This is a genomic window from Aurantimonas coralicida DSM 14790 (assembly GCF_000421645.1).
GTDB lineage: Bacteria > Pseudomonadota > Alphaproteobacteria > Rhizobiales > Rhizobiaceae > Aurantimonas > Aurantimonas coralicida.
Genome location: NZ_ATXK01000009.1, coordinates 1 through 55,771, shown reverse-complemented (window position 1 = coordinate 55,771; position 55,771 = coordinate 1). Strand labels below are relative to the sequence as shown.

The 55,771-nt window shown below is 67.3% G+C and carries 54 protein-coding genes, 1 tRNA gene and 1 pseudogene (1 of these 56 cut by a window edge); 18 read left to right on the top strand and 38 right to left on the bottom strand.

Annotated elements, in window-relative coordinates; genetic code table 11:
• Both upp and H536_RS0116920 read left to right on the top strand, forming a co-directional pair.
• Positions 1–600 carry the 3' portion of a uracil phosphoribosyltransferase gene (gene upp / locus H536_RS0116925; RefSeq protein WP_009208086.1) on the top strand. The gene continues 30 nt to the left of window position 1, outside the view, so the window shows 600 of its 630 coding nt (coding positions 31–630); its start codon lies beyond the left edge, outside the window; it ends in the stop codon at positions 598–600.
• Between the two features lie 137 nt (positions 601–737).
• Positions 738–1,274, top strand: a complete 537-nt coding sequence (locus tag H536_RS0116920; RefSeq protein ID WP_024351592.1) for a retropepsin-like aspartic protease family protein — start codon at positions 738–740, stop codon at positions 1,272–1,274.
• Between the two features lie 16 nt (positions 1,275–1,290).
• Here the strand turns inward: H536_RS0116920 and deoA are convergent, their stop codons facing one another.
• Genes deoA through H536_RS0116880 form a run of 8 tightly spaced genes read right to left on the bottom strand, consistent with a single transcriptional unit; the run spans position 1,291 to position 8,649 of the window.
• The gene (gene deoA / locus H536_RS0116915; RefSeq protein WP_024351591.1) at positions 1,291–2,610 is read right to left on the bottom strand and encodes a thymidine phosphorylase; all 1,320 of its coding nucleotides are present in this window, start codon (positions 2,608–2,610) and stop codon (positions 1,291–1,293) included.
• Positions 2,610–3,371: a deoxyribose-phosphate aldolase gene (gene deoC, locus H536_RS0116910; RefSeq protein WP_024351590.1), complete on the bottom strand. Its 762-nt coding sequence runs from the start codon at positions 3,369–3,371 to the stop codon at positions 2,610–2,612. Before deoC ends, deoA begins: the two co-directional genes overlap by 1 nt.
• Complete coding sequence (locus H536_RS0116905) at positions 3,364–4,170, bottom strand: purine-nucleoside phosphorylase (RefSeq protein WP_024351589.1); 807 nt, start codon at positions 4,168–4,170, stop codon at positions 3,364–3,366. The genes deoC and H536_RS0116905 overlap by 8 nt, the downstream gene beginning before the upstream one ends.
• Positions 4,167–4,562: a cytidine deaminase gene (locus tag H536_RS0116900; RefSeq protein ID WP_024351588.1), complete on the bottom strand. Its 396-nt coding sequence runs from the start codon at positions 4,560–4,562 to the stop codon at positions 4,167–4,169. The genes H536_RS0116905 and H536_RS0116900 overlap by 4 nt, the downstream gene beginning before the upstream one ends.
• 2 nt (positions 4,563–4,564) lie before the next feature.
• Positions 4,565–5,533, bottom strand: a complete 969-nt coding sequence (locus H536_RS0116895; RefSeq protein ID WP_024351587.1) for an ABC transporter permease — start codon at positions 5,531–5,533, stop codon at positions 4,565–4,567.
• Positions 5,533–6,675, bottom strand: coding sequence for an ABC transporter permease (locus tag H536_RS0116890; protein ID WP_009208079.1), 1,143 nt, complete (start codon positions 6,673–6,675; stop codon positions 5,533–5,535). Before H536_RS0116890 ends, H536_RS0116895 begins: the two co-directional genes overlap by 1 nt.
• A gap of 7 nt (positions 6,676–6,682) precedes the next feature.
• Positions 6,683–7,120: a VOC family protein gene (locus H536_RS0116885; protein ID WP_024351586.1), complete on the bottom strand. Its 438-nt coding sequence runs from the start codon at positions 7,118–7,120 to the stop codon at positions 6,683–6,685.
• Entirely contained in the window at positions 7,117–8,649 is a 1,533-nt protein-coding gene (locus tag H536_RS0116880; RefSeq protein ID WP_024351585.1) for an ABC transporter ATP-binding protein, read from the bottom strand. The genes H536_RS0116885 and H536_RS0116880 overlap by 4 nt, the downstream gene beginning before the upstream one ends.
• 156 nt (positions 8,650–8,805) lie before the next feature.
• Here H536_RS0116880 and H536_RS0116875 point away from each other — a divergent pair, with 156 nt between their 5' ends.
• Positions 8,806–9,258 (top strand): acyl-CoA thioesterase, encoded by a 453-nt coding sequence (locus H536_RS0116875; protein ID WP_024351584.1) that lies wholly within the window; start codon positions 8,806–8,808, stop codon positions 9,256–9,258.
• Positions 9,255–9,476 carry a SlyX family protein gene (locus H536_RS0116870; RefSeq protein WP_024351583.1) on the top strand — a complete coding sequence of 74 codons (222 nt, stop codon included), beginning with the start codon at positions 9,255–9,257 and terminating at the stop codon, positions 9,474–9,476. The genes H536_RS0116875 and H536_RS0116870 overlap by 4 nt, the downstream gene beginning before the upstream one ends.
• Before the next feature lie 19 nt (positions 9,477–9,495).
• On the opposite strand, the gene H536_RS0116865 is transcribed toward H536_RS0116870, so the two are convergent.
• The 4 genes from H536_RS0116865 to H536_RS0116850 form a co-directional block, all read right to left on the bottom strand.
• Entirely contained in the window at positions 9,496–10,437 is a 942-nt protein-coding gene (locus H536_RS0116865) for a nucleoside hydrolase (protein WP_024351582.1), read from the bottom strand.
• A 143-nt stretch (positions 10,438–10,580) separates the two neighbouring features.
• Positions 10,581–11,576, bottom strand: a complete 996-nt coding sequence (locus tag H536_RS0116860) for a BMP family lipoprotein (RefSeq protein ID WP_024351581.1) — start codon at positions 11,574–11,576, stop codon at positions 10,581–10,583.
• A gap of 340 nt (positions 11,577–11,916) precedes the next feature.
• Entirely contained in the window at positions 11,917–12,588 is a 672-nt protein-coding gene (gene msrA / locus H536_RS0116855; RefSeq protein ID WP_029703481.1) for a peptide-methionine (S)-S-oxide reductase MsrA, read from the bottom strand.
• A gap of 34 nt (positions 12,589–12,622) precedes the next feature.
• Positions 12,623–12,916 (bottom strand): hypothetical protein, encoded by a 294-nt coding sequence (locus H536_RS0116850; protein WP_155898529.1) that lies wholly within the window; start codon positions 12,914–12,916, stop codon positions 12,623–12,625.
• A gap of 348 nt (positions 12,917–13,264) precedes the next feature.
• Here H536_RS0116850 and H536_RS0116845 point away from each other — a divergent pair.
• Positions 13,265–13,354, top strand: a tRNA-Ser gene (locus tag H536_RS0116845).
• Positions 13,355–13,467: 113 nt separating this feature from the next.
• On the opposite strand, the gene H536_RS0116840 is transcribed toward H536_RS0116845, so the two are convergent.
• The 6 genes from H536_RS0116840 to H536_RS0116815 form a co-directional block, all read right to left on the bottom strand.
• Positions 13,468–13,740, bottom strand: coding sequence for a hypothetical protein (locus tag H536_RS0116840; protein ID WP_024351578.1), 273 nt, complete (start codon positions 13,738–13,740; stop codon positions 13,468–13,470).
• A 158-nt stretch (positions 13,741–13,898) separates the two neighbouring features.
• A complete protein-coding gene (locus H536_RS0116835) occupies positions 13,899–14,321 on the bottom strand; it encodes a hypothetical protein (RefSeq protein WP_024351577.1) in 423 nt (140 codons plus the stop codon).
• Positions 14,322–14,468: 147 nt separating this feature from the next.
• Positions 14,469–15,479 carry a sensor histidine kinase gene (locus tag H536_RS0116830; RefSeq protein WP_024351576.1) on the bottom strand — a complete coding sequence of 337 codons (1,011 nt, stop codon included), beginning with the start codon at positions 15,477–15,479 and terminating at the stop codon, positions 14,469–14,471.
• A gap of 315 nt (positions 15,480–15,794) precedes the next feature.
• Entirely contained in the window at positions 15,795–16,535 is a 741-nt protein-coding gene (locus H536_RS0116825) for a Crp/Fnr family transcriptional regulator (protein WP_024351575.1), read from the bottom strand.
• Between the two features lie 212 nt (positions 16,536–16,747).
• Complete coding sequence (locus tag H536_RS0116820) at positions 16,748–17,143, bottom strand: response regulator (RefSeq protein WP_024351574.1); 396 nt, start codon at positions 17,141–17,143, stop codon at positions 16,748–16,750.
• A complete protein-coding gene (locus H536_RS0116815) occupies positions 17,140–20,652 on the bottom strand; it encodes a chemotaxis protein CheB (protein ID WP_029703478.1) in 3,513 nt (1,170 codons plus the stop codon). The genes H536_RS0116820 and H536_RS0116815 overlap by 4 nt, the downstream gene beginning before the upstream one ends.
• A gap of 455 nt (positions 20,653–21,107) precedes the next feature.
• On the opposite strand from H536_RS0116815, the gene H536_RS0116805 reads away from it, so the two are divergent.
• Positions 21,108–21,968 carry a DUF305 domain-containing protein gene (locus H536_RS0116805; protein ID WP_024351572.1) on the top strand — a complete coding sequence of 287 codons (861 nt, stop codon included), beginning with the start codon at positions 21,108–21,110 and terminating at the stop codon, positions 21,966–21,968.
• 65 nt (positions 21,969–22,033) lie between these two features.
• On the opposite strand, the gene H536_RS0116800 is transcribed toward H536_RS0116805, so the two are convergent.
• From H536_RS0116800 to H536_RS0116770, 7 genes are all read right to left on the bottom strand, one after another.
• The gene (locus tag H536_RS0116800; protein WP_244877517.1) at positions 22,034–22,378 is read right to left on the bottom strand and encodes a c-type cytochrome; all 345 of its coding nucleotides are present in this window, start codon (positions 22,376–22,378) and stop codon (positions 22,034–22,036) included.
• A gap of 23 nt (positions 22,379–22,401) precedes the next feature.
• Positions 22,402–22,851, bottom strand: coding sequence for a hypothetical protein (locus H536_RS0116795; RefSeq protein WP_024351570.1), 450 nt, complete (start codon positions 22,849–22,851; stop codon positions 22,402–22,404).
• A gap of 4 nt (positions 22,852–22,855) precedes the next feature.
• On the bottom strand, positions 22,856–23,473 hold the full coding sequence (locus H536_RS24935) for a cytochrome c oxidase subunit 3 (protein ID WP_024351569.1): 618 nt from the start codon (positions 23,471–23,473) through the stop codon (positions 22,856–22,858).
• Entirely contained in the window at positions 23,466–25,409 is a 1,944-nt protein-coding gene (gene ctaD, locus H536_RS0116785) for a cytochrome c oxidase subunit I (RefSeq protein ID WP_024351568.1), read from the bottom strand. The genes H536_RS24935 and ctaD overlap by 8 nt, the downstream gene beginning before the upstream one ends.
• 9 nt (positions 25,410–25,418) lie before the next feature.
• Positions 25,419–26,510 (bottom strand): cytochrome c oxidase subunit II, encoded by a 1,092-nt coding sequence (gene coxB, locus H536_RS0116780; RefSeq protein WP_024351567.1) that lies wholly within the window; start codon positions 26,508–26,510, stop codon positions 25,419–25,421.
• Positions 26,511–26,743: 233 nt separating this feature from the next.
• Positions 26,744–26,962: a hypothetical protein gene (locus tag H536_RS0116775; RefSeq protein ID WP_024351566.1), complete on the bottom strand. Its 219-nt coding sequence runs from the start codon at positions 26,960–26,962 to the stop codon at positions 26,744–26,746.
• A 7-nt stretch (positions 26,963–26,969) separates the two neighbouring features.
• Entirely contained in the window at positions 26,970–27,221 is a 252-nt protein-coding gene (locus tag H536_RS0116770; RefSeq protein ID WP_024351565.1) for a hypothetical protein, read from the bottom strand.
• Positions 27,222–27,511: 290 nt separating this feature from the next.
• Between H536_RS0116770 and H536_RS0116765 the strand changes: the two genes are divergently transcribed.
• A complete protein-coding gene (locus H536_RS0116765; RefSeq protein ID WP_060576978.1) occupies positions 27,512–29,011 on the top strand; it encodes a phospholipase D-like domain-containing protein in 1,500 nt (499 codons plus the stop codon).
• Here the strand turns inward: H536_RS0116765 and H536_RS0116760 are convergent.
• From H536_RS0116760 to H536_RS25510, 3 genes and pseudogenes are all read right to left on the bottom strand, one after another.
• On the bottom strand, positions 28,998–29,957 hold the full coding sequence (locus H536_RS0116760; protein ID WP_024351563.1) for a lysylphosphatidylglycerol synthase domain-containing protein: 960 nt from the start codon (positions 29,955–29,957) through the stop codon (positions 28,998–29,000). The two genes, H536_RS0116765 and H536_RS0116760, sit on opposite strands and share 14 nt — an antisense overlap.
• Positions 29,958–30,138: 181 nt before the next feature.
• The gene (locus H536_RS0116755; RefSeq protein WP_024351562.1) at positions 30,139–30,534 is read right to left on the bottom strand and encodes a DUF427 domain-containing protein; all 396 of its coding nucleotides are present in this window, start codon (positions 30,532–30,534) and stop codon (positions 30,139–30,141) included.
• Between the two features lie 549 nt (positions 30,535–31,083).
• Positions 31,084–31,680 (bottom strand): annotated as a pseudogene (locus H536_RS25510) (alcohol dehydrogenase catalytic domain-containing protein); the annotation flags it as partial.
• 620 nt (positions 31,681–32,300) lie between these two features.
• Here H536_RS25510 and H536_RS0116745 point away from each other — a divergent pair.
• The 4 genes from H536_RS0116745 (at position 32,301) to H536_RS0116730 (ending at position 38,398) form a co-directional block, all read left to right on the top strand.
• A complete protein-coding gene (locus H536_RS0116745) occupies positions 32,301–32,669 on the top strand; it encodes a Dyp-type peroxidase (protein ID WP_024351560.1) in 369 nt (122 codons plus the stop codon).
• Between the two features lie 171 nt (positions 32,670–32,840).
• The gene (locus H536_RS0116740; RefSeq protein WP_024351559.1) at positions 32,841–34,037 is read left to right on the top strand and encodes an EAL domain-containing response regulator; all 1,197 of its coding nucleotides are present in this window, start codon (positions 32,841–32,843) and stop codon (positions 34,035–34,037) included.
• Between the two features lie 104 nt (positions 34,038–34,141).
• Positions 34,142–36,901, top strand: a complete 2,760-nt coding sequence (locus H536_RS0116735; protein WP_024351558.1) for an ATP-binding protein — start codon at positions 34,142–34,144, stop codon at positions 36,899–36,901.
• Positions 36,902–37,051: 150 nt separating this feature from the next.
• On the top strand, positions 37,052–38,398 hold the full coding sequence (locus H536_RS0116730) for a TadE/TadG family type IV pilus assembly protein (protein ID WP_024351557.1): 1,347 nt from the start codon (positions 37,052–37,054) through the stop codon (positions 38,396–38,398).
• A 25-nt stretch (positions 38,399–38,423) separates the two neighbouring features.
• Here the strand turns inward: H536_RS0116730 and H536_RS0116725 are convergent, their stop codons facing one another.
• The 5 genes from H536_RS0116725 to H536_RS0116705 all read right to left on the bottom strand — a co-directional run bounded on the left by H536_RS0116725 (position 38,424) and on the right by H536_RS0116705 (position 42,552).
• Positions 38,424–38,903: a TspO/MBR family protein gene (locus tag H536_RS0116725; RefSeq protein WP_024351556.1), complete on the bottom strand. Its 480-nt coding sequence runs from the start codon at positions 38,901–38,903 to the stop codon at positions 38,424–38,426.
• A 99-nt stretch (positions 38,904–39,002) separates the two neighbouring features.
• The gene (locus H536_RS0116720) at positions 39,003–39,491 is read right to left on the bottom strand and encodes a DUF3429 domain-containing protein (RefSeq protein WP_035695140.1); all 489 of its coding nucleotides are present in this window, start codon (positions 39,489–39,491) and stop codon (positions 39,003–39,005) included.
• A 105-nt stretch (positions 39,492–39,596) separates the two neighbouring features.
• Positions 39,597–40,877 (bottom strand): TRAP transporter large permease, encoded by a 1,281-nt coding sequence (locus tag H536_RS0116715; protein WP_024351553.1) that lies wholly within the window; start codon positions 40,875–40,877, stop codon positions 39,597–39,599.
• A gap of 28 nt (positions 40,878–40,905) precedes the next feature.
• Positions 40,906–41,487 (bottom strand): TRAP transporter small permease, encoded by a 582-nt coding sequence (locus H536_RS23380; protein WP_024351552.1) that lies wholly within the window; start codon positions 41,485–41,487, stop codon positions 40,906–40,908.
• Positions 41,488–41,553: 66 nt separating this feature from the next.
• The gene (locus H536_RS0116705) at positions 41,554–42,552 is read right to left on the bottom strand and encodes a TRAP transporter substrate-binding protein (protein ID WP_024351551.1); all 999 of its coding nucleotides are present in this window, start codon (positions 42,550–42,552) and stop codon (positions 41,554–41,556) included.
• Positions 42,553–42,727: 175 nt separating this feature from the next.
• Between H536_RS0116705 and H536_RS0116700 the strand changes: the two genes are divergently transcribed.
• From H536_RS0116700 to H536_RS0116690, 3 genes are all read left to right on the top strand, one after another.
• Positions 42,728–43,606, top strand: coding sequence for an NAD(P)-dependent oxidoreductase (locus tag H536_RS0116700; protein ID WP_024351550.1), 879 nt, complete (start codon positions 42,728–42,730; stop codon positions 43,604–43,606).
• A gap of 90 nt (positions 43,607–43,696) precedes the next feature.
• A complete protein-coding gene (locus H536_RS0116695) occupies positions 43,697–44,614 on the top strand; it encodes an amidohydrolase family protein (protein ID WP_024351549.1) in 918 nt (305 codons plus the stop codon).
• Positions 44,615–44,754: 140 nt separating this feature from the next.
• A complete protein-coding gene (locus tag H536_RS0116690) occupies positions 44,755–45,924 on the top strand; it encodes a fumarylacetoacetate hydrolase family protein (RefSeq protein WP_024351548.1) in 1,170 nt (389 codons plus the stop codon).
• Positions 45,925–46,017: 93 nt separating this feature from the next.
• Here H536_RS0116690 and H536_RS0116685 read toward each other — a convergent pair whose 3' ends face one another.
• Positions 46,018–46,728: a GntR family transcriptional regulator gene (locus H536_RS0116685; RefSeq protein ID WP_009208061.1), complete on the bottom strand. Its 711-nt coding sequence runs from the start codon at positions 46,726–46,728 to the stop codon at positions 46,018–46,020.
• A gap of 422 nt (positions 46,729–47,150) precedes the next feature.
• Between H536_RS0116685 and H536_RS0116680 the strand changes: the two genes are divergently transcribed.
• Genes H536_RS0116680 through H536_RS0116670 form a run of 3 tightly spaced genes read left to right on the top strand, consistent with a single transcriptional unit; the run spans position 47,151 to position 50,688 of the window.
• Complete coding sequence (locus H536_RS0116680; RefSeq protein ID WP_029703463.1) at positions 47,151–48,392, top strand: CaiB/BaiF CoA transferase family protein; 1,242 nt, start codon at positions 47,151–47,153, stop codon at positions 48,390–48,392.
• The gene (locus H536_RS0116675; RefSeq protein WP_024351546.1) at positions 48,389–49,177 is read left to right on the top strand and encodes an enoyl-CoA hydratase/isomerase family protein; all 789 of its coding nucleotides are present in this window, start codon (positions 48,389–48,391) and stop codon (positions 49,175–49,177) included. The genes H536_RS0116680 and H536_RS0116675 overlap by 4 nt, the downstream gene beginning before the upstream one ends.
• A 29-nt stretch (positions 49,178–49,206) precedes the next feature.
• Complete coding sequence (locus H536_RS0116670) at positions 49,207–50,688, top strand: FAD-binding oxidoreductase (RefSeq protein ID WP_029703461.1); 1,482 nt, start codon at positions 49,207–49,209, stop codon at positions 50,686–50,688.
• A gap of 30 nt (positions 50,689–50,718) precedes the next feature.
• Here H536_RS0116670 and H536_RS0116665 read toward each other — a convergent pair whose 3' ends face one another.
• Genes H536_RS0116665 through araD form a run of 3 tightly spaced genes read right to left on the bottom strand, consistent with a single transcriptional unit; the run spans position 50,719 to position 54,136 of the window.
• Positions 50,719–51,429, bottom strand: coding sequence for a ribonuclease activity regulator RraA (locus tag H536_RS0116665; protein WP_024351544.1), 711 nt, complete (start codon positions 51,427–51,429; stop codon positions 50,719–50,721).
• Between the two features lie 55 nt (positions 51,430–51,484).
• On the bottom strand, positions 51,485–52,384 hold the full coding sequence (locus tag H536_RS0116660; protein ID WP_024351543.1) for a dihydrodipicolinate synthase family protein: 900 nt from the start codon (positions 52,382–52,384) through the stop codon (positions 51,485–51,487).
• A gap of 9 nt (positions 52,385–52,393) precedes the next feature.
• The gene (araD, locus tag H536_RS0116655) at positions 52,394–54,136 is read right to left on the bottom strand and encodes an L-arabinonate dehydratase (protein ID WP_024351542.1); all 1,743 of its coding nucleotides are present in this window, start codon (positions 54,134–54,136) and stop codon (positions 52,394–52,396) included.
• Positions 54,137–54,441: 305 nt separating this feature from the next.
• Here araD and H536_RS0116650 point away from each other — a divergent pair, with 305 nt between their 5' ends.
• Positions 54,442–55,419: a LacI family DNA-binding transcriptional regulator gene (locus H536_RS0116650; RefSeq protein WP_024351541.1), complete on the top strand. Its 978-nt coding sequence runs from the start codon at positions 54,442–54,444 to the stop codon at positions 55,417–55,419.
• A gap of 12 nt (positions 55,420–55,431) precedes the next feature.
• Here the strand turns inward: H536_RS0116650 and H536_RS0116645 are convergent.
• Positions 55,432–55,771, bottom strand: a 340-nt coding sequence (locus H536_RS0116645) for a transposase (protein WP_024350695.1), incomplete at its 5' end; no start/stop codon positions are given.

Sequence of the window (55,771 nt, the reverse complement as noted above, 5' to 3'; positions counted from 1 at the left end):
CTGGTCCAGCACAAGCTCACCATCATGCGCAACAAGGAGACCTCGACGGCGAGTTTCCGCCGGCTGCTGCGCGAGATCTCCACGCTCCTCTGCTACGAGGTCACGCGCAATCTCGACCTGACGACGATCCGGATCGAGACGCCGATGGAGGCGATGGATTCGCCCGTGCTGGAAGGCAAGAAGCTGGTCTTCGCCTCGATCCTGCGGGCCGGCAACGGCCTTCTGGAGGGCATGCTCGACCTCGTGCCGGCCGCCCGCGTCGCCCATATCGGGCTCTACCGCGACCACGAGACGCTGCAGCCGGTCGAATATTACTTCAAGGCGCCCGAGGATCTGGAAAACCGCCTTGTCATCGTCGTCGACCCGATGCTGGCAACGGCCAATTCGGCCATCGCGGCGATCGAGAAGCTGAAGGAGCGCGGCGCGAAGAACATCCGCTTCCTCTGCCTGCTGGCGGCCCCGGAAGGCATCGAGCGGTTCCGCACCGCCCATCCGGACGTCCCGGTCTTCACCGCCTCGATCGATCGGCACCTCAACGACAAGGGCTACATCGTGCCCGGCCTCGGCGACGCTGGCGACCGGATGTACGGCACCAAATAGCCGCCACGGCGGGCCGGTCTTAACCGATCGGCAACCGCGCCGGGCGATGGCCGCCCGGCATCGCCGGCTTTTCGCCTCCGGTTAACCCCGCTGCGCCCACACTGTCCGACCTAAGTCGCAACGGGTCGGACCGCCGGATGCAGAACTTCGTCATCATCCTTGCCGTGACCTCGCTGGTCGCGCTGGCCGTGCCATCGGCCTTCGAGCACTACCGCGCCGGCATGCTGTCCGGCCAGGTGGAGACCGTCGAACGCGCCCCCGAGGTCATCGATGCGGCGATGGAACGTCCCGCCAGCCTTTCCGGCCGCGTCGCGCGCCTCGCCGCCGATGCCAGTGGCCATTTCCGGACCGATACGCGGATGAACGGCCGCTCCGTGCCGGTCCTCGTGGATACCGGCGCAACCTACGTTTCCATCAACGACACCACCGCCCGCCGCCTCGGCGTCGCCCCGCAGCTCGATGAATATCGCTACACGGTGCAGACGGCGAATGGCGAGACCACGGCCGCCCTCGTCACGGTCGCGCGGATGCAGCTCGGCCCGATCGAACTGCGCGACGTCGACACGCTCGTCACCCGCGACGGCACCCTGCCCGTCGCCCTCCTCGGCATGAGCTTCCTCGGTCGCCTGTCGAAATTCGAGATCGCGGACGAGCAGCTGACGCTGAAGCAATAGGACCAGTCCGAGGCGCTCAGCCGATGCGGTCGATGACCGCGGGCCGTGAGCCACCTGGCCCTGCATCGCCGAAGCTGTAAGCTGCCCGGACCACCGCCGCTGCCGCCTCGGCCGCCGCCTCGTCCCGCGCATGGACCAGCGCGATCGGATCGCCCTCGCCCAGCATCGTGCCGATCGGTGCGAGCTCCGTCAGGCCGACCGAATGGTCGACCGCATCCTGCGGCCGCGTCCGTCCACCGCCGAGGCCGACGACGCAAAGCCCGAGCTGCCGCGCATCGACGGCCGTGACGGTACCCGGCCCCGTCGCCACGATTGGTCGGACAACCGGCGCCCTGGGCAGATACGCATCCATCCGCGCGACGAAATCGACGGGTCCGCCGAGCGCAGCCACCATCCGGCCGAAGATCTCCGCCGCGCGCCCGTCGTCGAGGACGGTGCGGGCCTTGGCCTCGCCGGCGACGAGATCCGGCCCAAGCCCGGCCAGCACCAGCATCTCCGCCGCCAGCGCTAGCGTCACCTCTTCCAGAGCCGCGTCGCGGTGGTCGCCGGTCAGGAAGCGAACGGCGTTGCGCACTTCCACCGCGTTGCCGGCCGCCGAGGCCAGTGCCTGGTCCATGCGGGTGATCAGCGCCGTGGTCTTCAGCCCAGCCCCGTTGGCCACCTCGACGAGGCTCGTCGCCAGCGCGCGGGCGTCCGCCTCGCTGGCCATGAAGGCGCCGGAGCCGCATTTGACGTCGAGCACCAGGCCTTCGAGCCCGCCCGCCAGCTTCTTCGACAGGATCGAGGCGGTGATCAGCGGGATCGATTCCACCGTCGCCGTCACGTCCCGCACGCCGTAGAAGCGCTTGTCGGCCGGGGCGAGTTGGCCGGTCTGGCCGATGATCGCGCAGCCGACGTCGCGCACGGTCCGCCGGAACGTCGCATTGTCGGGCGTCACCGAATAGCCGGGGATCGATTCCATCTTGTCCAGCGTACCGCCGGTATGGCCGAGCCCGCGCCCCGAGATCATCGGCACGGCCGCGCCGCAGGCGGCGACGATCGGCGCCAGCATTAGCGAGACATTGTCGCCGATGCCGCCGGTCGAATGCTTGTCGACGACTGGGCGGTCGAGGTCGGACCAGTCGAGGACATCGCCGCTGTCGCGCATCGCCTCGGTCAGCGCGACGGTCTCGTCCCGCGCCATGCCCTGGAAGAAGACGGCCATGGCAAAGGCGGCGACCTGCCCCTCGGTGACGCTGCCGTCGTCGAAGCCGGCGATGAAGGCCTTGATCGCGGCCGGATCGAGGGTCTCCCCGTCCCGCTTGGCGCGGATGAACTCCTGCGGCAGGACCGCCATCAGTAGCCGGCCGCCCCGCCGGCCCGCGCCTTGCCGCCTGCCACGGCGAGAAGATCGCCGAGGACGCTGGACGCGCCCAGACGGAAGCGCTCCGGCGTCGCCCAGCCGGGGCCGCAAATCGCCTCGGCGAGTTCGAGATAGCCGTTCGCGTCCTCGAAGGTCTTGATGCCGCCGGCCGGCTTGAAACCGACGTCGCGGCCGGAATCGGCGATCGCGCCGAGCAGCAGCCGGGCGGAGACGGGTGTCGCGTTCTCGGCGACCTTGCCGGTCGAGGTCTTCAGGAAGTCGGCCCCGCCGTCGAGTGCCGCCTGGCAGGCCACGCGGATCGCGTCCGGGTCGCCGATCTCGCCGGTCTCCAGGATCGTCTTCAGCCGCGCCGTGCGGCAAGCTGCCTTCACCTGGCGCACCTGGTTCTCGACGAAATCCGGATCGGCCGGAATCTTCCGATAGGCGATCACAAGGTCGATCTCCTCGGCACCGTCGGCGACCGCCACGCGAGTCTCGGCGAGGGTCGCGTCCAGATCCTCGCCGCCGGCCGGGAAGTTCACCACCGTCGCGATGCGGATGGCCGGCGCCAGCTTTTCGCGCGCGAAGGCGACGAATTGCGGCCAGATGCAGATCGCTGCGACCGGCCCTTCCGGCGTCGCCGCCCGGTCGCACAGCGCCGCGACATCGGCCTCGGTGCAGTCGTCGTTGAGATTGGTCAGGTCGAGGCAGGCGATCAGTTGCCGGGCGCGGGCCTGCATGTCGGCATCAGTCATCGAAGCCTCCGTTTTCCAGCATGGCACCCAGAATCCGCGCCAGCCGCGCGCCACCCTTTGGCGCCATGTCCTTGGTCTCCGCATGGGAGAGTTCGGCGCCGGTCATGCCGGCCCCGTAATTGGTGATCACCGAGGCGGCGACGACCCTCAGGCCGAAGAACCGCGCCAGGATGGTTTCGGGCACCGTCGACATGCCGACCGCGTCGGCGCCCAGCGTGCGCGCCATGCGGATCTCTGCGGGCGTCTCGAAGGACGGGCCGGAAAACCACATGTAGACGCCGCCGAACAGCGTCTCGCCGGCCGTCTCGGCGGCGGCGGCCAGACGCTCGCGCAGCTCGGCATCATAGGCCGCCGTCATGCCGACGAAGCGGGCGTCGGAGGCTTCGCCGATCAGCGGGTTGAGCCCGGAATAATTGATGTGATCCTCGATCATCATCACCGAGCCAGGCGGCATGTCCTCGCGCACCGAGCCGGCCGAATTGGTCAGGAGCAGCCGTTCGATACCCAGCGCCGCGATCGCCGCGATCACCGGCCGCATCACCGCCGCATCGCCGGCCTCGTAATAATGGACGCGGCCGGACAGGACGAGAATGTCGCGCCCACCGAGCCGGCCGACGACGATCTCGCCGGCATGGCCCGTCACCGCGCTCACCGGAAAGCCGGGGATCTCGGCGAAGGGGATCCGGATCGTATCCGCCATCGCATCGACCAGCAGCCCCAGTCCCGATCCCAGCACCATCGCGGCCACCGGGCGGCGGTCGCCCAGCCGGTAGCGCAGATAATCGGCGGCCGCGCTCATGCGAGGCTCTCGGTGTCGAAGGCGCGCGGCAGGAGTTCGCCCATGGTGACGGTCTCGCGAACGCCGCCGTCAGCGTCGCACAGATGCACCTTCGTTGCCGCGTCGGCGAATTCGGCGATGCGCTGGCGGCAGCCGCCGCAGGGCGTGCACAGCGGCAGCTTCTCGGCGACCACGGCCACCTCGGCGATCCGCCCGCCGCCGTCCATCACCAGATGGCCGATCGCCGTCGTCTCGGCGCACCAGCCTTCGGGAAAGCTAACGATCTCGACATTGCAGCCGGAGAAGATGCGACCGTCCGTGGTGCGCAGGGCTGCGCCGACAGGGAATTTCGAATAGGGCGCGTGGGCGCGCCGCATCGCGGACTTCGCCAGCGCGAAGAGATCGTCCGCCATTTCTATCTTTCTTTCACATAGGGAACGCCGCCGGCCTTGGGCGGGGTGGCCTTGCCGACGAAGCCGGCCAGCAGGATCACGGTCAGGATGTAGGGCAGCGCCTGCACGAACTGCACCGAAATCTCGCCGATCAGCGGAATCTCGACGCCCTGGACGCGGATCGAGATCGCGTCGAGGAAGCCGAAGAGCAGGCAGGCCAGCATCACCGGTAGCGGCTTCCAGTTGGCAAAGATCAGCGCCGCCAGCGCGATGTAGCCCTTGCCGGCAGTCATGTCGCGGGTGAAGCCCGCGGCCTGCGCGACCGCGAGATAGGTCCCCGCAAAGCCGGTGAGGATGCCGCAGATGATCACCGCCCGGTAGCGCAGCCAGGTCACCGAGATGCCGGCTGTGTCGACTGCCGCCGGGTTCTCGCCGACGGCCCGCAGACGCAGGCCGAAGCGGGTGCGGAACATCACCCACCAGGTCAGCGGCACCATCAGGAAGGCGACATAGACGAGGATCGCGTGGCCGGAGAGGATGTCGGCATAGATCGGGCCGATCACCGGCACGTCGGCGATGGCGGCTGCCCCCGGCAGCTCGATGGCGCCGAAGCGGCTGTCGCCGGACAGGCTCGGCGTGCGCCCGCCCTGGGCGAACCAGGCCTGGCCGAGGATGATGGTCAGGCCGGCGGCGATGAAGTTGATGGCGACGCCCGAGACGATCTGGTTGCCGCGATAGGTGATCGAGGCAAGGCCGTGGATCAGCGAGAAGCCGGTCGCGGCGAGAACGCCGACCAGCAGCCCGAGCAGCGCCGAGCCCCAGACGGCGGCCGCCGAGGCCGAGGCGAAGGCGGCGATCAGCATCTTGCCTTCCAGCGAGATGTCGAAAATGCCGGAGCGTTCGGAATACAGGCCCGCCAGCGCCGCGAAGAGCAGCGGCGTCGACAGCCGGATGGTCGAATCGATGACGTTGATCCAGGCGCCGGCATCCATCAGCGGGACTCCTCGACATCGGCGCCCGCCGGCTCCGCGGTGCGGAACCGCACCCATTGATAGGCCGCACCCACGCCGGGCCGGAACATGTTCTCCATGGCGCCGGCAAACAGGATGACGAGGCCCTGGATGATGACGATCATGTCGCGCGAGATCGCCGGCATATCGAAGGCGAGTTCCGCCCCGCCCTGGTAGAGAACGCCGAACAGGATGGCGGCGGGGATGATGCCGGCCGGGTGGCCGCGCCCCATCAGTGCGACGGCGATGCCGACGAAGCCGGCGCCACCGGGGAAGTCGATCAGCAGCCGGTACTGGTCGCCCATCACCGGGTTCAGCGCCATCATGCCGGCGAGCCCGCCGGACACCATCATGGTCACGACGATCAGCCGCGTATGCGACATGCCGGCATAGCGCGCGGCGCGCGGCGAAAAGCCCAGCGTGCGGATCTCGTAGCCGAGCCGCGTGCGCCAGATCAGCACCCAGACGAAGAAGGCCGCGGCGAGCGCCACGAACAGCGAGACGTTGAGCGGAGCGCCGCCGAGATTGAAGCCGAACAGCGCGAACAGCTCCTTCAGCTTCGGCAGCTGGCCGCCCGCCTCGAAGGTGCCGGTGCCCGGCGACATGGTGCCGGCGGGCTTCAGCGCGCCGACGAGGAGATAGACCATCACCGCCGCGGCGATGAAATTGAACATGATCGTGGTGATGACGATGTGGCTGCCGCGCTTGGCCTGCAGGATCGCCGGGATGAAGGCCCAGGCCGCGCCGAAGGCGCAGGACAGGGCGACGGCCAAAGGCAGGTTCAGCCACCAGGGCAGGATGCCGCCCAGCGTCAGCGCCACCGCGGCGACGCCGAGGCCGCCGATATAGGCCTGCCCCTCCCCGCCGATATTGAACAACCCGCCATGAAAGGCGACCGCCACGGCAAGGCCGGTGAAGATGAAGCTGGTGGCGTAATAGAGGGTGAAGCCGATGCCCTCGCCATAGCCGAAAGCGCCGCGGATCATCAGCGCCGCGGCCTCGACCGGGCTTTCGCCGACGACGAGGACGACGAGACCGGCGACGGCGAAGGCCACGACGAGATTGATCAGCGGAATCAGACCGTAGTCGATCAGCGGCGGAAGCTTGGCGTAGGGGCGGCTCATGCGGCGGTCACTCGTCGCTCGCGAGAAGGTCGAGATGACCGTCGTCGGACAGCTTGAAGAACGGATTGTGGGCATATTCCCACAGATGCCCGTCGAGATCGCGGAAATTGCCGGAGAACCCGCCCCAGAAGACTTCTGCCGGCGGCTTCACCGGCAGGGCACCGGCCGCGAGTGCCCGATCATAGGCCTCGGACACCGCGTCGACGGAGGCGAAATTCACTGCCAGCGCCACCGAACCGGAGCCCACCGGCAATTCGCCCTCGCCGCCATCGGCGATCATCTCGGCGCGGTTCCACAGGCCGAGGACGATCGACGCGCCGACCATGAACGCCGTCGATTCGACGCTCTGCGGCGCCTTCGTCCAGCCCAGCGCCTCGTAGAAGGCCACGGCCCGGGCGACATCGGCAACGCCGAGCGTGACGAGGGAAATGCGCGCCGCGCTCATTCCGCCGCCTCCTGCCCCTCGATTCCGGCCATCAGCAGGCCGAGCTCGCCTTCGTTGGCATCGGGACTGCGCTCGCCGACGATGCGGCCGGCGAACATGACGAGGATGCGATCCGACAGGGCGCGGATCTCGTCGAGCTCGACCGAGACGAGCAGAATCGCCTTGCCGGCGTCGCGCATCTCGATGATGCGCCGATGGATGAACTCGATCGCGCCGACATCGACGCCGCGGGTCGGCTGGCCGATCAACAGCACGTCCGGATCGCGCTCCATCTCGCGGGCCAGCACGATCTTCTGCTGGTTGCCGCCGGAAAAGTTCGAGGTCTTCAGCCGGCAGTCCGGCGGACGGATGTCATAGGCCTTGATCTTGGCCTCGGCGTCGCGGCGCATGGCGTCGCGGTCGAGCAGCGGCCCCTTGGCGAAGCGCGGATCGCCCTGGTAGCCGAGAATGGCGTTCTCATTTTCCTCGAAGGGCAGGACGAGGCCCATATGATGACGGTCCTCCGGCACATGGGCGCAGCCCATGCGGCGGATCTCGGCCGGATCGACCTCCTGCGACGGGTCGATGTCGCGTCCCAGCATGGCGATGCGGCCGCTTTCGGCCCGGCGGATGCCGGCCAGCGCCTCCAGAAGTTCCGACTGGCCGTTGCCCGCGACGCCGGCGATGCCGACGATCTCGCCGGCCTTCACGTCGAAGGAGACGTCCTCGACCATGACGACGCCGCGCCGGTCGCGCACCGTCAGGCCGGTCACGCTCAGCTTCACGTCGCGCGGCGCGGCCGGCGCCTTGTCCACCGTCAGGAGCACGCGGCGCCCGACCATCAGCTCGGCAAGTTCGGCGGCATCGGTGTCGGCGGTGCGGCGCGTCGCCACCATCTCGCCCTGCCGCATCACCGAGACATTGTCGGTGATCGCCATGATCTCGCGCAGCTTGTGGGTGATCAGGATGATCGTCTTGCCCTCGTCGCGCAGCTGCCGCAGCACCGCGAAGAGGTGGTCCGCCTCGGCCGGGGTCAGGACGCCGGTGGGCTCGTCGAGGATCAGGATGTCGGCGCCACGATACAGCGCCTTCAGGATCTCGACCCGCTGCTGGCGGCCGACGGGAAGCTCCTCGACGATGGCGTCGGGGTCGACGTCGAGCGAATGGTCGCGCTCCAGCCGCTTCAGCTCGGCCCGCACCCTGGCGATGCCGGAAAACAGCAGCGGCGACTGCTCGGCGCCGAGCATGACGTTCTCGACCACGGTGAAGTTCTCGACCAGCATGAAATGCTGGTGGACCATGCCGATGCCGGCCGCGATGGCGGCGTTCGGATCGGAGATGTCCACGGTCTTGCCACCGACTTTGATCGTGCCGGAATCGGCCTGGTAGAAGCCGTAAATGATCGACATCAGCGTCGACTTGCCGGCGCCGTTCTCGCCGATGATGCCGTGGATCGTGCCACGTTCCACCGCCAGATTGATGCGCTTGTTGGCCCGCACCACGCCGAAGCTCTTGTCGATGTCGATCAGTTCGATCGCCGGATCGGGCATGCAGATTCTCTGGCCTGTCGTCGTTCGCCGGAGCTTAGAGAGCGGGGGCCGTGAATGCCAGTCCATAAGCGGCCCGCACCGCATCGCCGGATCGGGCGTTGCGTTGGCGGCACGCATACGGGATGAGTCGGCAAACGCGGACGACGGACGAGAGCGATGCCGGACGACAGACAACAGGACCGGCCGGGGCCGGCACGGCGCGAGGCCTACCGGGCCTTCGTGCCGTTGACGACGCGCTGGTCGGACAACGACATCTATGGCCACATGAACAATGTCGTGCACTACGCCCTGTTCGACAGCGCGGTGAATGGCTGGCTGATCGCCAACGGTCTCCTGGACATCCATCGCGGCGACCGGATCGGGCTCGTGGTGGAGACCGGCTGCCGCTACTTTGCCGAACTCGCCTTCCCCGACCCGGTCACGGCCGGCATAAGGGTGGGCCGGCTGGGCACCTCATCGGTGCGCTACGAGGTCGGGCTGTTTCGCGGCGAGGCCGACACCGCGGCGGCGGAAGGGTTCTTCGTTCATGTCTATGTCGACCGCCACACCCGCCGCCCGGCCCCGCTGGACGACCGGCTGCGCAACAGGCTTCTGGAGCTGACCCTATGAGCGAGACCGACGACGGCAACGAGAAGCGGATCGAGGATCTGGAGATCATGGCGGCCCACCAGGCCCAGATGATCGAGGATCTGTCGGAGGAATTGCAGCGGGCTTCCGCGGCGATCGAACGGATGCAGCGCAGCCTGCGCTCGCTGGGCGACCGCTTCGAGGCGCTGGAGGACGTGGCGATGCCGCGGCCGGAAAACACCAAGCCGCCGCATTATTGAGCGGCGGCCCGGCCGGGCGTCACGGCAGCCGGGCGATCCGCTCGGTCAGAAGCGCGAAATAGGCATCGGCATCGCCCGAACGCACCCAATGGGCGTTCTGCGGCCGGTCGGTGACGCCCCAATAGTCGCAGACGGTCATGCCGCGGGTCAGAAGACTGCCGGTCTCAACCTCCACATTGACCGGCCGCGCCGTGAAGATGTCGGGGCGTAAGACGAAGGCGGTCACGCAGGGATCGTGCAGCGGCGCGCCCTCCCAGCCGTATTTCTCCACGTCGAAGCGCTCGGAAAAGTTCAGCATCGCCGCGACCGCAGCGCCCGAGCGATTGCCCAGATCGCCGAAGCCGGCGATTCGCGCGCGCGTCGAGCGCATGAAATGGGTCACGTCGAGGGGCAGGACGGTGATCGCCGCGCCGCTGGCAAAGACGATCGCGGCGGCCTCGGGATCGACATAGATGTTGAACTCGGCCGCCGGCGTGATGTTGCCCCCCTCGAAGCAACCGCCGCCCATCAGGACGATGTCCTTCAACCGCGCTGCAATGTCCGGCGCCTTGGTGAAGGCGACGCCGAGATTGGTCAGCGGCCCGAGCGCCATCAGCCGGATCGTCCCGGCCGGATGGGCGCGGATCGTCTCGATCAGGAAATCGACGCCATGGCCCTCGCGCGCCGCAAGCTTCGGCTCCGGCAGGTCCGGCCCGTCGAGACCGGTCTGGCCATGCACATGCTCGGCCGTGACCAGCGGGCGCAGCATCGGCCGCTCGCAGCCGGCATGGACCGGGATCTCCGGCCGGCCGGCCAGTTCCAGCAGCTTCAGCGCGTTCTTCGTGGTCAAAGACAGGGGAATGTTGCCGGCCACGGTGACGATGCCGAGAATGTCGAGCTCCTCCGGCGAAGCGAGCGCCGTCAGGATCGCAACGGCATCGTCCTGGCCGGGATCGGTGTCGAAGATCACTTTCTGGGTCATCGTGCCTGTCCTTCGCCGTTGGCTGCGGCCCGCCGATAGCACTGCGCGCCGGACGGCGAAAGCGTGCAGGTACCGGGCCCAGTGGCAAAAAAGGCGCCCCGCGAACGGGACGCCTTTCGATCACGCCGCGACGAAGCGCGGGATCAGTAGGGGCAGCTGGAATCGGTGCTGTAGTCGTGCACCTCGATCTTGCCGTCGATGATGTCCTGCCGCGCCTGGTCGACGGCGGCCTTCATCTCCTCGGTGATCAGATCGGCATTGTGCTCGTCGAGGGCATAGGCGACGCCGTCATTCTCGAGGCCGAGCGTGACGATACCGGGCTTCCACTCGCCCTTCGCCGCGTCGTCGAAGGTCGTGTAGACCGCCGTGTCGACGCGCTTGACCATCGAGGTCAGGACATGGCCGGGAAACAGCATGTTCTGGTTGGAATCGACGCCGATGCCGTATTTGCCCGCGTCGGCCGCCGCCTGCAGCACGCCGATGCCGGTGCCGCCGGCGGCGTGGAAGACGACGTCCGCGCCCTGGTCCATCTGCGACTTGGTCAACTCGCCGCCGCGCACCGGATCGTTCCAGGCCGCGCCGGTCGTGCCGGTCATGTTCTCCAAGACCTTGGCGTCCGCCTTCACCGACTTGACGCCGCCGGCATAGCCGCAGGCGAATTTCGAGATCAGCGGAATATCCATGCCACCGACGAAGCCGACCGTGCCGGTCTCCGACTTCATCGCCGCCAGGATCCCGACGAGGTAGGAGCCTTCCTCTTCCTTGAAGAGGATCGACTGGACGTTCGGCGCGTCGACGACCGCGTCGATGATGGCGAACTGGGTGTCGGGATATTCCTTGGCGACCGCTTCCAGCGCCGCGGCTTGGCTGAAGCCGACCGAGATGATCGGGTTTGCGCCGTCACGGGCGAAGCGGCGCAGCGCCTGCTCGCGCTGGGCGTCGTTGGTGATCTCGAACTCGCGATATTCGGTGCCGCTGTCGGCCTTGTACTTCTCGGCGCCGTTATAGGCGGCCTCGTTGAAGGATTTGTCGAATTTGCCGCCGAGGTCGTAGAGCAGCGCCGGGGCGAAATCGGCGGCCGAGGCCGAGGAAGCCGAAAGGAGCGTGGCGGCCAGAAGTCCGGCCAGGAACTGTTTCATGTGATCCGATCCCTGTTGCAATGGGCTGGTGGCGACAGGCCCTGGGACCCGTCTGGCTCGCGGCGCCGGCACAGCCCCGCGTCTGTCCCGAAGACTGGCATGGCCGCCGCCGGAAATCACGCGGAATCAGATCACTTGGTGTACGCGCCGCCGCCCAAACGGATCGCCTACAAAGCGGCAGACGACTTCCCCGGCTGAAACATCCGCAGCGTCATCCTCGGGCTCGACCCGAGGACCCATGCCAAAACGCCGGAACCACCGCTCCGGCGACGAACTGGCTTCGGGGCAGCGCTTCGATGGCCGGAACGCGCCCGCACCCCGCCCTATCCTGCCGCCGGCGCTATTGCGCCGCTTCCGCCCCGAGCCCCACCGGACACGACACGCCGGTGCCGCCGACGCCGCAATAGCCGCTCGGATTCTTCGCCAGATATTGCTGGTGATAGCCCTCGGCATAATAGAACTCGCCGGCCGGGCGAATCTCGGTGGTAATCGTCCCCTTGTGGCCGGCGGCCGTCAGCGCCTCCTGATAGGCGGCCTTCGACGCCTCGGCGGCAGCCCGCTGATCCTCCGAGGTCAGGTAGATCCCCGAGCGGTACTGGGTGCCCATGTCGTTGCCCTGGCGCATCCCCTGGGTCGGGTCGTGGCCTTCCCAGAAGGTCTTGAGCAGCGTCTCGTAGCTGATCCTGGCCGGATCGAAGACCACCAGCACCACCTCGTTGTGACCGGTCTGGCCGGTGCAGACTTCCTGGTAGGTCGGGTTCGGCGTCGTGCCGGCGGCATAGCCGGCGGCCGTCACCACCACGCCCGGCAACTGCCAGAACTTGCGCTCGACGCCCCAGAAGCAGCCCATCCCGAAGATCGCCGTCTCCAGCCCGTCGGCGAACGGGCCCTTCAGCGCCTCGCCATTGACGAAATGGGTCTCGGCCGTCTCGATCGGCGCATCGCGGCCCGGCAGCGCATCCTCGGCGCCCGGCAGCTTCATCTTCTTGGAAAACATGTCGAGAATATACATGGTCTGCTCCTAACTGTCGTTTCTGGCGGTCCGGTCAGCGCAGCGACGGCCGGCGCCGGGACCATGGCTTGCGGCCGAGGACGAGGAAGACGAGGCCGGCAACGCCCGCGGTGATCGCCACGGACCAGCGGCCGATCTCGCGGGTCGCGGTGGCCAGCGTCGCGCTGTCGGTCGCCGGCGGCAGGCTGCTGCCGATAAGGGCCAGCGCCTCGGCGACGGTCAGAAGCCGCGCCGTTTCGGCCGCCAGGCTGCGGGCGATGTCGCCGACGGCGAACACCACGCACACACAGAGGAACAGCGTTCCGATCAGGCGCAGCAGCAATCGCATCGTTTCTCCCTCGCGTCGTTCCGTGGCCCGCTTCGCGCTTCCGGCGGCCCGGCCCCATCATCTCGCCCGTCATGCCGACGGCCTGCGGCGAAGCAGCCGTGACGGCGAGACTAGCACAATCGAATGGCCCACTGAGGATAGGTGGGGGCACTGCCGCGCCGGCACAATCGCCGCTGGCAGAAGGCCGCATCACGGTTTGGCGAAATCGGCTCTTGAACCGCGAAGCGTTCTGGCTATAGTCCGCGCCGTTCGAGAGGGCCGCGAACGCACTGATTTGGTGCGCTCCGGCCCGGTCGCCTTTCAGGCGTCACAGACGGCCAGACCGCCCGTTTGTAGCCTCGAACATCTGGTGAGGTGGCCGAGTGGTTGAAGGCGCACGCCTGGAACGCGTGTATACGGGAAACCGTATCGAGGGTTCGAATCCCTCTCTCACCGCCATTAAACGCCCGCCCGCCCGCGGCGTCGGCGACAAACCTCTGACAAATTTCGATATTCAGGAAACTGCGGCGTCGCAAAGCGTTCCGCACCATCATCCTGCGTCCTGTTCGCGCCTAGCACGCCGGAACCTGGTGGCCGAACGCCTGCGCGGAGCCTCCATCGAATCCGTCGGATCGCAGCGGGTTTCGGGCCTTCTCGAACCGGAGCGGAAGGCTGCGGCGGGAGGCTTCCTGAATGATGCCGAGCTCGATGGCGGTTTCGTCGAGCGGGTCCTGCAGGGCGTATCCGGCCAGGATGCTGGCCTTGATCTCGCCGAAGACGAGCGATCCTGCATCGTGTGCGCGTTCCACCGCTTCGCCGATGGCCTCCCTCAACGACATCTGCATCGCCCGCTCCGATTCGATCTCCTCGATCGTCCCAGTCTGGCCGGTCCCGGCGAGCCGCTCGCTTAACTGGTATAAGCAGACCTTATTGTTTCGGCCCGGTCGCCCGGTTTGAAAGCCTCTCGCTGACAGCGTGCTTCACGCCATGCAGGCGGAGGCGCTCATTCGTCCGCTTCCCTTGCTTCGGCGACCGCAAGTTCCAGCCCTTCGATGAGGATGAACACCAGGCTGGACAGCAGCCCCGCGACGAACCAGCTGGTCGTTCCCGACAGCCAGTGGCCGATCAGAGTGGTGACGCCCAGCGCCAGGCCGACGGAGACGAAGTTCATCATGCGGCCGAACAGCCGGGTGCTGGTGGATTCATCGTCCGGCTGGTGGCGCAGGAACAGGAGAGCCAGCCATTCGGCCACCATGAAGGCCAGAACGGTGCCGGCAGCCCCGGCGAAGATTCGCACCGCCGAAGCGGGGGCGACGAGGTTCAGCAGCGCGAAAGAGCCCGTGATGGTCGTCGAGAAGGCGAAGGCCGATGAATTGTCCATCACGCTCAACCGGAGGTTCTTCAGGATCAGGCTCGATCGGCGCATCGCCTCCCCCCCCAGTGGCTTGCAGTCAGCGATCTGCGAAACCGGTGCCCCACCCGAGCCACGGCGCCGCTCCGCCACGGCCGCTCAACATGGAAGCTCGCCGATTGGCCGGAAGGTCCCCCGCCGCGTCGTGGATCGGCCGTTCGCCTATGCCTTGCCGAGCGGTATCGAAATCTCACATTCCATCTTGTGCCGATCAAGCCGGATCGTCGTGTGGGCGTCGATCTGGTAGCCGAGTGTGCGTTTCAGGAGCTCGAAGCCGAAACCGTCGCGGATCGTTTCGGGCAGCGGATCGCGCAGCCCCGTCTCGGCCCATTCGAAGTCGAGCCACCGCGTTCCGTCCCGATCGTCCAGCCGCCATGTGACGCGCACCGATCCGTCGGGCGTCATCAGCGGCCCGTATTTGATGGCGTTCTGGGTCAGTTCGTGAATGGCGAGGGCAAGCGGTTCGGCAATGCGCGCCGGCAAACGGATCGACGGACCGTCGATGTGAACATTCTCGCCTTCGCGCAGGGCGCCAGCCAGGATTTCCTCGGCAACGATCTCGACCAGCGCGACGTCGCCGGCCGGACTGCGGGCGACATAGGTCTGGATGCGGCCCAGCGCGTCGAGCCGCCCCTCCAGATGGCCCGCGAAATCGGTGACGCTGGCGCTCGTTTCGCCGGTGCGCCGTACGATCGAGCGGATGTTCGCCAGATTGTTGCGCACGCGGTGCTGCAGTTCCGCCAGAAGCCGGCGCTGCTCGTTCCTCAGATTCTGCAGATCGTCGACATCGGTCGCGGTGACCAGCCAGGCCGGCGCGTCGGTATTGTCCGGATCGGGAACGGGAAGCGCAGACCCCATGATCTTGAACCACCGGTAGCTGCCGGTTCGCGCCTCGAGCATGCGGATATGGGCGGCGCGGCCCGGCTCGTCCGCAGGCACGCTTGCCGCCAGGGCGGTCTCGCGGTCCTCGGGGTGAACCGCCTCGAGCCAGCCGCGCCGGCGGTCTTCCGCCGGATCGAGGCCCGTGTAGCTCACCCATTGCGGGCTCGCCCAGGACCATCGTCCATCCGCGGCAAAGGCCCACAAGAGCGCCGGAACCGCCTCAATGATCGTCGACAGCCAGGCCTCCCTCGCCTGTCGGGAGCGCGATTGCGAACGGTCCGGCCCGGCCATCAGGCCGCCCTTTCGCGTGCGGATCCGGCCCCGCTTGCCGCCGTCATGAGGACGAGGAGAGAGCCCGCCCGGGCGACACCAATCATTCGATCCCCGACGGATCGCGTCCCGGGCCAAGGCCTATCCGGGTCTTCAACATTGTCTCCCGGCTCCACGAAACTCTCCCCGCAAACAGAAGCAAAGCGTTGTCGCGTAAGATGCCCTTCGGGCCTTTGCATCCTCGCGGCAGCCTTGCCCGATCATTGCGTTTTCCAGACACCCAACCGCCTCCGCTCTGGTTCGGTTCAGACGATTGTCGGCATTTTCTGCGCACGGCTAGGTATTTGCCGCCAGATGGCTGCCTTCTTGACCGAGGTGCAGATAGTTCGGATTGAACATGGCGGCCTGCTGCAGACCCGGCAGATCGAGAATGCGCAGGCGGGAATCGTGCAGATGAATGAGGTTGGACCTGCGCAGATCCTGCAGCACGCGGTTGACGCTGACGGGTGTCAGGCCGGTCGCCTCGCCGAGCTCGCTCTGGGTCAGCGGAAACAGGCAGGCGCCATCGGTGACGAGCCCGACGCAATCGAGCCGCGTGTAGAGTTCGCAGATCAGATGGGCGATGCGCTCGCGCGCGTCGCGCTGGCCGACATTCATCGTCCATTCCCGCTGGACCGCCGCCGTAACCAGCGTGTCCCACCACAGCGCCTGCATCACGCGGGGGCTTCGGGCGATGGCGCGTTCGAAGGCATCGCGCGAGATCTCCACGACCGTGACCGATGTCAGCGCCGCGATCGAATGATCCATGTATTTAAGGATGAAGATGTTCAGGTCGCAGATGTCGCCGGGAACGAAGATCGACATGATCTGCCGCTTGCCGTTCTCCAAATCCTTGTAGCGGCAGGCCCATCCGTCGAGGAACAGATTGACGACCTCCGGCTTGTCGCCCTCGTTGATGATCGTTTCGCGGGCCCGGTAGACGCGCTGCCGATGCTGCGCGAGCGCCTCGAGAGCGTCCCGATCGTCCGATGCCAGCCGCGTGAAATGCTCGAGCTTGCGGATCAGCTTGTGGGGCATTGCACTCCAGTCCGGACGATCGCCTGTCGAAGGGAATCCTCCTCGAAAGATCATGCCCGCGAGGGGGGCTGCAGCGATCGACTCCGCTCAGCCCGATAACCTATCACTCCGCTGGATGGTGGCCTCACCTTTTTCTGTAAAGCACTGTTTCCATAGGCATGACCCAAGCGGACCGATCCGCCTGCGGGAGCCCGCCGCTGCGCGCCGAAAGGCTACCGCCCTTGGCCGAACAGCTCGCGCATCAGCCTGGCGGCGTCGGTCGGCTTCTCGTAGAGCGGGACCTTGCTGTAGGATTGCGGAATGGCCCAGCGTTCATAGCCGCTCGAGAAGACATAGGGGACGTTGCGCGCGCCGAGGGCGTCGGCAAGCAGGAAGATCATCTCGCCGCGCAGATTGATGTCGAGGATCGCCGCGCTGACCACCGTCTCGGTTTCCAGGCAACGCATGGCGCCGTTCACATCGGCAAAGGGCCCCAGCACCTCGGCGCCGGACGATCGCAGGCTGCGGCTCATGTCTTCGGCGAGGAAGTACTCGTCCTCGACGAGAAGCACGCGTTTGCCGGAAAGGTCGAGCCGGCGATCACTCTGCCTGTTCGCCACCATATTCATGGTTCGCTCCTCTCGTTACCGCCTTGCGATATCCGCCTGACCGGGAGATCGATCGTGCATTCGACGCCATCGTCGGTCAGGCGATAGGTCGTACGCGCATCAAGCTGGAAAGGCAGAGCCTTCTCGATGAGTTCCCGGCCGAAGCCGCCGGCCGACATCGGGCTCTTGCGTTCCAGGCTCATCTCCACGCCGGTTTCGATCCATTCGAGATGCAGGAATTCCACGCCGTTCGCGTCCGTCTGCCGGCGCCACGATACGGCCAGCCGGCCGTTCCCCACCAGCGCACCGTATTTGGTCGCATTCGTGGTCAGTTCATGGATCGCCAGTGCGAAGGTCTGGAGCGTCGCGGAGCGCAGCTCGACATCCGCCGGCCCGTCCAGCACCACCCGGTCGCCCAGCGTGTCCGGATCGCCGCCCTGGGCGGCCAGCTCGGCGTGGACGAGTTCCAGAAAGGTCACGCGCTGGCCGCTTTCCAGTCGCGACAACATGCCGTTGACCCGCGACAGGGCGTCGAGACGGGTGTGATATTTCGCCAGGAAGGACTGGGTGGACTCTGCCCCTTCGGCGGTCTTATCGGCCAGCGAGCGAACCACGCCGAGAAGGTTGCGGGTGCGGTGCTGCAATTCGGCGACGAGAACCCGCTGGCGCTCCTGGAAGTCCTTGCTCTCTGTAATGTCGCTGGCGATGCCGAACCATTCGGTCAGCGCGCCGGACCCGTCGAAGATCGGGACGGCCCGCGCCAGCGCCCAGGCGCCGGTGCCATCGGCGCGCCGGGTCCGGTATTCGATCTCGAAAGGGGCCTGACGGGCGATAGCCGCGGTGACCGTCTCCTCGACCTGCTGACGGTCTTCGGGCTGGATGAAGCGGGCGAACCAGTTGTCGCCGCCGCTGTCGTCATCGCCAAGGCCCGCCTCGCCGGACAGCTCGCGCATGCGCGACCAGTCCGAGTTCATCCGGTACATGACCTGCGCACTGGCCTGGACGAGCGCCCGCAGCCGGCGTTCCGACTCGGCCAACCGGCGCTCCATCTCGAGGCGCTCGGTGATGTCGACGAAGGTCATCACCGTGCCGTCGATCCGGTCCTCGATGGTGCGATAGGGGCGCACCCGCATCATGTACCAGCGTCCGTTCCGGCTGCAGACCTCGCTTTCCAGCGGCGCCAGATCGCGCAAGACCTTCTTCACCTCCCGCTCGATGCCGTCATGCTCGAGCTGATGGGTGAAGTCGGTAATCTGCCGGCCGACATCGCTCTCGGCGACGTTGAACAATGCCGCGACGGGCGGCGTGAACATCTTGATGCGCAGCTGGGCGTCGAGGAAGAGCGTGCCGATCTCGGTCGCCGTGGTCAGGTTCTGCAGGTCGCTGTGCGCCGAGGAAATGCTCTGCAGCTTGACCTTCAGCTCGGCATTGACCGTCTGCAGTTCCTCGTTGATCGACTGCAGCTCCTCCTTGGAGGTTTCCAGTTCCTCGGAGGTGGACCGGTACTCTTCGTTGATGGATTGCAGTTCCTCGTTCGCCGCCCTCAGATCCTGGATCGAGGCCTCGTGCTCGTGGCGGCTGGCGACCAGCGCCTCCTGCGCGGCCTTCAGCTCGGCATGGAGGCGGCGCATCTCGCCGGGCTCGGCAAGGGCTTCGGGATCCGGGCCCTCGTCGATCTCGGCGGCCCCCCCGTCATTGAACAGGACCAGCGTCTGCACGGGAGCGGCCGTCCCGTGGGTCACGGGGATCACCGACAGGGTAATCCTGCGGATCGCCCCTTCCATGTCCACCGCTACCGGATGGGTCACCGTCGGCAGCTTCTGATCGAACGCCTTGCCGAGCGCCATCTTCAGATCGAGCCGCAGCTCCGGCCGCACGACCGCCGAGAGCCGGCTGGTGAACGGACCGGACGAGTGCAGGATGAACCGGCCTGCCGTCGGCGACATGTGCAGGATGTTGTAGCCGGCATCGACCAGCACGCTGGGCGGCGCGAAGCGTTCGAGTGCCGAAGCGTGGGTATCGGTCGGCGTCGCCGCCCGTCCGTCGCGCGCCACATGCGGCTCGGCGGCCTGCGCGTAGCCCGTGGCGCGATGGTCGGCGACGAGTTGCGGCAGTTCGGGCTGCATGCCGGGTGCCTTGGGCAGGCTGCGATAGATCCGCGCGTCCCGCTCGACGGTGGCGAACAGGTCCGGGCTGGAATCTGCGGTCTCGGCCGAGCCGAGGAACAGATAGCGGTTGCCCCGCAGCCCGTAGTGGAAGATCGAGCAGATCTGCTTCTGCAGCGAGCGCTCCAGATAGATCAGCAGGTTGCGGCAGGCGACGAGATCCAGCCGCAGGAAGGGCGGATCGCGCAGCACGCTGTGCGACGCGAACAGGACGCAGTCGCGGACCTCCTGGTTGACCCGGTAATGGGTGCCGTCGTCGTGGAAGTAGCGGGCGAGGCGCTCGTCGCTGACATCGGCACGGATCGAATGGGGGTAGCGGCCCTGCCGGCCCGTCGCCAAAGCGCCCTCGTCGAGATCGCTGGCGAAGATCTGGATCGGCACCTGCACCTTGCGCCGCTCCGCTTCCTCCAGCATCAGGATGGCCAGGCTGTAGGCCTCCTCGCCGGTGGCGCAGCCGGCGACCCAGGCGCGGATGCCCTCTTCCTCCAGATTGTCGAAGATCGGCGCGATGGCGCAGCGCGCGAGCGACGCGAAGGCGTCATTGTCCCGGAAGAACATGGTCACCGAGATCAGGAGGTCGCCGAACAGGTCCTGCGCCTCTTCCGGCGTGCTCTTCAGATAGTCGGCATATTCGGCGATGCTGGTGATGCGGTTGACCTGCATGCGGCGCAGCACGCGGCGCATCACCGTCGCGCGCTTGTAGCTGGAGAAGTCGTGTCCGGTCCGGGCCCGCAGGAAGGTGGTGATGCGGCGCAAATCGTTGGCCGCGCCGCCCTCGTCGAGCGAGCGAACCGCCTCCTTGCTGCGCGCGACCTCGCCGATCCGCTCCACCAGCCGGGCGATGGGGCCGACGAAATCCGCCGCGCCGGTGGCGATGGCGCTGTGCGGCATCGACGGAAAGCCCGCCTCGGCCGGCTCCTGCACGAAGACGACGCCGCCCGCCTCCTTGATCGAGCGAATGCCGATCGCACCGTCCGAGCCGGCCCCGGTCATGACCACCGCCAGACCATCGCCGCGCCCGGCCGCGATGGAGCGGAAGAACATGTCGATCGGCGCGCGATGCCCTCGAGGTTCGGTAAAGGGACGGGCGGCGATCGAATCGCCTTCGATGACCAGTTCGCGATCGGGCGAGATCACATAGACGCAGTTGGGCTTCAGGGCGGGCCCGTCATGGACCTCGTGAACCGGCATGGAGGTGCAGGCCGCCAGGATCTCGCTCAGGGCGCTCGGATGGTCGGGCGCCAGATGGACGATGACCACATAGGCCAGTCCGAGATCGTCGGGAATCTGCCGGAAGAAGCTGCGGAGCGCCGAGACGCCACCTGCGGACGCGCCGATGGCGCAGACCGGCGTGAAGCGTTGCATATTGGCGCCTGGACCAGCGCTCCCGTCGGACATGAAGCCTCATCGAATCTGCGTCATTCCCCCTTGGATATACGCCACGGTTGCACATTTGACAGCGCGCACCCGTCGGGACCGGCGTCGATCATGTGGCTGGCTTACGTTAGCGCGGGGATAGGGTCGCGAGCGCAGCGCTTCGCCCGCATGGCGCTGCGGCATGACGGCCTGTTCCTGACCTTGGGTGAGTAGGCGCCTCTCGAAGTCGTGAGGAACCCGTCGCGCCGCGACCCGTTCGGCCAAAAAGCTGCGCGGTCGGCGAGCGTTCCGCATGCCGTCCGGCCGATGCCCTGCAGGCAACAGGTGGGAGGGGCGACGAGCCAACCCCGGCGGGAAGTGCCTCCCGTTTGCTGGTGAGGCTCGCAACGGTGGCTGCATCACCCGCCCCTACCCCGCAGGCCGATCAAGGAGAAGCCAGACCGATGTCCTACGTGCGATTTGGACTGATGATCCTCACCTCGACCGTGGTGATGTTCATCCTGATGTATCTCAACACCTACGCCCTGGAGCACGTCTTCTTTTCGGAGACGCGCACCTACATGGCGATCCTGATGGGCGCCACCATGGCCGTCATCATGCTGGCCTACATGCTGGGAATGTATGCCAACAAGGCGCTGAACATCGCGATCTTCGCAGGCGCCATCGTCGTCTTCGCGCTCTCCCTGTGGCTCGTGCGCAGCCAGGTCACGGTCTCCGGGCCGAGCTACATGCAGGCGATGATCCCGCACCATTCCATCGCCATCATGACCTCCGAGCGGGCACAGATTCGCGATCCGCGCGTGCGGAAGATGGCGGACGAGATCATCGAGGCGCAGCGGCGCGAAATCGCCGAGATGCGCTACCTCATCGCCGAGGTGTCGGCCGGCAACACGGTCGATTCCATCTATCAGGACCCGCCGGCCGAGGTCGGCACCATCGAGGACGCCCTCGGCCAGGCCCTGGTCTCGACGCTCGACCCCTCCCCGATGCCAAAGGCCGAGGCAGACGAGATCCTTGCAGCCGGACCGCGCTGCGTCTTCCACCGCAGCCGCGAGACTGATCCCATCTTCTGGGCCGCGCAGGACGGCGCCGACGGAGCCATGAAGCTGAACGGCGTCCTCGTGCCGCTGGAAGCGCAGGACCGGACGGAGACCGGCGTCGTCTACGGCGCGCCGGGCGTGTCCGTCGCCGTCCGTCCCCTGGGGGAAGAGGCCGACTGGCGCTCCGATGCCGAACTGGTCTTCACGCTCGATCAGGGCCTGACCATCGGCTATCGCGGTTTCTACGAATGTAGGGCCGCCTGAACAGGCCGCATCGCCGCGCCCGCTGACCGACCGGTTGCCGCCCGCTCCCTGCGAGGCGGCGCCGGTCACTCCAGCGTATAGAGATAGGCCGTGATGTCGCGGGCCTGCTGCTCCGTCAGCCCCATGTCGGGCATGACGCTGCCCGGTGCGACCGCCTGGGGCTCGCGCAGCCAGTGGATCATGTTGGCCGGCGTGTTGCGCAGCAGCCCCGCGAGATAAAGCCGGTTGGCCATATGGTCGAGCGGCGGGCCGACGAGACCCTCGGCCCCGTCGATGCCGGGGATGATGTGGCAGGCGCCACAGCCGGCCTGACGGATGCGAACCGCGCCGATCGCGACATCGCCGATGGCCTCGGCTCGCGAGTGCGCCGCATCGTCCACGCAGCCGGCGAGGACGAGCGGAACGAGCATCGCCAGGCCCGCGGCGGCACGCATCACAGACCGCATAGGCTCGTCCAGAACAGCGAGACGGTGTTGAAGACGATGGCGACGGTGAACAGCGTGCCGATCCCCACGCCCCAGAGGGCGAGAAAGCAGCTTCGCCCCTCCGCCGTGTCCAGAATGTCCCGGTGGCGACCTGAGGATTGCTTCCGGGTCTGGCGGTAGGCGAGAAGCGCCAGCGCGAGCGAAGCCAGGGCAAGGACCAGCGCCGCGAGATTCGCCGCAACGATCATCGCGCCGATTCCATCGAGATCGACAACCGGACGTTTCGCGCCGTCGCCGCCGATGCAGGCATTGCCGGCCAGGGCGGTGGCGGCGGACAATTGCAGGGTCCAGGCGGCCGGAGCCCCGGCAATGCCGACGATGAGGCGCCAGTTCGCGACCGTGCCCGAGGCCGGCGCCGGATGTCCGATATGGAAGATCGGGCGTGTCGGTTCCGTCATCCGCTCACCTCAGATGGGGCGTGATGTAAAGACTGAAGAAGACTGCCAGCCAGACGACATCGACGAAGTGCCAGTACAGGGCGCCGATCGCGACCGGCGCCATGCGCTGGCGGTCGAAATAGCCGAGAGCGCTCCACACGGTCAGCACGGCCAGGATGACGAGCCCGACCACGACATGGGCCAGGTGGAACCCCGTCACCGTGAAATACATCGAACCGTAGGAATGGGCGGACAGGGTGAAGGGCTTGTCGAGCCATTCCTTGACCTGCAGGCCGACGAATATCGTGCCCAGCGCAAGGCCGACCAGCAATCCCGCCACCAGCCGGCCGCGCGACCCGGTTTCGGCGCCCTTTTCCGCAAACCAGACGGCGATACTGCTGGCGATCAGGATGACCGTGCTCGGCGCCGACAGCGTGAAGGACGGCAGCTCGGCCGGATACCAGTTCGGGCCGGACTGGGTGGCCAGGTAGAAATAGCTGAACAGGAGATAGGAAAAGAGGACGGCCTCGGTCGCAACGAGGGTCACCATGCCCCACCAGCCCGAAGCCCGTCGGGCGATGCTGCCGACCGCCAGCGATCCGATCTGCAGGGGCGCTTCGGCCATGGGAACTGCATCACGCATGGCCCGGCTCCCGCTTCTGGCCGAGATCGGCCCGTGGCCAGAGCCAGGCAAGCAGGCCGAAGAGGATCGCCAGGCCTGCGCCGGCCGCAACCCACCACCAGTGCAGGAGAAGCGCGGCGAAGCCCAGGGTCATGGCGAGGGTCACCAGGAACGGCCAGGGATCGTCGGCGGGCATCTTCACGATCAGGTCCGGCTGGGCGTCGATCGGCGTCGTCACCAGCATCTCCTTGCCATCGTCGAGCAGCAGCCCGCGTTCGAGGGAGGAATCGCCGCGGCCTTCGTCGAGCCGGCTCTCCCACAGGGGATGGCGGCTGGCGATGACCGGCAGCACTGCGAAATTGTAGGGCGGCGGCGGCGACGAGACCGCCCATTCCAGCGTCGGCGCGTCCCAGGGATTGGCGCCGGCCGGCGCCCCGCGCCGCAGGCTGACCAGCACGTTGATGAGGAGCATGGCGAAACCGACGGCGAAGATGAAGCTGCCCACCGTGGTGACCATGTTCATCGCGCTCCAGCCGACGTCCTGCGGATAGGTATAGATCCGGCGCGGCATGCCCAGAAGCCCGGTCCAGTGCATCGGCAGGAAGCCGAGATTGAACCCGATGAAGATGGTCCAGAAGGTCCAGCGCCCGAGGCGCTCGCCCAGCATCCGCCCGCTCATCTTGGGAAACCAGAAATGCAGCCCGCCGAGCACGCCGAACAGATTGATGCCGATCAGCACGTAATGGATGTGCGCCACGACGAAATAGGTGTCGTGCAATTGCAGATCGGCGGGCACCGACGCGGTCATCACGCCGGAGACGCCACCGATGACGAACATGGCGATGAAGGCGGCGAAATAGAGAAAGGCCGTCGAGACGACGATCCGGCCGGTCCAGATGGTGGCGACCCAGGCGAAGACCGCGATCGCACTGGGAATGGTGATGATGAAGGAGGCACCGCTGAAGAACGACATCGACAGGAAGGGGATGCCGGTGGTGAACATGTGGTGCACCCAGACGCCGAACCCCAGCGCCATGGTGCTGATCGTTCCAAGCACGACGAGCGTATAGGCGACCAGGGGACGCCGACAGAACACCGGCAGGACGTCCGACGCCATGCCCATGGCCGGCAGGACGATGATGTAGACCCAGGGATGGGCGAAGATCCAGAACAAATGCTGCCACAGGAGCGGCTCGCCGCCCCCGCCGGTCTCGTAGAAATGCGTCCCGAACTGGCGGTCCATCCAGAGCAGGAAGAAGGCGAGGCTGACGGCCGGCACGGACAGGAGAATGCCCATCGAGATCGTCGTCGTTCCCCAGACCATGATCGGGATGCGGTTGATCGACATGCCGGGCGCCCGGCAGCGCAGGAAGGTGACGACGAAGTTCGCCGCGCCGACCGTCGTGGATATGCCGAGGAAGATCATGCCGAGGGCATAGAAATCCATGTTCGGGCCGGGATTGAAGTCCTTCAGCGAATAGGGCGCGTAGTTGAACCAGCCATCATTCGGCGCCGCGCCGATCAGGAAGCTGGAATACATGAACAGGCCGGACGCCAGATACACCCAGTAGGAGAAGGCGTTCAGCCGCGGAAACGCCATGTCCCGCGAGCCGAAGAGCAGCGGGAACAGATAGTTCGAGAAGCCCGACAGGATCGGCAGGGCATAGAGGAAGATCATCGTGATGCCGTGCATCGAGAACAGCTGGTCGTACTGTTCCGGGGTCACCACGCTCTGCTCGGGCCCGGCGAGCTGAATCCGCATAATCAGTGCCTCGATGCCGCCCGCGATGAGGAAGGCGAAGGCCGTGACGATGTAGCGGATGCCGATTTCCTTGTGATCAACGGTGCCTATCCAGCCCATCAGGCCGGAATCCGTTTCCCAGATCGCCTGGAGCCGGGCTTCCAGTTCCGGGGTCGCGACGCCCGCCTGCGGGATCTTCTGATGCGGCTCTGCCACGGCTTTCCCTCAGTCCAGCGTCGCGAGATAGGTGCGGATGGCGTGCAGTTCGGGGCCCGAAATCCCCGTATCGGGCATGTGGCTGCCCGGCTTGAGTGACTGCGGCGCGGCGATCCAGCCCGACAGGTGCCCCTTCGTATTGGGCAGCATTGCCGAGGCGATCGTCGTCCGGCTCATCAGATGGGTGAGATCCGGCCCGATCTCGCCCGCGGACCGGGTGCCGCGCACCGCATGGCAGGCGCCGCAGCGCAGGCGAAACGCCTGCCGTCCGGCGTCCGCCAGCGAGCCGGGCGATGTGGGCTCCGCAGCCGCGGCCTGTGCATCCCACCAGGCCGTGAAGTCCTCGGGCGCGTCGACGAACATGCGCATGGCCATGTTGGTATGCTGCTGCCCGCAATATTCGGTGCACTGGCCGCGATAGACGCCGACCCGGTCGCCCTGGATCCAGGTCTCGTTGATCTGCCCGGGAATGGCGTCGGTCTTGCCGGACAGCGCCGGGACCCAGAAGGAATGGATGACGTCGGTCGAGCGCAGCTTGATGCGCACCGGCTCCCCGAGGGGAATATGCAGTTCGTTGGCCGTCTCGAAGCTGCGTGCGGGATCGTCGGGATCGACATAGCGCGCCTCCCACCAGAATTGCTGCGCCGTCACCTCGATCGTAAAGACCGGTTCACGCCCGGGCGCGGCAATCCGGGCCATGAGGTCCACCGTCCAGGCGGTGTAGCCGATCAGGACGAGCGTCGTCAGAACGAGGCCGGCATGGATCCAGCCGATCCCGCCGGGCGGGCGCGAGACCGCGATGATACGGCCGCCCGCCTGCAGATCCGGATCGCGGCGACGCAGGATCCCGATGATCACCATGGCGCTGATGATGACCACCACCAGCACCGAGACCGCGATCAGCCCCCACAGCAACGGCACGGTCATGTCGCCCTTCGCGCCGAAGGTCTCCAGGTAATACATCGGCGTGTCGGCTGGGCGGGCCGGCAGCGGGGCGGCGACCGTTCCGCCCAGCGTGACCGCCATCACGAAGGCCGGCCGGACCCGGACGGGAAGGCCCGCGGCGCGAAGATCGACCGGGGAATGAGGATCCGTCCTCATGCGGCTCCCGGCAAGGACCCTGGAGGAACCTCTGCGCTGCAGATTTTCGGCGTCGTCCCCATCTGCCAGATCGCTCCCGATTGCTTACGATATCCGGGTGACATGCCGGCATGTAGGCGGCGGGCCTTAAGATCAACCGGCGGCGTCTTCGCCGGACAGGACGCGGGCGCTGCCCTCACATGGGCGAAGCGGACATTGTCGGCGCCGGAATGGTAAGCCGGCAATCGCCGCCATCATCGATCCGGCCAGGATCGACCGGCCCGTCGCCGCCCCTGTTCATAGGCGAAGCCGGCGAGCCAGATGGCATGGTCGGCGGTGCTGGTGCCGGCGAAGCGCGCGTTCGGGCCCTCTTCCCGGCAGGCGCGGCGGCCCTCGGCCCACACGGCCCGTTCGCGTGCCGCCTCGCGCATGCTCGCCACGAGGGCACCGACCGGCTGATCGACTGCACTCATCCGCGGGTCAGAGGGCCACGATCGTGCCGGCCCCGTCGTCCTTCAGACGCTCGACGGCCTCCCGCGATCCCGGTTCCATGGCCACGCCGAGCCGTCCGCCTTCGGCGATGATGAAGCGGGCGAGATCGTCGACCCGCTCCTCGTCGGTGATGCCGTTGGCCGCGGCGATGCGCCTGGCGGTCTGGCGGACGATCATCAGCGAGCCCGTGGCTGCTGCGCGTGCGACGGCTTCCACCGCCTGTTTCTGGGTCTGATCCATCGAATGTCTCCACGTTTCCTTCGTTCTGGCGAAGCCGCGGAAACGTGTCCCTAAAGTATGATAGCGCCGCACCGGCGACCCCGGGTCACAAGAGGCCACCACGGTGTGCATGGAGATTTCTGTTGCCTGACAACGAAGCGCGTTCGGCCGGGCAATTCGCGACTTATGTGCCGCCACGTGATCGCCGCCGGCCGGACGGCGCTCCCGGAGCAATGCTCATCCCGTTCCCGGCGGAATGTGCGCGACTATATCCGTCGGTTGACGTTTCCCTCACGAACACGCGAGACGGAATGAGGCAGGACACGACCCAGGCCCCCACCATGTACGGACATGACGCGGCAGACGCGCCGGCACCCTGCGCCCTCTTGCAGGCGGGGCGGAACTGCCGAAGCGTCTCGCGTGCCGAGACGGCCACCGTGCTCGTCGATGGCGCGCGATATTTCGCGCGTCTGGACGAATGTCTCGAAGAGGCCCGGCGCTCGATCGTCATCGTCGGCTGGGACTTCGACGCCAGTGTCCGCCTGCGCCCCGATGCGGATGGCAGCGGCACGACGCTGGGCGACCGCCTGCGCTCGCTGGTCGAGGCGCATGAGACGCTCGAGATCCACATCCTAATCTGGAGCTTCGCGGTCGCGCATGCCCCCAGCCATGGCATGTCGCTGCTCTTCGGCGGCGACTGGCAGGATCATCCGCGGATCCATCTGAAGCTCGACCGCACGAACCGCTTCTACGCGTCCCATCACCAGAAAATCGTCCTCATCGACGGGGCGCTCGCCTTCGTGGGCGGGATCGACCTGACCGTCGGCCGCTGGGATACGCCCGAGCATCGCCCCGCCGACAGCCGCCGGGTCGAGGCCGACGGATCGAAGGCGCGGCCGGTGCATGATTGCCAGGTCGCCCTGACGGGCCCGGTGGTCGACGACCTCCTGGCCATTGCGGCCGAGCGCTGGCAGCGGGCTACTGGCGAGGCGCCGCGATTTGCCGGCCCGGCCACAGGACCGATCGCCGGCCAACCGGAACGGTCACCCGATTTCCGGCATGTGCCGGCGGGCATCGCCGTCACCGATCCGGGCGGCGGCTGGCGCGGTCCACCGCCCGTGCGCCACGCGGCCTGGCTGACGGTCGACGCGCTGCGCAGCGCAGGGCGGACGATCTATATCGAGAACCAGTATTTCGCCGGTGCGCTTGCCCGCACGATCCTGCCCGAACTGCTCGAAGCCCCGGACGGCCCGGAGATCGTGGTCGTCACCACGCGCAGCATGAACGGCTTCGTCGAGCAGCTCTCGGAAGGCACGAACCGGGACCGGCTCCTGCGCCATCTGAAGCGGTTCGACCGGCACGACAGGCTGCGGGTCTTCCATCCGATGCAAGGCCCGGTCTCCTACCCCGACGAGATCTTCATCCATTCCAAGATCCTCGTCGCCGACGACGGCTTCCTTCGGGTCGGCTCGACGAATTTCAACAACCGCTCCATCGGCGTCGACACCGAATGCGACCTCGGCCTCGTCGCCGACACGACCGAGCATCGGGCCGCGATCCGCACGATCATGGCCCGGCTGGTCGGCGAACATCTCGGCGCCGATCCGGCGACGGTGCTGGAGACGCTTGCGGAGACCGGTTCGCTGATCCGCACCATCGACCGGCTGAACGGCGGCGACCGGCGCCTCGTCGGCTTTCCCGCCCTCGCCTCCTCAGGCCCGCGGCGGCCGCAACTCGGCACGCGTCTGCTCGATCCGATCGCCCCCTTCGGCACGCCAGCCTGGTGGCGCGGCCGCTTCAGCTGCTCCTGACCGAGGCGTCCGACGACGTCTTCGAGCGCCAGACGGTTTCGGTGACGGCCAGAACCAGGCCACCGATGGCCAGCGGCACGAGGAAATAGGTAAAGCGGAAGACCAGCACCGCCGTCAGCAGGCCGCGGCCGGACAGGAGCGTCACCACGACGGCTTCGAAGACGCCGAGCCCGCCGGGCACATGGGTCAGCATGACGCCGGCATTGGCGAGGACATAGACCGTCGCCGCCGACAGATACGGGACCTCGGCGATCCCGAGCAGCGCCTGATGGAGGCAGGCCGCGACCAGGGCGAAATTGGTGGCGCCGAGCACGACCTGCCCCAGCGCCAGGCGCAGGCTCGGCATTTCGAGGACGAAGGAGCGGAATGTCAGGGGGCGGCGCAGGAAGGCGGCCAGAAGCAGATAGATGACGACTCCCAGCGCCGCGACGGCGCCGATGGCGAGGATCATGCCCTGGCCGAGACCCGTCACCTCCGCCGCGAGCGCCGGGCGCAGAAGGACGGCCAGTGCGCCGAGGGTGGCGAGGCCGACGGTCACCGTGAGCCCGGAAAACAGGATCAGCTTGGCCACGTCACCGGTCGACAGGCCCCAGCGCCGGTAGAAGCGGTAGCGGATGGCGCCGCTGCTCAGGCCGGCAAAGCCGATGGAATGGCCGAGCGACAGCGACACGAAGGAGGCCAGCGCCACCTTGGGATAGGCCAGCCTGTGACCGACATAGCGGGTGCCGAGAAGATCGAACAGGGTGAGCGTCGCGTAGCTTCCCGCCGCGAACATGCCGGACAGGGCCAGATGGTCGAGGGGAAACGCCCGCAGCGCCTGCATCAGTTCGGCCACGCTGTAGTCCCGTAGCGTCCGCCAGATCAGATAGCCGGCCAGCGCCACGAAGCTGGCGATGCCGATGCGCCAGAGCCAGGTCAGCCATCGACCCTTCGCATCCGCATCCATGTTCGTCTCCGATCGCAAGAAGTCAGTGGCCGGCGACGCCGGACACCGGCCGTGGCCGCGCGCCGCCGCCGGAGGCTGTCAGAGCCGCCGTCCATCTGGCAGACGGGCAGCGACGCGGCGGCGCCGCTCCATGCCGGCACCCACGCAGGCCGCTGCCACGCGGCAGCGCCCCGATCACGCCTTACAGGGTCTCTTCGACCGCACCGGCGGGCGGTCCTCCGACCTCGACCCGGACCTGGGTGGGATCGAAGGCGATATGGTCGCGCACGGCGCTCAGTTCGTCGACCGGCTCCGTATAGGCCCAGGCCGCGTCCTGGCCGGCACGGTTCATCGCCGAGATCGTCCAGAACTGCGCCTGCCCCTTGGCTTCGGGCACGCCGCCGCGGTCGCTGTCGACGAAGAACGCCGTATGAACGCGATCCCTGGGGATATAATAGATCGGCTCGGCGCCCTCCTCGCGCACCAGAAGCGCATGGTCGGTGCTGGCGATGATGTCGTCGTGGAAATAGACCGTCACCGGCTTGCGGATGTGGTCGATGGCATAACGGCCGGTTTGCAGGGTCCGGGCATCGGACATGACATTCTCCTTTCCTTCACATGTGAACCGCCGCGAGGCGGACGGCGACGCGCCTCATGCGGCCGGGTTCAGTTCCACTTTCACCCAGCCCTTGTTCTGGGCGTCGAAGGTCTCATAGGCAGCGATGACGTCGGTCATCGGTTCCATCTGCGACAGGATATGTTCGGGCTTCAGCCCGCCGCGCCGCACCAATTCCACCAGTTCCTGGACGTATTTCTTGTGGTTGGCGTTCCCCATCCGCATGGTGATGTTCTTGTTCATCGCCGTGCCGATCGGAAAGGCGTTGTGGCTCTGGGGATAGACGCCGATGATCGCCAGGGTGCCGGCCTTGGCCAGCGCCTCGGTCGCCCATTCGAGGGACAGGGACGGCGCGTCGCCGGCGGCAAAATGCGCCGCATTGGTGTCGGCGCCCGCCTCGGCCAGCCGCTCGACCTGCTCAGCATATTGCTCGGCGCGCTTTTCCAGGACCCGCATCGGCCCCTTGGTGGGCATGAAGGCATCGACCCCAACGACATCGATCGCCCGGTCCGGACCGATGCCGCCGGTGAGTTCGCGGATCGCCTCGATCGGGTTCTCTTCCTCGAAATTGATCGTCTCGGCGCCCAGTTCGCGCGCCTTGTCCAGCCGGTCCGGCAGGCGGTCGACGGCGATCACCCGCTGGGCGCCCTTGTGCCAGGCCCCCAATATGCTGAACAGCCCGACCGGACCGCAGCCCATCACCAGCACCGTCTTGCCGCGGCCGGCCTCGATATCGGCGATGTCGGCGCCGAACCAGCCGGTGGAGGCAATGTCGGACAGGCAGATCGCCTGATGGTCGGTGATCTCCGGATGCAGCGGCACGAGATTGACGTTGGCATGGGGGATGCGGGCATATTCCGCCTGCAGCCCGTCGAAGGGGCCGGTCGGCTGCGGGCCGCCATAGAAGGCCGTCCCGGCGAGATGCCCGTTCGGATTGGCGTCGTCGCACTGGGCGGTATAGCCGTCGCGGCAGTAGGAACAGTGGCCGCAGGCGATCGTCGACGGGATCACGACGCGCTGGCCGGGGCGCAGATTGCGGACGCTGCTGCCCACCTCCTCGATCACGCCGACACCCTCGTGCCCCATGACGGTGCCCTCGACCATCCCGGGCATCGACCCGCGGATCATGTGCAGGTCGGTTCCGCAGATGGCGCTCGACGTGATCCGCACGATGGCGTCGGTCGGCTGCTTGATGGTCGGGTCGGGGACCGTGTCCAGGCGAATGTCGCGGATACCGTGAAAAACGACAGCTCTCATTTTGCTGGATCCTCGTAGCTATGCGTGGTGGCTCGCTTCGATGGAGCAAGCAACAGCGACAGCAGACGCGGCGGACTGTGCCACTGCATTGAAGATCAACTCAGACGGCCGGACCTTGATCCGTTGCTGTTTTGATGGCCGGCTGCCGACCGCCAGTCCGGTCGCGTCGCACGGTGCCAGCGTTCCCGGTCGCGTCGTTTAGCGTCGATGTCCGGTGTCTTACAGGAGACGGCATCGTCGGGCGTTCGCGGCGTGCGCCGACACATCACGCACAAACCTTCCCTTTCGTAAGCTAATGCAAAGCGACATGCTGGATGGGAGGTAGCCCTGATCCCGTTCCGGGTCGTCCGCTGCCGGGCCGACATATCATCCGACCGGTGGAACGGTCGCGCCCGCGCGCTCCACACGCGGCTCCAAGACGGCGATGCCGTTCCGGCTCGACCCTGTCCGGGCAAAGCAAAGACTAGCGTGACAATCCGAGGGCTTCGCTCGTGCGACGCGGATTCTCCTACGGCCCGTCGCTCGCCGGCTCCGTCGATGACGGCCAGGACCGCGGCCTTGTCGGCATCTTCGCCTGCGCCCGCATCAACGAACAGCTCTACACGATCATTCGCTGGATGCAGGAAACCGGCTTCAGCGATCGCTTTTATGATGTGAAACAGGGCTGGCGGCGTCAGGACAGCATGTTCGGACTGCGCGACAAGCCGAAGGCATTCGCCTCGGCCCATATCCCCCTGGCCGACGGGACGGCGCTGGATCTGCCCTTGCGGGATTTCATCCGTTACAAGGGGTTGTCGCTGTTCTTTGCCCCGAGCCTCGCGAGCCTGAAGATCCTCGCCGGCGATCCCGGTCCGGCATAAGCGGCTTGGCCCGCAGGGCTGGCAACGCGTGGGTTCCCCCGCCCCGAACGGCCGCGCCGAACCATGGCAGCTGGAAATCTGACCTTTCCGTCAGACAATCGCGCATCTGCCCTGCTCTGGTAACCGTTTTTTCGTTCCCGGCTGGGATGTTAGCGGTCCCCAGGAGGCTTCATGGCGACTGCGCATCATATTCTCGTCGTTGACGACGACCCCATCTTCCTCGCAGTGGCCGAGAGCGTCGTGCTGTCCCTGGGTGACCATACGGTGACGACGGCATGCGACGGCGTCGAGGGACTGGCGGCGCTGCGCGCGGCACGCCATCCGATCGACGTCATCGTCCTCGACCTGAACATGCCGAAAATGGACGGTCTCGCCTATCTGCGCAGCCTCGGCGAGCAGGGCTATGGCGGCGCCGTGTTGCTGTCGAGCGGTGAATCCGAGGCCATCCTCGACGCGGCCCGCCGCATGGGCGAGATGCTCGGCGTGCGCATCTGCGGCTCCATGAAGAAGCCGATCCGAACAGCCGATTTCGTCGCGCTCCTGGAGGCCTGCGAAGCCTGCCCGCAACAGCAGAGATCCACCAGGAGGCCGGCCAGCGCCGCCGCGTCCACCACCGCGCGCGGAACGCTGCTGCCCTATTACCAGCCCCAGGTGGACCTCGTCTCGCTGGAAGTGACCGGCCTCGAGGCACTGATCCGGCTCGACACCGTCGGCGGCGAGATCCTCGGACCGCAGGCGGTCTTCCATCCCGGCCTCAGCGAGGCCGACCTTCCGCCCCTGACCATCGAGATCGCAACGCGGGTCATGGATGACATCGCCGCATGGCGGGCCAAGGGCGTCACGCGCCGCGTCTCGATCAACCTCGATGCCCGGATCATCGAGGTCCCCCATGTCATGCCGGCACTGTTCGGCCTGGCGGCCGAGCGCGACCTGGACCCGTCCGGCATCACCTTCGAACTGACCGAAACCGCCCTGCCCAGCTCGATGACCGACATGATCGAGATCCTGACGCGGGCGCGCATGGCGGGCTTCGGCGTCTCGATCGACGATTACGGCACCGGCAGTGCCAATTTCGCGCTGCTGCGCCTGTGCCCGTTCAGCGAGCTGAAGGTCGACCGCTCCATCGTCCAGGCCTGCGTTCACGACCGCATCTCGCGGCGCTTCCTGGAGAACACGGCGACCACGGCAAAGGATCTCGGCATGGCGGTGGTGGCTGAGGGGGTCGAGACGACCGAAGAACTCGCCATCGTCCGCGAGGCCGGCATCCGCATCGTCCAGGGCTATCTGTACAGCAAGCCCCTGCCGGCCGCCGACGCCTTCGTCCTCACCGACTTCGCGCATGCCGCGCGCCGGTTCGGCTCGGCCTGACCCGGTGGCTGGGGCTCAGCCGGGTTTTGATTCCGCGCCGCCCCGTCCGGCCGTGACGGCGCCGCGGTCACGGTGGCGCAGAACCATGCGCGCAGGATAGACTTATGCCCGCATCACGACAGGCCCCCGCCCCGCGGGTCCGACTCTGGCGCTCCCTCGGGTTCCGCCTGTCGCTGGTCGTCGTGCTGGCGGTCATGGTCGGCGTCACCAGCACCGTCGGCTTCTTCGTCTACCAGGATTTCCGCCAGACGGTCACCGCCGAAGAGAACCGCCTGAAAAGCTCGGCCGCCGCTTTCGCCGCCGCCGCCTCCAACGCCATCGCCGAAAACGACCGCCGCGGCACGCTGGAGGTCCTGCGCGGGATCCGTGACCTGGCCCATGTGCGCTACGCCAGCGCGGCCGATTCCGAGGGCCGGACGGTGGCCGAGATCGGAACCTCGGAAGCCCTCGTCAGCACCGATCGCAGTCTCGGCGACGGGACACTGACGTCGGTGTTCTTCGCGGATACGATCACCGGGGCCGCCCCCGTCCGCAAGGGCGGCATCGTCGTTGGCACGATCGCCATCCATGCCGACATCGCCTGGCTGCGCGGCCTGTATCTCCACAATCTCCTGATCTCGCTTCTGGTCGGCGCCTCCGTCCTGGCGGTGACGGTTCTGGTTGCGTGGATGAGAATCGCCCGGATCATCGATCCGCTGCGTGCCCTGGCCGGCGAGTTCGCCGATATCGGCGCGCGTTCGGATCTGTCGAAACGACTGCAGGTGACCTCGAACGACGAAGTCGGCGTTCTCTCCGGGGCCTTCAACGACATGTTCGCCCGCATTGACGAACGCGACCGGCTGCTGCAGCGCCACCGCGAAACGCTGGAGGACACGGTCACCCTGCGCACCGCCGAAATGCGCAGCGCCAGGGACGAGGCCGAGCGGGCCAATGCCGCCAAGTCGGAATTCCTCGCCACGGTCAGCCATGAGATCCGCACCCCGATGAACGGCATGCTGGTCATGGCGGAGATGCTGTCGGCGGCGCCGATCCCGGGCCGCTATCTACGCCATGCCGAGATCATCCTGCGCTCCGGGCGCGGGCTCCTGAACATCCTCAACGACATTCTGGACATGTCCAAGATCGAGGCCGGCCGCCTCGACCTGGAAGAGATCCCGCTGTCGGTCGACACCCTGGTCGAGGACGTCGCCAGCCTGTTCGCCGAAAAGGCCCGCGAGAAATCGCTGTCCATCGCCACCATGATCGACGCCGACGTGCCGGCCGAAGTGATCGGCGATCCGGTCCGCATCTCCCAGGTGCTGACCAACCTCGTCAACAACGCCCTGAAATTCACCGAGACCGGCGGCGTCACCATCGCGGTCGAGTGCCTTGCGCCCAGGGACGCCGGCGGGCCCCCGATGCTGGGCTTCACCATCCGCGACACCGGCATCGGCATTCCCGCCGACAAGCTGGGCAAGCTGTTCGGCCGCTTCACCCAGGCGGACCAGACGATCACCCGCAAGTTCGGCGGCACCGGCCTGGGTCTCGCGATCTCCAAGCAGCTGGTGGAGGCCATGGGCGGCTCCGTGCGGGTGACCAGCGAGGAAGGCGTCGGCTCCTGCTTCGGCTTCGAGGTCGCGCTGGAGATCCACCGCCCCGCGCCGCGGCCGCAGAGCCTTTCCGGCCGCACGATCCGGCTTCTCGACGCCGACCCGATCACCAGCGAGGCGACCGCCACCCTCCTCATCCGGCGCGGCGCCACGGTTCTGCGCGGCGACGAAACCGGCCCCGCCCCGGCGCTGGTCCTGACGCGCGAGGCGCATCTGGCCCGTCTGGCGACCGCTTCCTCCACCGCGCATCCGCCGATCGTGGTACTGCGCGCCAGCGACGCCCGCGTCGCGGAGGGCGAGACCGCCGACCTCGCGGTCGCCGGCGCCATGGCGCTGCCGCTGCGCCGCAGCGAGATCGAGCATCTGGCGCAGGCGCTCGCGACCGGCGATTTCGCGGCCCTGCGCGACGACACCCCGGCCATGGAGACCGCGGCGAAACTGCCCGACATGTCCGGCCTGCGCGTCCTCGCGGTGGACGACGTCGCGGTCAATCGCGAGGTGCTGAAGGAAGCCCTGGCCACGCTCGGCGTCACCGCGGCGCTGGCCGAGAGCGGCGAGACCGCCGTGGCGATGACCGAGCGGGACGCCTACGACATCATCTTCATGGACTGCTCCATGCCCGGCATGGACGGCTTCACCGCGACGCGCCTCATCCGCGAGGGCGAGCGGCATGCCGGCCGCCAGCCCGCGACCATCGTCGCGCTGACCGCCCACAAGGACCCGGGCAGCGCCGGCGAGTGGCAGAGCGCGGGCATGAACGCCTATCTGACCAAGCCCTTCACGATCCCGCAGATCTCGCGGGTCCTCGGCGACTTTGCCGGCACCCGCCCGGCGAACGACCAGCCCGGGTCAAAGCCGGAGGGTCCGTCCATCGACGCCCCGTTGCCGGCCCACGCGAACGGTCCCCTCCTCGATCCGGCAACCTTGGACATGCTGGCATCGCTGGTGAAGCGCAGCGGCCCGGCCGTTCTGCAGAAGATCGTCGGCCTGTTCGCGGCCAACGCACCGAAGGCGCTGGCCGACCTACGGGAGGCCGTGGCAGCCGGCAGCGACGAGACGGCCCGGCTGGCCCACGCGCTGAAATCCATGTGCAACAGCGCCGGTGCCGCCCGCGCGGCCGGGCTCTGCGGCACTGTCGAGGCGGCGGCCCAGGCGGGCGAGCCGATCGCGCCCGGCATGCTCGACGAGATCGCGGCCACGCTGGCCGACAGCCACGACGCCCTTGCGGCACTCGCGACCGCGCCGGACGCCGATGCAGCCGAGCAGTCGGCATGAAGGCGGTCCGGGACATCACCGCCCGGACGACGCCTCGGACACGCGAAAGCTCAAATGCGAAACGCCGGATTCACCTCGTCCTAAAGGCTTGTGAGCTAAGAAAAATTCGTCATCTCACCACAACCGGCACCCTGACAGAGGAGGCATGACATGACGCACCGTCTGAATGCCTTCGCAGCCTCGACCAGTGGCAATGTCGCCGCCATCGTGGCCTTGCTCACGCCGCTCCTGATTTTCATCATGGGCAGCGTCGTCAATCTCTCGACCGCTCAATCCGCCCATTCCCGCCTGCAGAGCGCCGCCGACAGCGCAGCCCTGGCGGCCGCGCGCGAACTCTACATGGCCAACAGCCGGCCGGAGGTGCTGAAGAGCGTCGCCTATTCCTTCGCCATGACCAATCTCGGCAACCAGGCCGAAGGCGTCTCGATCGACGTCAAGATCGGCGGCCGATCGGATGCGACGGCTGCGGAATCCGCCATTTCCACCGAGGTCACGGTCACGCTCAGCAAGGATTTCGGCAAGTCGCTGCCCATGCCCGACCTGACCGGCGTGATCGGCGAACTCACGGCCAGCGCCACGGCGCGGATTGCCGGCGGCGGCCGCATCTGTGCCATCGCGCTCACCAAGGAGGGCAAGAAGGCCATCGACATTTCGGGCAATGCCCAGGTCCAGGCGGCCGATTGCGCGGTGTATTCCAACTCGATCGATCCCAGCGGCCTGTCGGTCACCAAGGTGGCGAAGCTCTCGAGCGAACTCGCCTGCTCCTCCGGCGGCTATGACGGGATCGAGTCGAACTACGAACCCTTGCCGCTCACCGATTGCCCGGCCGTCAGCGATCCCCTGACCTCGCGCATTCCGCCGGTCCCGACGAAATGCGATCACAAGAACCAGAAGATCTCGAACAACAACCAGATCCTGTGGCCCGGCACCTATTGCGGCAATCTCCAGGTCAGCGGGTCGAAGATCACCCTGCGGCCCGGCACCTACATCTTCTGGGACGCCAAGGTGAAGCTCCACAAGGGCACCGAGATCACCGGCGACGATGTCAGCCTCGTCTTCATCGGCAAGAACTCCAGCCTCGATCTGAAGAACGATTCGTCGATTTCCCTGTCGGCTGCGAAGGACGGGCCGATGGCCGGCATCCTGATCTATGCCGATAGCGAGAAGGACAGCGGCCGCAGCTTCAAGATCGAAAGCGCCAACGCCCGGCGCATGATCGGCACGATCTACCTGCCCAATGACGAGCTCACCATCGGCGGCGACAAGAATGCCGACGGCAAATGCGACATCACCGCCGCCGACGATCCGGCCGAGACGGGCTCGCCCGGCTGCAAGTCCAATGTCGGCGAGTTCTCGGACTGGACGGCCCTCGTTGCGGACAAAATCACCATCACCTCGGGCGTGAAACTGGTCCTCAACGCCAATTACGCAGATTCCGACGTGCCGGTCCCGGCCGGCGTCGGCCCGGTCGGCGGCAATATCGCGCTCAGCAAGTAAGCGCGCGCCGCGACAGGAGCCTCTCTCAGGCGTCCGCGAACGCACCGGGATTGCGACGCCAGACCGAATAATTGAGGCACGCGGCCAGCCCGGCCCAGGCGAGATACGGCACCAGCAGCCAGGCCGCGATCGCATCGATCGGCGCGAACAGCGCGATGTTCACGGCGATCACGCCGGCCATCGCCACGACGTCGGCAAAGGCGAGGCCGGGACGGTGCAGGCCGAAGAACAGGCCCGACCAGGCGGCGTTGAGGACGAGCTGCAGGCCGTAGACGGCGAAGGGCAGCGCCACCAGGCCGGCGGTCTCGTAGACCCGCCAGCCGGCCACCGCGATCATCAGATAGAGAATTGTCCAGACGATCGGAAAGGCGAGGTTCGGCGGCGTCCAGCCCGGCTTCTCGAGGCGGGCGTACCAGGGCCCCGGCTTGAACACCACGCCGCTGATCGCGACGACCGCGACGATGGCGATAAAGACGAAAAGGCTGGCGATCGCCGCAAGGCTCATGATGATCTCCCGATCGGAATGGATCGTGGCGCCGTCCGCAGGGGCGGACGCTCACCGGATATAGGGTGGCGCGGATCACGAAAATCCGCGACGGATTGTCTAGAGAAACGGGCTCCGCCAGATCCAGATCGCCACAGCGGCGAGCACCGCGATGGGAACGCAGATCTGCAACGGCCGCAACCGCTCGGCCGGCAGCGGCCGGTCGTGGGGTGCAGCGACCCGGTCGAGGATCGCGAGACTGGCAAAGCCGGCAATCTGCAGCAGCGCCGCGACCAGCGGAAACGCCCAGATGGTCGCCACGAGGCTGGCGACGCCGGCGATAAACAGCCCGAGCATGGCGGCGATCTCGGCAATGGCCGCACCGCCCGTCTGGCTGAGGCTCGCTCCGCGCCGCACGCCGGCAATGAACAGCAGCACCGATGCGCCCCAGAACAGGGTGAGATTCAGCGCCAGGAAGGACTGGGCCTCCGGCGCGAACCACAGGACCAGCGCGCCGGCGATCAGCGGCAGCATCGCCCCATAGGCGAACAGCCGGTCGATCCGGGGCGACCCGTCCGGCTCCCCTCTCCTGCGCTCGCGGCTGTCCATGTCGGCCCTTTCCGTTGCGGGGGCCAAACGGCAACGACCCCGCCGGGTTCCGGCGGGGTCGTGGACGCGCGGTGTTCGGATCGCCGCTTGCGGGCGACGTGCCGCCTAGTTGCGGATCATCTTCGGCAGCCAAAGCGAGACTTCCGGGAACACCGTCAGGATGACCAGCGTCAGCACCAGCGGCACGTAGAGCGGCATCATCTTGATCAGGATCTGCCGCATCGACACCCGCGTGATGTCGCTGAGCAGGAACAGCGCCAGCCCCATCGGCGGGGTCAGGAGGCCCAGCATCAGGTTGAAGATCGTCACGATGCCCAGATGCACCGGATCGACGCCCGCCATGTGCAGCGGCTGGGCGATGATCGGCACGACCAGCAGCGTCGCCGTGGTCGAGTCCAGGAACATGCCGACGATCAGCAGCAGCACGTTCACCACCAGGAGCAGCATCAGCGGATCGGTGCTGACGGTCAAAAGCCAGCGCGCCGCCATCTGCGGGATCTGCTCGATCGCCAGGATCCAGCCGAAGATCGACGCCGCGGCGACGATGATCAGGATGGCCGAGCTGCTCTTCACTGTCTCATAGGCGGAGCTGAGCAGATGCTCGACGGTGAGCGTGCGATAGACGAGACCGCTGATCAGGAGCACGTAGACCACCGTGACCGCCGCCGCTTCCGTCGGCGTGAAATAGCCGAGCAGCATCCCGGCGACGAGCAGCACCGGGGTCATCAGGGCCGGCAGCGCCGGGACGAAATCGGCGCCGAGCTGGCGCAGGGTCGGCCAGCGCTCCGAGCGCGGGAAGTCGTTGCGATAGGCAAGGATCGCCACGGTGATCATCAAGAGGATCACGCACATGACCGCCGGGATGATGCCGGCGAGCAGCAGCTGCACGATCGAGACGCTGGTCACCGAGCCGTAGATGATCAGCGGGATCGACGGCGGGAAGATCGGCCCGACCACCGCCGAGGCGCCGGTCAGGGCGCCGGCAAAACCGCGGTCGAAGCCGCGCTCGGCCATCGCCTTCACCTCGATCTTGCCGAGACCGCCGACATCGGCGAGCGCCGCGCCGCTCATGCCCGAGAAGATCAGGCTGGAGACGACATTGACCTGGCCCAGCCCGCCCGGCACCCGGCCGACCAGCGTGTCGGCGAACTTGAAGATGCGCTCGGTGATGCCGGCCTGGTTCATCAGATTGCCGACGAAGATGAAGATCGGCACGGCCACCAGCGGAAAGGAATCCAGCGCGTAGCTCATGCGCTGGCCGATCAGCTCGATCGGGATGTTGCCGAGAAGGACGTACAGCACCGACGGGATCAGGATGGCCAGTACCACCGGCCAGCCCAGAAGGAAGGACAGCGCAAAGCCGCCCAGAATTGCGAAACTGCTCATCGAATAGGCCTCGTGCGGGCGCGTGGCCCTAGATGTGCACCACGTCTTCGCTCGGCTGTTCCTGCGCGAAGGTCACGTAGAGGGGGTCATGGCGCCAGGCCTTCAGGGTCTGCAGCGCGCATTCGACGGCCGCCAGCGTCAGACCGAGGAAGCCGGACGCGAAGAAGATCCAGTAGGGGATGTTCAGCGTCGGCGTCGCATTGTCGAGATTGCGCAGCGTGGCTATGGCGACCGAGGTCGCGGCCACGGCGAAGGCGAGGCCGCCGGTGGCCGGGATCGCCACCCGCAGCACCCGGCGCAGCCGCTCGGGCAGGGCCGACAGCACCTCTTCCATGCGGATCGAGGCGCCGGACGAGACGACATAGGGCAGCGTCACGAACACCACGCAGATCAGCATGAAACGCGCCAGTTCCTCGGCGCCCATGAAGGGTCGCGAGAAGAACTGCCGCAGCACCACCTGCAGCACCGGCAGGCCGATCATCACCGCCAGAAGCAGCACCGAAACGGCGCGGAACACCCGCCGGACCGGTTCGAGAACGCGGTCGGCCGTGCCCACCCGGGCATCGGCATGGGTGACGTCGAGATAGTCGTCGGAATTGAGATCGCTCATGGCACAATCCACGGCAGGGAACCCCCACCGGCAGGCGGCAGGGGTTCGCGGGTTGTCGATCGTGGCCTACTGGATGGCGCGGATGCGCTCCATGTACGGACCCCAGCTCGGGAAGTCCTTGGCGACCTGGGCGTCGACGCCGGCGCGGAAGGCTTCGATGTCGAGGCCGTCGGCTTCGGTGATGAAGGTCATGCCCTTGTCGGTGAGTTCGCCGACGAGGTCCTTTTCCGCCGTCATCGCCTGCTCGAGCGTCTCGTCGGCCAGCGTGTCGAGGGTTTCCAGGATCGCGGTCTGGTCCTTCTCGTCGATCGACTGCCAGACATCCTCGTTGATGAAGACCGGCAGCACGTTCTGCATGTGGCCGGTCAGCATGACGTGGGTCTGTACCTCGTAGAGGCCGTTGGCGTTGATCATGGTGAGCGGGTTTTCCTGACCGACGACCATGCCGGTCATCAGCGCGGTCGGCAGCTCGCTGACCTCCACCGGGGTCGGGATGGCGCCGAAGCCGGAGACCATCGTCGTCCAGAGCTGCAGCGGCACGCCTCGGAAGGGCTTGCCCTCCAGGTCGGCCGGCGTCCGGACCGCCTGGTTGGCGGTCATCTGCCGGGCGCCGCGGAACAGCCGGCCGATGATGCGCATGCCGCCCTTCTCGACGAGCTGCGCGTTGAATTCCTGCATGACGTCGGAGGTCTGCGGATCGGTGGCGGCCAGAGCATGGGCGCCGTCGCGATAGACGAAGGGTGCCGAGAACACCGCGATGTCGTCGACGAGCTGCGCCAGCGAGGCGAATTCATGGTGCCCCATGGAGATCGAGCCGCTGCGCACGCCGTCGATCAGTTCCTGCACGCCGCCGAGTTGCGAATTCGGGAAGACGGTGACGGTGACACGCTCCTCCGTCGCCTCCGGAATCCGCTCCTTCGCGCGTTCCGCATACCAATGCTGGATGTCACCTTCCGAGCCCACATGGGCGTAACGCAAGTCCACGGCCTGTGCGCCGGCGGTGGCGCCAGCAAGCGAGAACCCACAGGCAGCAAGCCCCAGAGCGAGTTTCTTGATCAATGACACGTCGTTTCCTCCCGAATTGACGATTGTCCCCCGTCCGTTTGCCAAAGGCTCCTCCAACGGACTAGAGAATTCTGGCATACCAAATTACATTTGCCTAGCCCGGTGCGGAGGACGATCGGGCCGGCAGGTTTTCGCGCCGCGTCGAGAGGGCGGGGCGCACATGGGAGGACGGAACATGACGACGATCGGATTCATCGGCCTGGGCCTGATGGGCAGCGGCTTCACCAAGCGGCTGCGCGAACTGGACTATCGCGTGATCGGCCACGACCGTGAGGCGGAGAAGGTCACGGCCGCTGCCGCCTGGGGCGTCGAGCCGGCCGGCTCGCTGGCCGCTCTCTGCGCCGAGGCCGACATCATCACGCTGTGCCTGACCACCAGCGACGCGGTGGCGTCCGTCGTCACGGGCGCGGACGGCCTCGTCGCCTCGCGCAAGCTGTCGGGCCGCACCGTGGTCGACTTCTCGACCACCGAGATGGCGGTGACGCACCAGGTCGCCGCGGCGATCGAGGCGGTTGGCGGCCGGTTCGTCGATGCCCCGGTCTCCGGCGGGCCGGGCGCTGCCGAGACCGGCAATCTGGCGATCATGTTCGGTGGCTCCGAGCCGGCGGCGGAGGCGGTCACGCCGATGCTCGAGCAGCTTGGCCGCGCCACCCATATGGGCGCCATCGGCACCGGCCAGGCGACCAAGCTGGTCAACCAGGTGCTGTGCCTGACCAATTACTGCGTCGCTGCCGAAGCGCTGCGCCTGGCCCAGGCCTATGGCGTCGACGCCGCCAAGATCCCGCACGCGCTGGAGCCGGGGCTGGGCAATTCGGCGGTCCTGCAGGCGATCTATCCGCGCATGGTGGAGGAGGATTTCGCGCCGCGCGGCTATGCCCGCCAGATCCTGAAGGATTTCGAGATGCTGCATTCGGCCACCAAGGCCCAGCATCTCGCTCTTCCGATGAGCGCCCAGGCCATGACGATGTTCCGCATGCTGGTCGCGCAGGGCGATGGCGAACTTGACGGCTCGGCCGTCGTGAAGCTCCTTCCGAAGGTCGGCCGCAAGGCCTGACGCCTCGCGACGCCGGCGGCGCATCGGGGGTTCAACTGGACCTTCGAGCGCCGGCGGCCCTGCCCTTCGCCAGCCTCACGGGAGACCGCCATGGACCTGCCCCTTCTCGACGACCTCGCCATCGTCGATGCCCACCATCATCTGTGGAAGATCAGCGAGAACTACCTGCCCTGGCTGTGCGACGCGCCGCCGATCCCGTTTCGCTATGGCGACTACAGCGCCATCCGGCGCGACTACATGCCGGATGATTTTCGCCGCGACATGGCCGGGCTGAGCCTTGCCGGCAGCGTCTATATCGAGACCGAATGGGACCCGGGCGACCCGGTCGGCGAGACCGCCTGGATCCACGGCATCGCCGAGGCGAACGGCTTTCCCGATGCCGTGGTCTGCCAGGCCTGGCTCGATGCCGATGACGTCGGCGACGTTCTGGCGCGCCAGAGCGCCTATCCCCGCGTGCGCGGCGTCCGCCACAAGCCGAAGGCCGCCGGCGCTCCGGGCGCGGTGGTGCGTGATGCGCCCGGATCGATGGGCGACATGACCTGGCGGCGCGGCTTCGCGCTGCTGGAACCGCACGGCCTGTCCTTCGACCTGCAGACACCCTGGTGGCATCTGGAGGAAGCCGCCGATCTGGCGGCGGCCTTCCCGCATACGCAGATCATCCTCAACCACACCGGCCTGCCCTCCGACCGCAGCCGCGAAGGCCTCGACGCCTGGGCGGCGGCGATGAGACGTTTCGCCGAGGCACCGAATGTCGCCGTGAAGATTTCCGGCCTCGGCGTGCCGGGTGCGCCCTGGACCGCCGAGAGCAACCGCGAGATCGTGCTGACGACCATCGAGACCTTCGGCGTTGCGCGCTGCATGTTCGCCAGCAATTTCCCGGTCGACAGCCTCGTCGCCTCCTACCGCACGATCTTCGAGGGCTTCTCGCAGATCACGGCGGATTTCTCCCGCGACGAGCGCGCCGCCCTGTTCGCCGACAACGCCCGGCGGCTCTACCGCTTCGCCTGACTCGCGCCCGGCGACGAACCGCGTCGCCTGGCCTCGCAAAGACCGCCCGAAAGGGTTGCGCAGGCCACGCCCGATGTGATCCCTACCGGCCATCGCCGACGCGCATTCGCGCCGGCCCCGCCGCCAACAGGAAGCCCGCCATGACACTGTCCGACTATCTTCCCGCCGACCATGGCGATGCCATCCTCGTCGGCCGCATCCACGATCCCGAAGTCTCCGGCCCGACCGTCGTCGTCCTGAAGGGCGACCGTTTCGTCGATGTCTCGGCCGTCGCCGCGACCATGTCCGAGCTTCTCGAGACGAAGGACCCGGTCGCCCGCCTCGCCAGCGCGAGCGGCGGCAAGAGCTGGTCCGCCGAAGAGATCCTGTCGGCTTCCCCGTCGGATTCGACCCGCCCGCATCTCTTGGCACCCTGCGATCTGCAGGCGGTGAAGGCCTGCGGCGTCACCTTCGCGCGCTCCATGGTCGAGCGGGTGATCGAGGAACGCGCCAAGGGCGATTTCGCCCGTGCCAAGGCGATCCGCGAGGAGATCGCCGCGGTCATCGGCGGCGCCCTCTCCGACATCAAGGCCGGTTCACCCGAGGCGAGCCACGCCAAGGAAGTCCTGCAGAAAGGCGGCTACTGGTCGCAATATCTGGAAGTCGGCATCGGCCCGGATGCCGAGGTCTTCACCAAGGCGCCGGTCCTGTCCTCGGTCGGCCATGCCGCCGAGATCGGCATCCTGCCCTCCTCGGCCTGGAACAACCCGGAGCCGGAAGTGGTGCTGGCCGCCAATTCGCGCGGCGAGGTCGTCGGCGCGACGCTCGGCAACGACGTCAATCTGCGCGACGTGGAAGGCCGCAGCGCGCTGCTCCTCGGCAAGGCCAAGGACAACAACGCCTCCTCGTCCATCGGCCCGCTGATCCGGCTGTTCGACGACCGCTTCACCATGGACGACGTGCGCGCCGCCGAGCTCGACCTGACGGTCACCGGCACCGACGGCTACGTCCTAGAAGGGCGTAGCTCGATGCGCGAGATCAGTCGCGATCCGCTGGATCTCGTCGCCCAGACCTGCAGCCGCCACCACCAGTATCCCGACGGCTTCATGCTGTTCCTGGGCACGCTCTTTGCTCCGGTCGAGGATCGTGACGTCGCCGGCCAGGGCTTCACCCACAAGCTGGGCGACACGGTCGAGATCGCCAGCCCGCGCCTCGGCCGGCTGGTCAACACGGTCACCCACACCGACAAGGCGCCCGAGTGGACCTTCGGCATCACCCAGCTGATGCGCAATCTGGCCGCCCGCGGCCTCATCGGCACCCCACGCACCTGACCAGCCTCATCGGCCGGTCCGGGGCGATTCCCTGGCCGGCCCGGTGTCCGGCTCCGGTTAGCTGGTCCTGATCAGCCCGACCCAGCGGCCCGGCTATTTCGCCTTGGCGAAGTCGCCGGCCGCCTGCATCAGGTCGAACGCCTTCAGGACGTGGGTTTCCAGGAGTTTCTCGATCGCCGCCTCGTCGCGCGCTTCCAGCGCGTCGAGGATCGCCTCGTGCTCCTTGATCGCCGCCTCCCAGCGGTTGGTCTTCAAATTGCACTCGTAGCGGATGCGATAGAGCTGGGCGTTCACCACCCTGTGGTGCTCGGCCAGCACCGGGTTCATGGCGCAGCGCACCAGCGCCTGGTGGATCTGCTGGTTGCGATCGAAATAGCCGATGCGATCACCGCGCAGATAGGACGCCAGCATCTCGTGGTGCAGCGCCCGCAGCTCCCGCAATTCCTCCGGCGTGGCATTGCGGCATGCCAGCTTGCCGGCAAAGGCCTCGAGCCCGCCGAGAAATTCCAGGAGATGGCGGACATCATTGGCGCCGAGCACCGCCACGGTGGCGCCGCGCCGCGGATGCAGCTTCACCAGCCCTTCCGAGGCCAGGATCTTCAGCGCCTCGCGCAGCGGCGTGCGCGACACCTGCAGGATTTCCGACAGGGCCCGCTCGCGCACCGGCTCGCCCGGCAGAAGCTGGCTTTCCAGGATCATTTCGCGAATGCGATTGGCGACGAGGGCCGGTTTCAGATCCTGCGACGGGGTCGCATCGACCCGGCGGGGAAACGCGGTCACCACCGCGGATTGCGTTTTGGTCATCGTCGCTCTGTCGCCGTTTGTCCGCCTGCACCGCGTTCCCGCGGTTCGGCCCCATCCGTGAATGCCCGTTTGCCGGGGTCGGCCCCGTGCATTTGCCACCCAGCATAGCACGGTTCGCGGCGTTCACGTCGCCGCAGGCCGCGTTCCATACCAAAGTGGCAGACGGCATGGGACGTAAAACGGGTCCGGATTCGATTTTCCGAGGGGTTCAGGCGTCCGGGCCACATCTTCCCACCCTCTGTCATCACCGCACGAGCACCATTGTATGCCAATATCAGCCTCCGCATCGAGAATACGATGCATGGGCCGCCAGAGATTATGCCCGTTGACCTGCCATTGCCCGATATTGCATACCAGATGCGGTGGGAGCGGCGGCGGCGGCCTGACGACAGGCACGACCGCCCGGCATCAGGGGGGAAAGCATGGACAATCCGGCACCGGACGACCGCGCGGCGACGCAGGAGGCCGCCCGGCCCTTGCCGCTGGCAGGACTGCGGGTTCTCGATCTCAGTCAGGTGATGGCCGGACCGTTCGGCTGTATGCTGCTCGGCGACATGGGCGCCGACGTGATCAAGGTCGAGCCACCGGCCGGCGGTGACCAGACCCGCCGCTCCATGGGCTTCCGCATGAAGGGCGAGGACAGCCCCGGCTTCCTGGCGCTGAACCGCAACAAGCGCAGCGTCACCATCAACCTGAAGACCGAGGCCGGGCGCGAACTCTTCTACGCGCTGGTCGAGACCGCCGACATCGTCGTCGAGAACAGCCGGCCCGGCGTCGCCAAGCGGCTGGGCATCGACTACGAAACCCTGTCGAAGCGCAATCCGCGGCTCGTCTATGCGAGCATCTCCGGCTTCGGGCAGACGGGACCCTGGTCGCAGCGTCCGGGCTTCGACCTGATCGCCCAGGCGATGTCCGGTGTCATCAGCGCGATGGGCATTCCCGGCGGCGAACCGATCAAGTCGGGCGTGCCGATTGGCGATCTGGGCGCCGGCCTCCTCGCCGTCTACGGCATCTTGAGCGCTATCATCGGCCGCCAGGCAACCGGCCGCGGGCAGTATGTCGATGCCTCGCTCTTCGAGGCGGCGCTCGGCCTCTCGGTCTGGGAGAGCACCGAATTGTGGGCCACCGGCCGCTCGCCGCAGCCGCTGGGCACGGCCAACCGCATGAGCGCGCCCTATCAGGCCTTCGCCGCCGCCAACGGCCATTTCGTCGTCGGCGCTGCCAACCAGAAGATCTGGCTGACCTTCTGCCAGGTCATCGACCGCATGGACCTGACCGAAGACCCGCGCTTCCGGGACAATCGCGACCGGCTGCAGAACCTGCCGGCGCTGGTCGCCGAGCTGAATGCCGTCTTCAAGACCGAGACCGTCGACCACTGGGTCGATGCCTTCATCGCCGCGGGCGTGCCGGCCGGGCCGATCAACGACTATGCCCAGGTGATGGCGAGCGACCATGTCGCGGCCCGCAACATGGTCATGAAGGTCGAGCATCCGGTGGAAGGCGAGATCAACACACTCGGCTTCCCGGTCAAGCTGTCCGGCACGCCGCAGGAAGTGCGCTATCCGCCGCCGCTGCTTGGCCAGCACACCCGTGACCTCGTCGATGAACTCGGTCTGTCGGACCGCTACGACGAACTGGCCGGCGGCGGAGCCTTCTCGCAATGAGTGCCAACGACGCCGACGGGGCCGTCACGCTGGAGCGGCGCGGCACCGTCGCCCATGTCACCTTCGACCGCCCGGCCGCCCGCAACGCCATGACGCGGCAGATGTACGGGCAGCTCCACGCCATCTGCGACGAGCTGCAGGCCGATGCCACGCTGCGGGCCGTGGTCTTGCGCGGCGCCGGCGGCAAGGCCTTCGTCGCCGGCTCGGACGTACGCATCTTCTCCGGCTTCGAGACCGGCGAGGACGGCATCGCCTATGAGCGCGAGATGGAGGAACACACGCTGGCGCTGGCCCGCATCCCCGTCCCGACCATCGCGGCGATCGACGGCTGGACCGTCGGCGGCGGGCTGAATCTGGCCGCCGTCTGCGATCTGCGCATCGCCACCGCCGGATCGCGCTTCGGCGTGCCCATCGCCAGGACCGTCGGCAATTGCCTGTCCATGGCGAACTATGCCCGGTTGGTCGCCGGCTTCGGCGCCGCCCGGGCCAAGCGCATGCTGCTCCTGGGCGAGATCCTCGATGCCGACGAAGCGCGCGCCTGCGGCTTCCTCGCCGAGATCGTCGAGAAGGACGCGCTCGACGATGCCGTCACCCGCCTCTGCGATACCATCCTCGCCAACGCGCCGCTGACACTGCGGGTGAGCAAGGCCGCCATTGCGCGCCTTGCCGAGGACCCCGGCGCCGACGGCGACGATCTCATCGCGTCATGCTACGGCAGCCGTGACTTCAAGGCCGGGGTCGCCGGCTTCCTGAGCGGCAAACCGCCGGCCTGGGAAGGCCGCTAGGCATCGGCCGGGACCAGCGAGGACCATCCATGACCGCATCCATCGCCGAGACACATGCGAAGCCCGCCCCGGACGCCATTCGGGCCGAACTGCTCGCCGAGTTCGGGCCGAAGACGGTGCTGTCGGACCCGGTCGACATGCAGCGCTATTGCCGCGACTGGCATGGCGACGTGGAGGGCAGCGCCCTGGCCGTGCTGCGTCCCGCCGATACCGAGGAAGTCTCGCGGCTGGTGCGTGCCTGCGCGGCGGCCGGTCTGGCCATCGTACCCCAGGGCGGCAATACCGGGCTGGTGCTGGGCGGCCTCCCGACCGATGCGGCCGGCCATGTCGTCCTGACGCTGGAGCGCATGAACCGCATCCGCACCATTGCCGCCGACGATTTCTCCGCCGTGGTCGATGCCGGCTGCATCCTTGCCGCGATCAACGCGGCGCTGGCCGAACAGGACCTGCTCTTCCCACTGTCGCTGGCCGCCGAGGGCTCCTGCCAGATCGGCGGCAACATCGCTACCAATGCGGGCGGCATCAATGTCCTGCGCTACGGCATGACACGCGAGATGATCCTCGGCCTGGAGGTGGTGCTGCCCGACGGCACGATCTGGAACGGCCTCTCCACCCTGCGCAAGAACAACAGCGGCGTCGACCTGAAGCAGCTCTTCATCGGCGCCGAGGGCTCGCTCGGCATCATCACCGGCGCGGCGCTGCGCCTCGTGCCGAAGCCGACGCGCAGCGAGACCGCTTTTCTGGCGCTGCGCTCCCTCGACGACGTCATGGCGCTCTATGCGCTGGCGCGGCGCGAATGCTGCGACCTGCTGTCGGCCTTCGAGCTGGTGCCGCCCGAGGGCCTGACCTTCGCGAAGGAGGCGGACGCCGACTTCGTGCCGCCGCAGATCGCCGACGCGCCGGCCTATGCGCTGATCGACGTGGCCGCCACCGGCCCGATCGATCTGCGCGCCATGGTCGAGGCCTTCCTCGAAACCGCCATGACGCGGGACCTGGTGATCGACGGCGTGCTCGCCGCCTCCGAACGCCAGGCCGCCGGCCTGTGGCAGATCCGCGAGGGGATGATCGAGGGACAGGCGCTGCGCGGCCCGCATCTGCGCACCGACCTGTCGGTTTCGCCGTCGCAGGTCGCCGGATTCATCACGCAATCCATCGAAGAGCTCGGCCGCAAGCTGCCGAACTGCCTGCCTGTCGCCTACGGCCATGTCGGCGACGGCAATATCCACCTCAACGTCATCCCGCCGCGCGGCCTCGAGCGGGAGGCGCGCGACGCCATGCTCTACGAGGCGAAGACCATCCTCAACGCCGTGGTCGACCGCCATGGCGGCGGCATCAGCGCCGAACACGGTATCGGACGTCTGAAGCGCGGAGACTTCGAAGCACGGCGCTCGCCGGTGCACGAGACCCTGCTGCGCGGGTTGAAGCAGTTGCTCGACCCGGCGGATCTGATGAATCCCGGCTGCCAGCTCACCTCGCCGCGCGACGGCGCGGATGTCAGAAGCCTCGGCTAGAGCAAACCGTGCGGCTCGGCGGCCGCGCGATCAGCGACCGTTCTTCGCTCGCCATTCCTTGAAGCGGGCCTGGTGCTCGTCCTTGGTGCAGGGATAGAGGCCGATGATTGTCTCGCCCTCGCGCACCCGCTCGATGACGAAATCCTCGTAAGCGGTCATCTCCACCGCCTCGTCGGCGACCTCGTCGGCGATATCCGCCGGAATGACGATCACGCAGTCGTCGTCGCCGACGATGACGTCGCCGGGAAACACCGGCGAGTCGCCGCAGCCGATCGGGCCGTTGATCTCGATCGCCTCGTGCAGCGTCAGATTGGTCGGGCTCGACGGCCGCGTGTGATAGGCCGGCATGTCGAGGCCGCCGATCGTCGCCGCGTCGCGAAAGCCGCCATCGGTCACGATGCCGGCGGCACCGCGCACCATCAGACGGGTGATCAGGATATCGCCGGCACTGGCCGCCCGCGGGTCCTTGCGACTGTCGATGACCATGACATGGCCCGACGGGCAGGCCTCGATCGCGGCCCGCTGCGGATGGTCGGGCTTGCGGAACTCGGCGAGCTGGTTGCGGTCCTCGCGGGCCGGCATGTAGCGCAGGGTGAAGGCGGGGCCGACCATGTTGCGGCCCTTCGGCGCCACCGGATGCACCTCCTGGATCACCTGGCTGCGCAGCCCGCGCTTGTAGAGCGCAGTGGCGAGCGTCGCCACCGAGACGCCCATCAGTTTCTGCCGTGTTGCTTCGTTCATCGCCAGGGTCTCGCTCCGGTGCGTTGGTTGGACGCCGGGAACGGCGCCGACGGGATCAGATCAGGCCGTTGGTCGTCAGGAAGTCAGTCATGCGGGTCTGCTGCGCCTCGGTCAACGGCCAGGCCGAGGGCGGCCGTGTCGGTCCGCAATCGTCGCCCATCGCTGCGAGCGCCGCCTTCACGCCGGTGACGTTGGTGCCGTTCAGCTCCTCGGCCCGGATCTCCTCGAAGGCGCGCATGCCGGCGATGAGGTCGCGGGCGGCCGCGTAGTCGGAAGCTTCCAGCGCTGCATGGATCGCCATCGAGCGTTCCGGCCAGACATTGATCAGCCCCGAGGTGAAGCCCCGCGCGCCGACGGCGTAGAAGGCCGGCGCCCAGACTTCCGCGAGACCGCCGACCCAGGTGATCGACGGGTCGCAGGCGGCGATCGCCTCGGCGAGTTTCATCGGGTTGGGCGTTGCCCATTTCACGCCCTTGACGCCTGGCAGCGCGCAAAGCGCGGCGATGCCCTTCGTGCCGATCGCATCATTGCGCAGATACAGCATCACCGGCAGGCCGCCGGAGGCGTCGATGATGGCGCGGACATAGTCGACGGTGCCGCGCGGCGCGACGAACGGGTCCGGCGGCTGGTGGATCATCAACGCGGTCGCGCCGGCCTCGGCCGAAGCGCGGGCCAGCCGGCAGGCATCGCGGATGCCGCGCCCGACGCCGGCAAGCAGCGGCGCCCGCCCGTCCACCAGCGCGGCGACCTCTTGCACCATGGTCACCGCCTCGTCGGTGGTCAGGGCGTAGAACTCGCCGGTATTGCCGTTGACCACCGGCATGTGGACGCCGGCGGCCAGCGCCCGGTCGAGGATCGGCGCCAGCTTCGCCGGCGCAACGTCGCCCGCGGCGTCATAGGGCGTGACCAGAATGCCGGAAATGCCAGCAAGGGCCGTATCGAGATCGTGGCGCATCGCGGCCCTCTAGAAGATGTCGGGTTCGGGAACCGCCGGGCCGAAGCCCCGCTCGAGATAGTCGAAGTCGCAGCCCTTGTCGGCTTGGGTAACGTGGCGCGAGAACATCCAGCCATAGCCGCGGCCATAGCGGGGCTCGGGCGGCGTCCATGCCGCGCGGCGCGCTTCCAGTTCGGCCTCGTCGACCAGCATGTCGAGCCGCCGGTTCGGCAGGTCGAGCCGCACGATATCGCCGGTCTTCAGCAGCGCCAGCGGGCCGCCGACGAAGGATTCCGGTGCCACATGCAGGACGCAGGCGCCATAGGAGGTGCCCGACATGCGCGCGTCGGAAATCCGCAGCATGTCGCGATGGCCCTGCTTGATCAGCGCCTTGGGGATCGGCAGCATGCCCCATTCCGGCATGCCCGGCCCGCCCTGCGGCCCGGCATTGCGCAGCACCAGCACATGGTCTGGCGTCACGTCGAGGTTTTCGTCGTCGATCGCCTTCTTCATCTCCGGATAGGAATCGAAGACCAGCGCCGGCCCCTCATGCACATGGAAGCGCGGGTCGCAGGCCGCCGGCTTGATCACCGCCCCGTCCGGGCAGAGATTGCCGCGCAGCAGTGCCAGCGAGCCCTCGTGATAGACCGGGTTGGACAGCGGCCGGATGACGTCGTCATTGTAGACGACGGCCCCCTCAAGGCATGCGCCCAGCGTCTGGCCGGTGACGGTGAGGCAGGAGGTGTCGAGCCGTTCCTCGAGCTGCTTCATCAGCGCGCGCAGGCCGCCCGCATAGAAGAAATCCTCCATCAGATAGTCCTTGCCCGAGGGGCGGACATTGGCGATCAGCGGCGTCGTGCGGCCCAGTTCGTCGAGATCGTCCAGCGTCAGCTCGACTCCGGCGCGGCGCGCCATGGCGATGATGTGGACGACCGCATTGGTCGAGCAGCCGGTGGCCATGGCGACGATGGCGGCATTGCGCACCGCCGCCGCGGTGACGATCCGGTCCGGTGTCAGATCCTCCCAGACCATGTCGACGATCCGCCGGCCGCAGGCCGAGGCCATGCGCTGGTGGCCGGAATCGGCCGCCGGGATCGACGAGGCGCCCGGCAAGGTCAGCCCCATCGCGTCGGCGATGGCCGTCATCGTCGCGGCGGTGCCCATGGTCATGCAGGTGCCGACCGAACGGGCGATGCCACCCTGGATGCCCAGCCATTCCTCGTCGGTGATGTTGCCGGCCCGCCGCTCGTCCCAGTATTTCCAGGCATCCGATCCCGAGCCGAGGATCTTGCCGGCATAATGGCCGCGCAGCATCGGCCCCGCCGGCAGGTAGATCATCGGCACGCCGGCCGTCAGCGCCCCCATGACGAGACCCGGCGTGGTCTTGTCGCAGCCGCCCATCAGCACAACCCCGTCAAGCGGGTGCGAGCGGATCATCTCCTCCGTCTCCATCGCCAGCATGTTGCGGTAGAGCATGGAGGTCGGCTTGGTGAAGCTCTCGTCCACCGACAGCGACGGCAGTTCGACGGCGAAGCCGCCGGCCTGGGCGACGCCGCGCTTCACGTCCTGCGCGCGCTCGCGAAAATGGCCGTGGCAGGAATTGAGCTCCGACCAGGTGTTGAGGACACCGATGATCGGCTTGTCGCGAAAATCCTCTTCCGCATAGCCGAGCTGCATCATCCGCGAGCGATGGCCGAAGCTGCGTAGATCGTCGGGCGCGAACCAGCGCGCGCTGCGCAGCGTGTCCGGCGTCTTCCGGCGGGTTTCGGCCATGGTTTCCTCGTCCTCGGCAGCATATTTCGGCGGCATGTATGCGCTTACATAAACCAGCTGTCAACGAAGCGGGCGGCGCAGCACAGCTGCCGATACCAAGATGGAAAAGCAAGCCGAATGCGTATACATGTTGGCGCTGAGGCACGGCGGATGCGGGCGCGAAGGTCCAGTCCACGGCGAGCCAGCCGGCCGCGCGAAGCTGACAGTTGACCCATGTGTCGGGACGAGAGGTGGAGACGAGGCGATTGACGGACGATCAGGCTCCACCGCCGAAAGGCGCGCCTCCCGGAGGCGGTCCGGTCACCATGGCGACGATCGGACGGCTCGCCGGCGTCTCGCAGGTCACCGTCTCCCGAGCCCTCAGCGATCCGTCCAAGGTTTCGCCGGCCACGCTGGAGAAGATCCGCGAGGCCATCGCGGTGACCGGCTTCGTCCCCAACGCCCTGGCCGGCGCCCTCGCCTCGCGGCGTAGCCGGCTGATCACCGCCCTGGTGCCGTCGATCACCAACATCGTCTACGCCGCGATGATCAAGGCCTTCAGCGAGCGGATCCGGGCCCATGGCTACCAGATCCTGCTGTCGGAGACCGGGCTGGATCCGGCCGACGAGGAGGTGCTGATCGAGACGCATCTGTCGCGCCGGCCGGACGCCATGCTCCTGACCGGCATCCACCACACGCCGCGGGCCCGCAGAATGCTGCTGGGCGCCGGCATTCCGGTGGTCGAGGTCTGGGACATCACCGACTCGCCCATCGATCTGTGCGTCGGCTTTTCCCATGCCGAGGCCGGGCGCGCGGCCGCCGACTATGCCATCTCGGCCGGCTACGTCAGGGCCGGCACGGTGTCGGCCGACGACGAGCGGGCGGCACGTCGCAAGGCGGCCTTCGTCGCGCGCTTCGCCCCCGCCGCGGAGACGGCGATCGAGACAGTCGATTTCGATGGCCCGGCCAGCCTGGAACGGGGCCGGCAAGGCCTTGCCGAACTCATCGACGCCCGTGGTTTCGCTGGCGGGGTGGTCTTCTGCAGCTCCGACCTTCTGGCCCACGGCGTGCTGATCGAAGCCAAAGCGCGCGGGCTCGCCGTTCCGGCGGACATCGCCGTGATCGGCTTCGGCGACCAGGATTTTGCCGCCCATGTCGAGCCGGCGCTGACCACCGTGCGGGTCGATCGGCCGGCCTTCGGGCGGGCCGCGGCGGAAGCGATCCTCGCCCGTTTCGACGGCACCGGCCCGCAGGCACCCGTCACCGATCTCGGATTCCGGATCGTGGCGCGCACATCCGCCTAGAGCGTCGGGCGATTAATCTGCAACGCAGCCTGCAGCTTTGAAGTAATTCCAGCATTCGTCGGGTGTGAAGAGGGCGCAGATATCGCCGACAGCGCGCCAGAGATCATCCAAGGTTCGGGCGGCCGCCTTTCGAAGCAGCGTCTTCAGCTTTGAGAATGCCATTTCTATCGGATTGAGGTCGGGGGAGTATTTCGGCAGGAACAAGAGCCAGGCGCCCCGCTCGGCGATGGCCTGCGCGGCTCTTGGGCTCTTGTGTACGTTCAGGTTGTCCAGAATGACGACATCGCCGGGTTCGAGACATGGCGCCAGTTGCGTGCGCACGTAGACGTCGAACGCCGCGCCGTCCATGGCG

Coding starts and splice junctions, on each gene's coding strand:
- H536_RS0116735 (WP_024351558.1), top strand. CDS start 34,142: ATGCCCGCATCACGACAGGCCCCCGCCCCGCGGGTCCGACTCTGGCGC.
- deoA (WP_024351591.1), bottom strand. CDS start 2,610: ATGGCGGTCCTGCCGCAGGAGTTCATCCGCGCCAAGCGGGACGGGGAG.
- H536_RS0116875 (WP_024351584.1), top strand. CDS start 8,806: ATGCCGGACGACAGACAACAGGACCGGCCGGGGCCGGCACGGCGCGAG.
- H536_RS0116685 (WP_009208061.1), bottom strand. CDS start 46,728: ATGACCAAAACGCAATCCGCGGTGGTGACCGCGTTTCCCCGCCGGGTC.
- deoC (WP_024351590.1), bottom strand. CDS start 3,371: ATGACTGATGCCGACATGCAGGCCCGCGCCCGGCAACTGATCGCCTGC.
- H536_RS0116765 (WP_060576978.1), top strand. CDS start 27,512: ATGAGGCAGGACACGACCCAGGCCCCCACCATGTACGGACATGACGCG.
- H536_RS0116740 (WP_024351559.1), top strand. CDS start 32,841: ATGGCGACTGCGCATCATATTCTCGTCGTTGACGACGACCCCATCTTC.
- H536_RS0116830 (WP_024351576.1), bottom strand. CDS start 15,479: ATGGCCGGGCCGGACCGTTCGCAATCGCGCTCCCGACAGGCGAGGGAG.
- H536_RS0116760 (WP_024351563.1), bottom strand. CDS start 29,957: ATGGATGCGGATGCGAAGGGTCGATGGCTGACCTGGCTCTGGCGCATC.
- H536_RS0116680 (WP_029703463.1), top strand. CDS start 47,151: ATGGACAATCCGGCACCGGACGACCGCGCGGCGACGCAGGAGGCCGCC.
- H536_RS0116895 (WP_024351587.1), bottom strand. CDS start 5,533: ATGGATGCCGGCGCCTGGATCAACGTCATCGATTCGACCATCCGGCTG.
- H536_RS0116715 (WP_024351553.1), bottom strand. CDS start 40,877: ATGAGCAGTTTCGCAATTCTGGGCGGCTTTGCGCTGTCCTTCCTTCTG.
- H536_RS0116650 (WP_024351541.1), top strand. CDS start 54,442: ATGGCGACGATCGGACGGCTCGCCGGCGTCTCGCAGGTCACCGTCTCC.
- H536_RS0116730 (WP_024351557.1), top strand. CDS start 37,052: ATGACGCACCGTCTGAATGCCTTCGCAGCCTCGACCAGTGGCAATGTC.
- H536_RS0116835 (WP_024351577.1), bottom strand. CDS start 14,321: ATGCGCCGATCGAGCCTGATCCTGAAGAACCTCCGGTTGAGCGTGATG.
- H536_RS0116865 (WP_024351582.1), bottom strand. CDS start 10,437: ATGACCCAGAAAGTGATCTTCGACACCGATCCCGGCCAGGACGATGCC.
- H536_RS0116770 (WP_024351565.1), bottom strand. CDS start 27,221: ATGGATCAGACCCAGAAACAGGCGGTGGAAGCCGTCGCACGCGCAGCA.
- msrA (WP_029703481.1), bottom strand. CDS start 12,588: ATGTATATTCTCGACATGTTTTCCAAGAAGATGAAGCTGCCGGGCGCC.
- H536_RS0116805 (WP_024351572.1), top strand. CDS start 21,108: ATGTCCTACGTGCGATTTGGACTGATGATCCTCACCTCGACCGTGGTG.
- H536_RS0116665 (WP_024351544.1), bottom strand. CDS start 51,429: ATGAACGAAGCAACACGGCAGAAACTGATGGGCGTCTCGGTGGCGACG.
- H536_RS0116700 (WP_024351550.1), top strand. CDS start 42,728: ATGACGACGATCGGATTCATCGGCCTGGGCCTGATGGGCAGCGGCTTC.
- H536_RS0116755 (WP_024351562.1), bottom strand. CDS start 30,534: ATGTCCGATGCCCGGACCCTGCAAACCGGCCGTTATGCCATCGACCAC.
- H536_RS0116890 (WP_009208079.1), bottom strand. CDS start 6,675: ATGAGCCGCCCCTACGCCAAGCTTCCGCCGCTGATCGACTACGGTCTG.
- H536_RS0116900 (WP_024351588.1), bottom strand. CDS start 4,562: ATGGCGGACGATCTCTTCGCGCTGGCGAAGTCCGCGATGCGGCGCGCC.
- H536_RS24935 (WP_024351569.1), bottom strand. CDS start 23,473: ATGCGTGATGCAGTTCCCATGGCCGAAGCGCCCCTGCAGATCGGATCG.
- coxB (WP_024351567.1), bottom strand. CDS start 26,510: ATGAGGACGGATCCTCATTCCCCGGTCGATCTTCGCGCCGCGGGCCTT.
- H536_RS0116690 (WP_024351548.1), top strand. CDS start 44,755: ATGACACTGTCCGACTATCTTCCCGCCGACCATGGCGATGCCATCCTC.
- H536_RS0116905 (WP_024351589.1), bottom strand. CDS start 4,170: ATGAGCGCGGCCGCCGATTATCTGCGCTACCGGCTGGGCGACCGCCGC.
- H536_RS0116850 (WP_155898529.1), bottom strand. CDS start 12,916: ATGCGATTGCTGCTGCGCCTGATCGGAACGCTGTTCCTCTGTGTGTGC.
- H536_RS0116660 (WP_024351543.1), bottom strand. CDS start 52,384: ATGCGCCACGATCTCGATACGGCCCTTGCTGGCATTTCCGGCATTCTG.
- H536_RS0116840 (WP_024351578.1), bottom strand. CDS start 13,740: ATGCAGATGTCGTTGAGGGAGGCCATCGGCGAAGCGGTGGAACGCGCA.
- H536_RS0116720 (WP_035695140.1), bottom strand. CDS start 39,491: ATGGACAGCCGCGAGCGCAGGAGAGGGGAGCCGGACGGGTCGCCCCGG.
- H536_RS0116670 (WP_029703461.1), top strand. CDS start 49,207: ATGACCGCATCCATCGCCGAGACACATGCGAAGCCCGCCCCGGACGCC.
- H536_RS0116885 (WP_024351586.1), bottom strand. CDS start 7,120: ATGAGCGCGGCGCGCATTTCCCTCGTCACGCTCGGCGTTGCCGATGTC.
- H536_RS0116880 (WP_024351585.1), bottom strand. CDS start 8,649: ATGCCCGATCCGGCGATCGAACTGATCGACATCGACAAGAGCTTCGGC.
- H536_RS0116800 (WP_244877517.1), bottom strand. CDS start 22,378: ATGCTCGTTCCGCTCGTCCTCGCCGGCTGCGTGGACGATGCGGCGCAC.
- H536_RS23380 (WP_024351552.1), bottom strand. CDS start 41,487: ATGAGCGATCTCAATTCCGACGACTATCTCGACGTCACCCATGCCGAT.
- H536_RS0116825 (WP_024351575.1), bottom strand. CDS start 16,535: ATGCCCCACAAGCTGATCCGCAAGCTCGAGCATTTCACGCGGCTGGCA.
- H536_RS0116695 (WP_024351549.1), top strand. CDS start 43,697: ATGGACCTGCCCCTTCTCGACGACCTCGCCATCGTCGATGCCCACCAT.
- H536_RS0116725 (WP_024351556.1), bottom strand. CDS start 38,903: ATGAGCCTTGCGGCGATCGCCAGCCTTTTCGTCTTTATCGCCATCGTC.
- H536_RS0116675 (WP_024351546.1), top strand. CDS start 48,389: ATGAGTGCCAACGACGCCGACGGGGCCGTCACGCTGGAGCGGCGCGGC.
- H536_RS0116920 (WP_024351592.1), top strand. CDS start 738: ATGCAGAACTTCGTCATCATCCTTGCCGTGACCTCGCTGGTCGCGCTG.
- H536_RS0116775 (WP_024351566.1), bottom strand. CDS start 26,962: ATGAGTGCAGTCGATCAGCCGGTCGGTGCCCTCGTGGCGAGCATGCGC.
- H536_RS0116795 (WP_024351570.1), bottom strand. CDS start 22,851: ATGACGGAACCGACACGCCCGATCTTCCATATCGGACATCCGGCGCCG.
- H536_RS0116820 (WP_024351574.1), bottom strand. CDS start 17,143: ATGAATATGGTGGCGAACAGGCAGAGTGATCGCCGGCTCGACCTTTCC.
- H536_RS0116860 (WP_024351581.1), bottom strand. CDS start 11,576: ATGAAACAGTTCCTGGCCGGACTTCTGGCCGCCACGCTCCTTTCGGCT.
- araD (WP_024351542.1), bottom strand. CDS start 54,136: ATGGCCGAAACCCGCCGGAAGACGCCGGACACGCTGCGCAGCGCGCGC.
- H536_RS0116815 (WP_029703478.1), bottom strand. CDS start 20,652: ATGCAACGCTTCACGCCGGTCTGCGCCATCGGCGCGTCCGCAGGTGGC.
- H536_RS0116870 (WP_024351583.1), top strand. CDS start 9,255: ATGAGCGAGACCGACGACGGCAACGAGAAGCGGATCGAGGATCTGGAG.